A 55669-nucleotide genomic window follows, 5' to 3' on the forward strand; every position below is an offset into this window, starting at 1 on the left:
ACCCTTGAGGAGCATCCCATGAGCGAAGTTATTCTCAAAGTCGCCGGAGTCTCCAAGCGTTTTGGTGGCCTACAAGCGCTGGCCGACGTCGGCATTCAAATCAACAAGGGCCAGGTCTACGGCTTGATCGGCCCCAACGGCGCCGGCAAGACGACCTTCTTCAACGTCATCACCGGCCTGTACACGCCGGACGCAGGTACCTTCGAGCTGGGCGGCACGCCTTATGCGCCGACCGCCGTGCACGAAGTCGCCAAGACCGGCATTGCACGCACCTTCCAGAACATCCGGCTGTTTGCTGAGATGACCGCGCTGGAAAACGTGATGGTGGGTCGCCACATCCGCACGAACTCCGGCTTGCTGGGCGCGATCTTCCGCACCCCCGGCTTCAAGAACGAAGAGGCCGCGATCGCCAAACGTGCGCAGGAGTTGCTCGACTATGTCGGCATCGGCAAGTACGCGGAGTTCAAGGCGCGCACCTTGAGCTACGGCGATCAGCGACGTTTGGAGATCGCGCGGGCCTTGGCCACCGACCCCAAGCTGATCGCCTTGGACGAGCCGGCCGCCGGCATGAACGCGACCGAGAAGGTGGTGCTCAGAGAGTTGATCGACCGGATCCGCAAGGACGGGCGCACCATCCTCTTGATCGAACATGATGTGAAGTTGGTGATGGGCTTGTGCGACCGCGTGTCGGTGCTGGACTACGGCAAGCAGATTGCCGAAGGCACGCCCTACGACGTCCAGCGCAACGAGAAGGTGATCGAAGCCTATCTGGGCGCCGGTCACAAGAACCACTGAAAGAGCAGCCAAATGACAGCAAACATATTACTCAAAGTCAGCGGGCTCAAGGTGGCTTATGGCGGCATCCAGGCCGTCAAGGGCGTGGACTTCGAAGTGGCGCAGGGCGAGCTGGTCAGCCTGATCGGGGCTAACGGCGCCGGCAAGAGCACCACGCTCAAGGCCGTCACGGGCCTGCAGCCGGTGGCCGCCGGCGACATCGAATACATGGGTAAATCGATCAAGGGCCAAGGTGCTTGGGACTTGGTCAAGCAAGGCCTGGTGATGGTGCCGGAAGGGCGGGGTACCTTCACGCGCATGACCATCACCGAGAACCTGCAGATGGGCGCCTATATCCGCAGCGACAAAAAAGGCATCGAGGACGACATCGACAAAGTGTTCGCTATCTTCCCTCGCCTCAAAGAGCGGCGGCTGCAACTGGCCGGCACGATGTCGGGCGGCGAGCAGCAGATGTTGGCGATGGGCCGCGCCTTGATGACGCAGCCCAAGGTCTTGCTCTTGGACGAGCCCTCGATGGGCTTGAGCCCCATCATGGTGGACAAGATCTTCGAAGTCGTGAACGACATCCACAAGCAGGGCGTGACGATTTTGTTGGTCGAACAAAACGCCAGCCGCGCGCTGCAGATTGCCAACCGGGGCTATGTGATGGAGTCGGGCCTAGTGACGATGACGGGCGAGGGCAAGACGCTGCTGAATGACCCGAAGGTCAGGGCGGCTTACCTAGGCGAGTGAGGGTTCGGCCGGGTGGAAAAAAGGCGGCCAGTGGCCGCCTTTTTGTTGGGTGCTTGGATGCTCAGACCGGCTTGACCAGCTTGGCACGCGCCCAGGCGTCGGCGACGCGGCCGGGGGTGGAGTTCTCCAGCTTGACGCGCTCCAGCAATTCGGCGACTCGCTCTCCGATACGGCTGACCTCGGCCATCACGGCCGACTCTTCGCCTTCGTTGCGGTACTCGCGGGCCACGCTGATGATGCCGCCGGCGTTGACCAGATAGTCGGGCAGGTAGCAGATGCCGCGCTGCTGCAAGGCGTCGCCATCGGCGGCGGTGGCCAATTGGTTGTTGGCCGCACCGGCAATCAGCTGAGCGCGGATTTGAGGCACGCTGACGCTGTTGAGCGCGGCGCCCAAGGCGCAAGGCGCCAGCACATCGACATCGGCCGACAAGATTTCGTCAATGCCGACCGCTTGCGCGCCCAGCAGTTGCTGCGCACGGGCAATTTTTGCGGCGTCCACATCGGTGACGACCAGCTTGGCGCCGGCCTTGTGCAGAAATTCGGCCAGATGCCAGCCGACCGCGCCCAGACCTTGGATCGCCACGCGCACGCCTTCGAGCGAGCTGCGCTTCAGGTGCAACTTGACGCCGGCTTCGATCGAAACAAACACGCCCCAAGCGGTCTTGGGGCTAGGGTCGCCACCAAAAGCACCGGCGCGCGGGATGCCGCTGACATATTGCGTTTGGGCCTGCATGCCCAGCATGTCGGCGGTGGTGGTGCCGACGTCTTCGGCGGTGATGTAGGCGCCGTCCAAAGACTGCACGGCGCGGCCAAAGGCGGCGAACAGGGCTGGGCGGTCAAACTGGCCGGCCGGCTTGATGATAACGGCCTTGCCGCCGCCAAAAGGCAGGTCAGCCAAGGCGTTTTTCAAGCTCATGCCTTGCGACAAGCGCAGCGCGTCGTTCAGCGCGGCCAACTCGTTGTCGTAGGTCCAGAAGCGGCAGCCGCCAAATGCGGGGCCGCGGGCGGTGCTGTGCACGGCCAGAATCGCCTTCAGGCCGGTCTCGGCGTCGGCCGCCAGCAACACGCGCTCATGCGGGGCTTGGTCGGGCAGACCGAACAGGGAAGAGGGGATGGATGAAGCAGGAGCGGCCGCGATGGCGCGCGCGAAATCAGAAATTGCATTCATGTCTTGATGGCACTCGTGATGCGGTTGAACGGGCTGGGTAGCCCAGGAATCGGCTGCTTTTGGTAGCCGAGGCCGGCAAGTGTAATGGGGGTGCAGGCAGCCGGCCAAATCGGCTGGGGCTGAAAAGCCGCAAATTTCCTCACAAAGCCTGAAAACCACCCGCTCTCAGGGTGACGACCAAGGTGTCGCGGTAGCCATGGTCGGCCGTCGGTTGAATCGGCGTGGTTTCGTGAATCACGCGCTCGTCGTCGAGCAGCAGCAGGGTCCAGGGTTCGCTCATGGTGAAACGTTGCCCACTCGGGCCATTGGCTTCAAAAACCCGCGACTCGCCGCCTTTAATGCCATGGCGATCCACAAAAAACACCGCGACGAAATCCACGCCGTCGCGGTGCGCGCCCTCCGGCGTTGGGCGGCCAATGCCGTCGGTGGTGTCGATGCGAAATTGGTGCGCCTCGATGAACCAGCGGCGCTCACCTTTCAGGCGCGAGGCCACGCCGGCCAGACCGAGCATCAGCTGCCGCCAAACCGGCAATTGGCAAAGTTCCTCCGCCAAAGGTTCGAACCATCGTTCGATCCCGCCGTGCAAGGCGTTGTAATCTAGCGGCTGCCAATGCGCCCGGTGCGCAACAGGGGTCAAGACCTGACCCTCAGCGCCAACTTCAGCGACAAAGCAACCGTGACGACGAAAGCGGTAGCGGCCGCCGTCACGCAGATAGGCGTCCGGCGGCAGGTCGGCCCAGAACTTCGGCAATTCGGCCAAGTCCTCAAGCCGGCAAGCCAGCGTGGCGGGCAGGCTGCTGGGCGCAATGACCACCGCACCTTGCTCGCGCAACTGCGCCTCGAAGCATTCAGCGGCGACATAGGGCGGTGTAAACATCATGGCGCAGTCTGGCCTTCAGTTGGATTGAGCTTGGTTTTTGTCGGCTTCGGAGGTGAAAGAGTCGGCGTAAAACTCTTCCGCCGGCAAGCCGCATTTGGCGACGAATTCGGCCTTGGCCGAGTCCACCATCACCGGCGCGCCGCAGGCATAAACCTGGTAAGCCGACAGATCTGGCAAGTCGGCCATCACCGCTTGATGAACAAAGCCGGTGCGGCCGCTCCAGCCGTCTTCGGACTTGGCCTCGGATAGCACCGGGACGTAGCTCAAGCCGGGCGTGCTGGCGGCCGCCTGCAGCGCCCAATCATGCAAGTACAGATCGGCCTTGCTGCGGCAGCCCCAGTACAGCGTGGTCGGCCGCGTCAGGCCCAGATGCTGAATGCGCTCGATGATGGCTTTAAGTGGCGCAAAGCCGGTGCCACTGCCCAGCAGCACGATGGGCTTGTCGCTGTCCTCGCGCAGGAAGAAACTGCCGAACGGGCCTTCCATGCGCAGGATGTCTTTCTCCTTCAGGGCGCTGAAGACGTGGTCGGTGAACTTGCCGCCCGGCATGTGGCGGATATGCAGTTCGATGAAGCCCGGCATGCTGTGCGGCGCATTGGCCATGCTGTAGCTGCGGCGGGCGCCGTCGCGCAAGATGAACTCGACGTATTGGCCGGCGTGGAACTGAAAGTTCTGGGTGGCCGGCAATTGCAGGCGCAAGACCGCGACATCGGCCGTGGGCTTTTCCACACTGGCGATGCGGCTGGGCAACTTGAGCACAGGGAATTCTCCGGCGCCCGGCACGGTGCGGGCTTCAAGGGTGCAGTCGGTCTGCGGCGTGGCGCAGCAGGTCAGCACAAAGCCGGCGGCTTCTTCGGCTTCGGTCAAGGTCTTGGCCTGATGGGCGCCGTGAATCACGCGGCCTTCGAGCAGGCGGCTTTTGCAAGATCCGCAGGCGCCATCGCGGCAGCCATAGGGCAGGCCGATGCCGCCCCGTATGGCCGCGCTCAGCAGAGTTTCATCACGTTCGACGGAAAAGACGCGCCCGCTGGGCTGTACGGTGACCTGAAAATTCATGTGATGGCGCTTCTAAATGCAAGGCGGCCCGGGAAAGCCGGGCCGTACACTGAGTCGCTATTTTGCCTGAGCTTGAAACATGTCCATCGGATCGCTTGCTATCCCCTCTTCAACAGCCGGCTTGGCTGCGGGTTCCTACCCGGTCAAGTTCGGGCGGCCCCGTTTGTTGATCGTCGGTTGCGGTGACGTGGGCATGCGGGTACTGCGTCAGCTGCGTCGCACGGCCGGGCGTTGGCAAGTGCTGGTTTTGAGTTCAAGCCCCGGGCGCCTGGCGGAGCTGCGTGGGGCGGGTGCCCGGGTGCTGATGGGTAATCTGGATCAAGCCGACACGCTGGCGCGCCTGGGCGGCGTTGCCGATGTGGTGTTGCATCTTGCGCCGCCGGCAAGCAGCGGCGCCGAGGACAGGCGCACGGCCAATTTGCTGCGGGCGCTGGCGCGCAGCCAGAGCCCCAAGCGCCTCATTTACGCCAGCACGACTGGGGTTTACGGTGACTGCCAAGGCGCTCGGCTTGATGAGTCCAGGCCTGCCGCTCCCAGTACCGATCGGGCGCGGCGTCGGGTGGATGCCGAGCAGCGCATCCGCCGCTTCGGTGCCGAACATGGGACGGCGGTGACGATTTTGCGCATCCCCGGCATTTATGCTTCCGACCGGATCGGTGGCCATCCGCGCGAGCGTTTGGCGCGTGGCTCGCCGGTGTTGCGGCGCGAGGACGATGTGTTCACCAACCATATACATGCCGATGACCTTGCGCGCGCCTGCGTTCTGGCGCTGTCCAAAGGTCCGAATCAGCGCGTGCTGCATGTCTGTGATGACAGCGAAATGCTGATGGGGGACTACTTCGATCTGGCGGCCGATCTTTGCGGTCTGCCGCGTCCTCAGCGGGTGAGCCGCGCGCAGGCTCAAGAGCTGATGTCGCCTATGCAACTCAGCTTCATGAGCGAATCCAGACGGCTGATCAATCAGCGCCTGAAAACCGAGTTAGGACTGCGGCTGCTTTACGGCCAGATTGCCGCTGGCCTTGTGGCTTGATCAGCGTCGGCGCGCGCCGCCGCGCCAGTAGCGAATTAGCAGGTAGGCACCCAACATGCCGCCCAGATGGGCGAAATGCGCGACGCTGCTGTTGTTGTTTAAACCCAGCAGCAATTCCAGCGCACCAAAGATGGCCACAAAGTACTTGGCCTTCATCGGGATAGGCGGGAACAGCGGCACGATGATCCGGTCGGGGAAAAGCATGCCAAAGGACAGCAACAGACCGAACAGCGCGCCCGAGGCGCCGACCGTTGGTGCCATCGATCCCATCAGCAAGGTCACGATCAACTGCACCACTGCTGCGCTCAGAGTGCTGGCAACCAATATTTGCGTATAACGCTTGGCGCCCCAGACGCGCTCCAACTCCGAGCCAAACATCCACAGGCCCAGCATATTGAAAAACAGATGGAATTCGCCGCCATGCAAAAAGGCGTAGGAAATCGGCTGCCAGGGCATGAAGCGGCCCGACTGCAAGGGCCACAACTCAAAGGGGATCTGCATGCCGCGGGGCAGGAGCAAAAAGGCGCAGTAAAAACCCACACAAGCCAACATAAAGGCTTTGGTAACTGGAGGGATATGGGGCATAGGAATGTCGTCGCTCTCAAGATGCCGCGATGGGAGGCTGGGCGCAAAGACGCCACACGGATGCTCCAGTGTAAACGCTGCCTTTAACGAGGCTTTCGACGCTGCCGTCATGGGAAGTAACAAAGTACCTGCATTGCGCTTGGACGCAAAAAAGCCACCTCAAGGGTGGCTGTCTGCAATGAACGTTGTTGCCTTCGCCCATCAATTTCAACTTCGATTTACCCGCCACCCTAGTTTGCACTATGGTGCCCGAGGCCGGACTCGAACCGGCACACCTTGCGGCGGGGGATTTTGAGTCCCCTGCGTCTACCGATTCCGCCACCCGGGCTGGGTGTTGGCAGGTTTGTCGCTGCTGAAGCCCACGATTATGCCACGAGAATTTCAAAGCTGTAAACACTTATTTGAGTTTGACTGCCACAATGCCGTTCATGAGCAAGAAAATCAGCAAAAAACAGTACCCCAGTCTTGAGGATGTGATCGGCAATACGCCCTTGATCCGCTTGCAGCGCCTATTGGAGCCCGAGTTGGCCGCGCGCGGCAATGTGATCCTGGCCAAGCTGGAAGGCAACAACCCCGCAGGCTCGGTGAAGGACCGGCCTGCCATCAGCATGATTCGTCGGGCCGAAGAGCGCGGCGAGATCAAGCCGGGCGATACCTTGATCGAGGCAACCTCCGGCAACACCGGCATTGCCTTGGCGATGGCGGCTGCAGTGCGCGGCTATCGCATGGTGTTGATCATGCCCGAGGATTTATCGATCGAGCGGGCTCAAACCATGAAGGCATTTGGTGCCGAATTGATCCTGACGCCCAGATCCGGCGGTATGGAATACGCCCGCGATCTGGCCGAGCAGATGCAAAAAGATGGCAAGGGGCGGGTGCTGGATCAATTCGCTAACGCTGACAATCCGCGCGTCCACTATGAGACAACCGGCCCGGAGCTATGGCGTGACACCAGCGGGCAGATCACCCACTTCGTCAGCGCCATGGGTACGACGGGCACCATCACCGGGGTTTCTCATTATTTGAAGGAGAAGAACCCAGCGGTACGCATCATCGGTGCGCAGCCGGCCGAGGGTTCGCGCATCCCGGGCATTCGCAAATGGCCGCAGGCCTACCTGCCGAAAATCTATGACGAGCAGGCCGTTGATGAACTGGTTTTGGTGAATCAGGTCGACGCCGAGGAAATGGCGCGCCGCATGGCCAGGGAGGAGGGCATCTTTGCTGGCATCTCGGCGGCTGGTGCTTGCTGGGTGGCGTTGCAGTTGGCTCGCACGGTGGAGAACGCGACGATTGCATTCATTGTTTGCGACCGGGGTGACCGCTATCTGTCAACAGGCGTCTTCCCTGCCTGAATTGCTGCGGGTGCAATGCGGGCGGGCATTTAAGATAGGCTAGACAGGCGGATAAGCCATCAGCTCATTTAGCCAGATCAAGGATCAGTAGAAAATGGACGTGCAAAAAGAACTCGATACGAGGGGCCTGAATTGCCCTTTGCCTATTCTGAAGGCCAAAAAAGCCTTGGCTGAAATGGAGAGCGGGCAGCTTTTGAAGGTCATCGCGACCGATCCAGGTTCGACGCGTGACTTTCAAGCATTTGCCCGCCAAACCGGCAATGAGTTGGTGGAGCAAAGCACGCAAGCGGATGAATTCATCCATGTGCTGAAGCGTCGCTGAGCGCAAGGCTCACAACACAAGTCGGCTCACCAAGCCGACGCCATCAAAAAAAGCCACGCATGCGTGGCTTTTTTGCGTCTGAGCGGGCAGGAAAAGTTCAGAGCTCCAAGGTCTTTAGGAATTCCCTGAAACCTGCGCCCAACTGCGGGTGCGCCATGGCCAATTCGACATTGGCCTGTAAAAAACCTTCCTTGCTGCCGCAGTCATAACGCTTGCCTTCATAGGCATAGGCAAACACCTTTTCGCGACGAAGAAGGCCTGCGATCCCGTCGGTCAGCTGAATCTCGCCACCGACGCCGCGCGGCTGGTTGGCAATTTCGTGAAAGACGCCGGGGGTCAAGATGTAGCGGCCGGCGACGGCCATACGGGAAGGTGCATCTTCGGGTGCGGGCTTTTCGACGATGCGCGTCACGTCCATCAGCCTGTCGTTGATGTGCGTGCCGGCGACGATGCCGTAACGGCGCGTGTGCTCGGCAGGAACTTCTTGCACCGCCAAGATGGACGCTCGCCAATCGGTGAACTGCTCAACCATCTGTTTGAGCACGGGAGGCCGGCCCACCATCAAGTCATCGGCCAGCAGCACGGCAAAAGGCTCGTTACCGACCAAGCGCTGCGCGCAAAGCACCGCATGACCCAGGCCCAAAGCCTGAGCTTGGCGGACGTAGACGCATTCCATATCGTCGGGCTTGACGCTGCGCACCACTTCCAATAATTCTTGCTTACCCGCCTGTTCGAGGGCTATCTCTAATTCGAAAGTCATGTCAAAGTGATCTTCGATAGGGCGCTTGTGGCGGCCGGTCACGAAAATCATTTCTCTGATGCCGGCGGCGTAGGCTTCTTCGACCGCATATTGGATCAAGGGTTTGTCGACCACCGGCAGCATCTCTTTGGGCTGCGCCTTGGTGGCGGGCAAAAACCGGGTACCTAAACCGGCAACGGGGAAGATTGCCTTCGTGATTGCATTGACTGCCATAACCGTACACTCTCCTATTGGCTGGGCGCATTGTTGCATGTGGAATTATCTGGAGCATTTGCGCCAAAGCCGAGATTACAACATCGAAAAATGACATGAGCCTGCTGATCCTGGAACCGCTTGAATCCGAAGTCATGCAATGGCTGTCGGAGCGCAATAGCGTACGCTTTGCGCCGGAATTGGTGGGCGAGACTGCGCAGCTTTTGCAGGCCTTGCATCAAACCCGAGCCTTGATCGTGCCGCCCAGCGTGGCCGTTGATGCCGCACTTTTGCGTGCGGCGCCGCGTCTGCGGGTGGTCGGGCGCATGAGTGCGGGCGGCGAGAATATTGATTTGGAGGCTTGCCGTGCCGCGCGTGTGGAAGTGATCCGCAGCTTGACGGCCACTGCCAGTGCCGAGGCCGAGTTCGCGATCGGCGCCTTGTTGGCTTTGCTGCGACGCGTGCCGGTCTTGGCCAGCGACGGCATGATGGTGGGCCGCGAGTTGGGCTGCGCGACGATTGGCTTGATCGGCATGACGCCGGCCTCACGCATCTTGGCGCAGCTGCTGCCGGCCTTTGGCACGCGGGTCATCGGTTATGACCCTAGCCTGCACCAAAGTGACCCTCTATGGGCGCAGTGGGGCATTGCACCGTTGCCCTTGCGCGACTTGATGGAGCAAAGTGACGGTGTGTGCGTGCAGCTCGGTTACTTCCCACGCTACCGTGGCCTGATGGGCGAGCGCGTGCTGGGCTTTGCCAAGCCAGATCAAGTGCTGGTCAGCATCGCGCACTCGGCGATTTTTGATGATCAGGCCTTGGCCGACGCGCTCACCAGCGGCCGCATCCTGGCCGCCTGGTTCGACAGCATGGAGCCGGGCCTGCAAGAGCCAGGCTGCCCCTTACACGGCGTGCCTTCGTTCCAGGTCACGCCCAGGCTGGCCAGCACGACACGCGAGTCGCGCGCACGCGCCGCCTGGGGTGTGGCGCGGCGCGTCGACGAGTTGCTGGCGGCGCCGCCGGAGCCGGCGCCGGAATTCAGAATCAGTGCGCCAGGCGGCTTAGCTGATCCTTTAGCCGAACGACGGTGGCGCTAAAGTCGGTCAGGCGCTGACGTTCCTGCTCCACCACCGCGGCAGGCGCGCGCGCGATAAAGCTCTCGGTGCCGAGCTTGGCCGTGATCTTGACGATCTCGCCTTCCAGGCGTGCGATTTCCTTGTTCAGGCGTGCAGTCTCGGCTTCGACGTCGATCTCCACATGCAAGGCCAAGCGGGCCTCGCCATGCACCAGCACCGGCGAGTTGGCGCTGGCTGCTGCAAAAGCCGCTTCATCCGCGATGAACTGAACCTCGCTGAGCTTGGCCAGCGTCTTCAGGAAGGGTGCAGCCTCGGCCACAAAGCCGGTGTCTCCGCCCACCAGCAGCGGCACGCGCGCCGAGGCCGATAGATTCATTTCGCTGCGCAGGCTCCGGCAGGTGCTGACGATGGCCTTGAGGTTGTCCACCCAGGCACAGGCAGCCGCATTGATGCGCTCGGGCTGGGCGATGGGGTAAGTCGCATTGACCAGGTACTCGCTTGTCTTGCGTCCGGCGATCGGTGCCACCGTCTGCCACAGTTCCTCGGTGATGAAGGGAGCGATCGGGTGCAGCAGACGCAGAATTGTTTCCAGCACGCGGATCAGCGTGCGGCGGGTGGCGCGCTGCTGTGCCTCTGAGCCGTTCTGGATCTGCACCTTGGCGATTTCCAAATACCAGTCGCAGTACTCATCCCAGACGAAGGAGTAGATGGCGTTGGCGACGAAGTCCAAACGGTATTCGGCGAAGCCTTGGGCCATGGTCTGTTCGACTTTTTGCAACTCGCTGCTGATCCAGCGGTCGGCCTGGCTGAAGGCCAGGTAGCCGTGGAACTCGGCGCCCGGCGCGCATTGCTCCTTGCTGTGCTCTTTCAGGCCGCAGTCCTGACCCTCGGTGTTCATCAGCACAAAGCGGGTCGCGTTCCAGAGCTTGTTGCAGAAGTTGCGATAGCCCTCGCAGCGCTTGGTGTCAAAGCTGATATTGCGGCCCAGCGACGCCAGCGAGGCGAAGGTGAAGCGCAGTGCATCGGCGCCAAAGGCGGGGATGCCTTCGGGGAATTCTTTTTCGGTCGCCTTGCGCACCTTGGGTGCCGTTTCCGGGCGGCGCAGGCCGTGTGAGCGCTTGTCCAGCAGGGGCGCCAATGCGATGCCATCGATCAGGTCGACCGGATCCAGCACATTGCCTTCGGACTTGCTCATCTTCTGGCCCTGTGCGTCGCGCACCAGGCCATGGATATAGACATGCTTGAACGGCACTTGACCGTTTGGATGCGCCTCGGACTTGGTGAAATGCTTGGTCATCATGATCATCCGGGCGACCCAGAAGAAGATGATGTCGTAACCCGTTACCAAGACGGAGGAGGGCAGAAACAGGTCTTGCTCCAGCGTCTTGGCGGGCCAACCCAGGGTCGAGAAGGGCACGAGGGCACTGGAATACCAGGTGTCCAGCACATCCTCGTCGCGGGTCAATGTGCCCGTGTAGCCGGCGGCCGTGGCCTTGGCGCGCGCTTCGTCCTCATCACGCGCCACGAACAACTCGCCGCCCGCGCCGTACCAGGCCGGGATCTGATGGCCCCACCAGAGCTGGCGCGAAATGCACCAGTCGTTGATATTGCCCATCCAATGGTTATAAGTATTGACCCATTGCTCCGGGTAGAACTTGACGTCGCCCGAGGCGACTGCCTCAACCGCGCCTTGGGCAATGCTTTTGCCGTCGGCGCCGGGCTTGTTCATCGCCACAAACCACTGATCGGTCAACATCGGCTCGATCACCTGGCCGGTGCGCTCGCAGCGCGGCACCATCAGCTTGTGCTTTTTGACCTCGACCAAGAAGCCGGCGGCCTCCAGATCAGCGACGATCTTTTTGCGCGCAACGAAGCGGTCCAGGCCTTGATACACCAAGGGCGCGGCCTCGTTGATCTTGGCGTCCAGTGTCAGCACGCAGATCAAGGGCAGGCCGTGGCGCTGACCGACCGCATAGTCGTTGGTGTCATGTGCGGGCGTGACCTTGACGACGCCGGTGCCGAAGGCTTTGTCAACATAATCATCAGCAATGACGGGGATCTGCCTGTCGCACAGCGGCAGCACGACTTGCTTGCCGATCAAGGTCGCATACCGCTCGTCTTCAGGATGCACCATCACGGCCACGTCGCCCAGCATGGTTTCCGGGCGAGTGGTGGCGACGACCAGATCGCCGCTACCGTCGGCGAGTGGGTAGCGGATATGCCAGAGGAAGCCGTCTTCCTCTTCGCTGCTCACTTCCAGATCCGACACCGCCGACTTCAGCACCGGGTCCCAGTTGACCAGTCGCTTGCCGCGGTAGATCAGGCCTTCGTCGAACAAGCGAACAAAGGTCTCGCTGACGACCTTTGACAGACCTGCGTCCATCGTGAAGTATTCGTGCTCCCAAGATACGCTGTCACCCATGCGGCGCATCTGGCGCGTGATGGTGTCGCCGGACTCTTTTTTCCACTCCCAGACGCGCGCAACGAAGTTCTTGCGGCCCAGATCATGGCGGGTTTTCGCACCTTCCTCGCCCTTGTCGGCCAGTTGACGCTCGACGACGATTTGCGTTGCGATGCCGGCATGGTCGGTGCCGGGCACCCACAGGGTGTTGTGGCCCAGCATGCGGTGGTAGCGCGTCAACGAGTCCATGATGGTCTGGTTGAAAGCATGGCCCATATGCAGGGTGCCGGTCACATTGGGTGGCGGCAACTGTATGCAAAACGACTCGCGGGCAGCGTCCAACGTGGGCTTGTACAAGCCCTTGGCTTCCCACAAGGGACCCCAATGAGCTTCAAGGGCGGCGGGTTCAAACGATTTGGCGAGTTCGGTCATGATGGCGCTGAAAAGGCAAGGGGCGTCTCCCGCAAAGGAGGCGCCCCATTCAATGAGTGGGAGTGGCTTGATTGTCCTACATGAACAAATGTTCCCCCGCGTTCTCCCCCCCGAGAACAACGTAATTCACCTTGCGCAGGTCCGCCAAGGTTTTGCCGCCGGAATACGACACCGAGCTTTGCAGGTCTTCTTGCATTTCTCGCAAGGTGTCGGCCAGCTTGCCTTTGACGGGCTCTAGGATGCGTTTGCCCTCGACATGCTTGTATTCGCCCTTGTTGAAGTCGCTGGCTGAGCCGTAATACTCCTTGAAGAGCTTGCCGTCTACCTCGACGGTGTTGCCGGGCGACTCTTCATGGCCGGCGAAGAGTGAGCCGATCATCACCATCGCCGCACCAAAACGCATGCTCTTGGCGATGTCACCGTGGTGGCGGATGCCGCCATCGGCGACGATGGGTTTGGTCGCGACGCGAGCACACCACTTCAGGGCCGATAGCTGCCAGCCGCCGGTGCCAAAGCCTGTTTTCAAGCGGGTGATGCAAACCTTGCCCGGGCCGATGCCGACCTTGGTGGCGTCGGCCCCCCAGTTTTCCAGATCGATCACACCTTCGGGTGTGCCCACGTTGCCGGCAATCACAAAGCTGTCGGGCAGCTTGTTCTTGATGTGCGCGATCATGCGTTGCACGCTGTCGGCGTGGCCATGTGCAATATCGATGGTGATGTAGTCGGCATCAATGCCTTCGGCGGCGAGGCGGTCAATCACGGCGTAATCAGCGGCCTGCACGCCCGAGCTGATCGACACGAACAAGCCCTTGTCCCGCATGGACTTGGCGTAAGCCACGGTGTCGAGATCAAAGCGGTGCATCACATAGAAGTAGCCGTTACGGGCCAAATGCTCGGTGATGCTTTCGTCCACCACGGTTTTCATATTGGCCGGTACTGCGGGCAATTTGAAGCGGCGCGGGCCGAATTGGACCGAGGTATCGCATTCGCTGCGGCTTTCTACACGGCATTTACGTGGCAGCAGCAGGATGTTGTCGTAGTCAAAGATTTCCATGATGGAGTGGTTCCGGGTTCGCAAATTTCGGTGTGCGTTCACGCAGTGCACACCTGGGGCTGCGAGCGCTTGACTTGGACGTCCGGTAGGCTGGTCGCGATGCCATCAGCAAAGGATGGTGCGGCCAAAAAAACCGGGCGCCAATATTTGGGCCCGGTGAGTGATTCTACGCGACTTGCGCGCGGGCCAATCAAGCCAGCAACTTCAGCAATTCATGCGCTACCAATTCGGAAGAGGCCGGGTTTTGCCCGGTCACCAACTTGCCGTCAAGCACTGCATAGGGCTGCCAATCGGCCGCCTTGCTGTAGTCGCCGCCGTGGGCTTTGAGCATATCTTCGACCAAGAAGGGCACGATATCGGTCAATTGCACCGCCGCCTCTTCGCTATTGGTGAAGCCGGTCACGCGCCGGCCTTGTACCAGTGGCGAGCCGTCCGCGTTTTGGGTGTGACGCAGGACGCCCGGCGCATGGCAAACAGCCCCGACCGGCTTGTTGGCGCGGGCAAAAGCTTCGATCAAGGCGATCGAGACTTTGTCCTCGGCCAAGTCCCACAAAGGGCCGTGGCCGCCGGGGTAGAAAACTGCGTCGAAATCCGTCGCTGTGAGGCCGGCCAACTTGCTGCTGTTGGCCAGTACGGCTTGGGCTGCCAGGTCAGCGCGGAAGCGCTCGGTCGCTGCGGTTTGTGCGCTCGGGTCGTCGCTCTTGGGGTCCAGTGGCGGCTGGCCGCCCAGGGGTGAGGCTACGGTGATGGCAGCGCCTGCGTCCTTAAAGACATAGTAGGGCGCGGCAAATTCTTCCAGCCAAAAGCCTGTTTTCAGGCCGGTGCTGCCGAGTTGATCGTGGGAGGTCAAAACCATCAGAATCTTCATTGTGTTTCCTTGCGGGTGTGCGGCTCTGAGAGCCGAGGGGTGTTTGATATTGGGCTTGGCGCTTGTGAAGGGGGGGGGGCAAGAGAGGCGGCGCTTGAGCGCGCTGCATTGCGCTTCATTGCGCGTCACTGCACTGAATCGGCTCTAGGCGCGAGTTGCTTGCGCGTCACCACCAGCGCCTTTTGCAATGCCGAGTCGTCCAGACGCAGCTTGCTCAGCAGGCTCGCACCCAGCCACATTTGATACAGCGCCTGAGCAGCCTGCCCGGCCTCGATATGCCGCCCGACCGAGCCATCTTGCTGGCCGTCAGCTATGCATTCGTCCAGTCGCCTGATCACCTCATCGGTGCCCAAGCGCAAGCTTTCACGCATGCTCTGTGAGAGATCGGCCACCTCGGCCGCCAGCTTGACGACCAAGCATTTATCACCGCCGCCGGGGCCGGCTTGGGCTTGCGTCCACTGCGTGAAGTAGCGCATCAATCGCTCTGACGCGGGCAAGTCCGTCTGCTTGAACAACTCGTCCAGGCGCAGCCCATAGTCGTCGAAGTAACGGTCCAGCACAGCGCGTCCAAAATCTTCTTTGGACGCGAAGTAATGGTAGAACGAGCCTTTGGGAATATCGGCCGCCTGCAGTATTTGAGCGAGGCCCAAGGCCGAAAAACCTTTGCTTTCGATCAAGGGCCGCGCAGCATCCATGATGTGCAGTTTGTTGGCGTCATAGGTGGCTCGCATGACGCCAGTGTAGTTTAAATTAGACCGGTCGTCTACAAGGTGGATCTGCTTACGCGCCGGACTTGCGCCCGCGCTGCCGGAATCGCCTGCTTTGGCAAGGCCCTCTTTGGGGTGCCCCCAACGTGGGTGCATGCGCTTGGTCCCGATCGCGCAGACATTGCGTTCTGAGCGCAGACAAACAGCTGCGTTGGAGCTGATCATGTATTTCGATGAAGTGGACGCCGGGGACTACAGGATTTACGCGGGTGCTACCGACCGGCTCAACGGATATGGTTATGTGGCCGCCGTCGTGGTGGTGCGCATGCGCGCAGGCTTGCCGCGGCAAGAGGCTTTTCGGGACGAGAATCTGGCCGGCGGATTTACGTGGTCGTCGCCGGCAGAAGCCTTGCAGTTTGCGATCAATGCGGGGCGTGATGTGGTGATGTGCCGGGGCGGTGCCTTGGTTTGATCTGGCCGGACGGCCAGGTCGTAGACGCCGACCAAGCGGCGCAGCCGTGGTGAAACTCCGTCCGTTCAGGGCCTGGATCGCGGCCTGTGGACGGTATTCCGTCATTCATCACTTTGAGATCGCCAAACTCTTGGTGCGCAGCTTGCCAGCCCTTACGCTGTGCACATGTCGAATCTTGAAACTCATGCGCCACTTGGGAAAACTCAAGCTGTAGGCGCCAGCTTGCTCAGTCATGCACAGGCTTGGCAAGGCTTTATTGCCTACTTGACGCCGATGCGGCTGGGCCTGTCGCTGGGGCTTTCGGCCCTGGCCGCGCTGCTGCTCAACCCCATTTTCGTTACACCCTTGCCTGAGTTGCTGGGGCGAACCTTGGTGATTGGCCTGCTGGCCCTGCTGGCATTTTCAGCTGCCGGTCAATGGCCCCGACGTTTGCCAAACTGGTTAGCGCGCTGGCTGCTGCAGGTGGTCGTGGTGGGTTTGACGGTGCCTTTTGCCACCGTCTTGGTCTACTTGGTGCTGGTCGGAGGCGACATCTCGTCCTTGCTGCAAAACCCGCACCGGATCTCCGGCTTTATATGGATCGCCGGCTCGGGGCTGATGGTAGGCCCCTTGTTGGCAATGGGGGCGCTCTATCGGCACCGCGACGCAGAGGCCCGCAGCCAAGCGCTTTCTTTCGAGTTAGAGCGCAGCGAGTTGGAGCGCCAAGCCTTGGATGCGCGCCTGCGGCTGCTGCAAGCGCAGATCGAACCGCATTTCCTCTTCAACACCCTGGCCAATGTGCGCGCATTGGTGGAAACCGGTTCGCCCCAAGCGGCGCCGGTCTTGCGCAGCCTGATCGCCTATCTGAGGGCAGCAATGCCGCGCCTGCAGAATGAGGCCGCGACCCTGGGCGATGAGTTAACGCTGGTGCGCTCCTATCTGGAGCTGATGCATTTGCGTATGCCAGACCGGCTCAGTTTCCATATCGACGTGCCGGAACAATTGCGGGCCTTGCGTTTTCCGCCTATGGCCTTGTTGACCTTGGTGGAGAACGCGATCAGGCACGGCATCGATCCCAGCGAGGAGGGCGGGGTGATCGAAATTGGCGCCGAGGCTGCCACGGCGCAGGCACCGGTGCGGGTTTGGGTTCGCGATAGCGGCGTGGGCCTGCAACAAAGCACCGGCAGCGGCACCGGCCTGCGCAATCTGCGGGAGCGTCTGAAGATGTTCTACGGCAGCAGCGCGCGCCTTGATCTGACCGAGAATTCTCCCCATGGCCTGCGGGCTGAACTTCTGTTTACCCAATGATTTCAAGCACAACTCCGGACACAATTCGCCCGACCGCGCTGATCGCCGATGACGAGCCTTTGCTGCGCGAGAGCCTGGCACGCAGCCTGTCCGTGGCATGGCCGGAGTTGCAGATCGTGGGCTTGGCTCGCAATGGCCGTGAAGCACTGGAGCTGTTCGAAAGCCTGCAGCCCGAGATTGTCTTTTTAGACGTGCACATGCCCGGCCTGAACGGTATCGAAGCGGCGCGTCAGCTGGCCCGACGGGCGCAGATTGTGTTCGTGACCGCCTATGAGGAATATGCGGTGCAGGCCTTTGAGCAGGGTGCTTTGGACTATCTGGTCAAGCCGGTCGATGAAGTCAGGCTGGATGACACCGTAGCGCGGCTGAAAGCGCGGCGGGCCGCGCCTCAGGCCGGCGTTTCACAGTCGACGCAAGTGCTGGAGGCCGTGATTGCCCAGTTGCTTGAGCGGCTGGGGCAGCCTGCTGCTGCGGCTGTAAATGCGTCAAACGCCCCGGGCGCAGCCGAGCCGGCGCCCAAGTATTTGCAATGGATTCGCGCATCGGTCGGGTCGACGCTCAAGCTGATTCCGGTTGATGACATCGTCTACCTGCGCTCGGATGAGAAATACACCTTGGTCGCCTGGAGCGAGGGCGAAGCCTTGATACGCACGCCGATCCGCGAGTTGATGGATCAGCTCGATCCGGACAGCTTTGCGCAAGTGCATCGCTCGGTGGTGGTGAACCTGCATGCGATCAGCCATATCACGCGCGGATTGAATGAAACGGCTGATGTGCATCTGAAGGGCCGCACCGAGGTGCTGCCCGTCAGCCGCAGCTACCTGCATTTGTTCCGGCAGATGTGAGCGTTCAGAGTGATCGTTCAGATGGGCCTCAGCGGCTAGGCTGAGACTGCCCTGTGATCACCACGGGGTCGAGGCGCCAGAGCACCGGTGTACTGCCCTCCGGTGTGAAGAACATGGCATCGACCACGCTGACGACAAAGAGCAAGATCAGCGCCGCCAGCAAGGCGGTGTGCAGTCCGGATTCGGAAAAGGTGTGAATCTTGTGGCTGACCATGATGGACTCCTTGATAGAGAGAGTATTGATTCCCTCTACTTAACTCTAGGCATTGCAGGCTGATTTCACCAGGGGATCAGGCACAAAAAAAGCGCAGGAAAAACTGCGCTTTTCATTGGTGTTTGCCAATCGTCAAATGTTTTCGGTACGCAGCATCAGCCAAGCCAGCGCCGGCCCGCTCAGCAAAGGCGCCAGCCGCTCCCGCACCACAGCGTGATAGCGATTGAGCCAGGCAATGTTGTCGGCGCCCAAGAGATCGCGGTCGATGCAACGGGTGTCGATCGGGCATAGCGTCAAGGTCTCGAAGGCCAGCATCTCGCCGAACTGGCCGTTTTCGGGCGTTGACTGAGGCACATTGAGCACCAAGTTCTCGATTCGCACACCCCATTTGCCGGGTCGATAGACGCCCGGCTCGATCGAGGTGATCATGCCTTGCTCCATCGCCATATTGGCGTCAGGTACCCCCTTGGAGATGTTTTGCGGGCCCTCATGCACATTCATGAAGTAACCCACACCATGGCCGGTGCCATGGCCATAGTCCAGGCCATGGGCCCACATTGGCGCGCGTGCCAGGGCGTCCAGCATGGGGCCGAGCGTGCCGCGCGGGAAGCATGCACTTGACAGGGCCAGCGTGCCTGTAAGCACCAGCGTGTAGTCGCGCTTTTGCTCGGCCGTCACTTCGCCAATCGGCCAGACGCGGGTGATGTCGGTCGTGCCGCCGAGGTATTGCGCGCCGGAATCGATCAGCAGCAGGCCGTTGCCCTCAATCACCGCGTGAGAGGCGGGCGTGGCCCGGTAGTGCGGCATCGCGCCGTTGGCGTTGAAGCCGGCGATGGTGGGGAAGCTCAGACCTACAAAACCCGGCCGTTTGGCACGCGCCGCGCTCAAGTGCTCGTCGATACTCAGCTCGGTTAAACGCTCGCGGCCCAAGGCGTGCTCAAACCAAGCATAGAACTCGCACATGGCGGCGCCGTCTTGCACCATCGCTTCGCGCACAAACTGCGCCTCGGCGGCGGTCTTGCGGCTCTTGGCCAAGGTGCTGGGGTTGATGGCTTCCAGCACGCTGGCCTGCGCCGGCACGGCCTCGCGCAAGCCCAGCGTCACGCGGCGTGGGTCCATCAATACGCGCGCACCGGCGGGCAGGGCGGCCAAGGCGGCCGCGGCGGCGCCATAGGGCGCCAGGCGCACGCCGTCCAGCGCAAGGCGAGCTTCCAGGGCGGCGTCGATCTTGCCGGCTTCGACAAACAAGGTGGTGGCATCGGCGCTGAGCAGGCAGTGCGCCATGAAGACCGGGTTGTAGTCCACGTCGGCGCCGCGCAAATTGAGCAGCCAAGCGCTGTCGTCGACGCTGGAGATGAAGTGGTGGCTGGCCCCTAGGCGCTTCATCGCGGCACGTACATCGGCCAGTTTTTCGGCCCGCGACACCACCGCTTGTGGCGGCAGATGCTCGTAAATTTTGGCGTTCGGCAGGCCCGGCCGGGTCGGCCAGATGCGCGCGATCAAGTCCAGATCGGTGCGAACTTGAATGCCGGCCCGCTGCATGGCGCCGCGTAGCAATTGCGCCAGTGCCAGGCCCAGAATTTGGCCATCAACGGCCAGGCTTTGGCCCGGCTGCAACTGCTCGGCAATCCAGTCGATGTAATGCGTGGAGGCGCCGGTCGGAACCTTTTCCAGCGCGATGCCGGTGTGGGCCAACTCGCTGGCGGCCTGCGTCCAGTAGCGGCTGTCTGCGAACACCGCTGCACGCTCCAAGGTCACGACCAGGGTACCTACCGAGCCGGTGAAGCCGGACAGCCACTGTCGTCCCTGCCAGCGCTCGGGCAGGTATTCGGACAAATGCGGGTCGCTGGACGGCACCAAACAGGCATGAACGCCCGAGGTTTTCATCGCGTCGCGCAACTGTTCGATGCGCAAGCTGATTTCAGAAGTGCGGGTATCCATGGCTTGTCTCCGTCGGGGGACGCAGTGCCGGATAGGCGCTGCGCGAACCGAGCTGATGTTGGGGTGGTAAGAGGGCTGGCGCGGATTGTAGGCGGCCGCGGATGGTCAGCCGATCGGCAAACGCAGCTCGAAAATTGCGCCGCCCTGGGGATGGTTATGGGCAGATACGCCGCCGCCATGTGCCACCATGATCTTGCGGCACACCGCCAGGCCAAGGCCGGTCCCGCCTTCGCCTTCTTTGGTGAGCGAGCTTTGGGCGAAGGGCGAAAAAATGCTCTCCAACTCGCCTGCTGGAATGCCGGGGCCCAGGTCATGCACGCTGATGCAGAGCTGCGGACCATCGTGTACCGCTGCGATGGTGATCTGGCTGGTGGCGGGTGCCAGGCGCAGCGCGTTGTCCAACACATTACGCAGCGCTTGCTGAAGCCGCCCGGCATCGACCGCAGCCAGCAGGGGCTGGGACGGCAGCTGCAGCTTGAGTTTGATCGATCGATTGTCAGCCGGGCCGGCAAGCTCATCCATCACGGCCTGTATCAGCGGGGCCAGGTCTTGCTCGGTTAAGACCAGATGGCCGACGGTGCTCTCGAGGCGGGACAGATCGAGCAGGTTGTTGACCAACTCCAGCATGCGCTGGCCCGAGCTGTGGATACGCGCAAACATGTCTTGCAAGCGGGCGTTCTGGCCGCTGCGGCTGACGCCTAACTCCGAAAATCCGATGATGCTTTGCAAGGGCGTGCGCAGCTCATGGCTCATATTGGCGACGAATTCGGTCTTGATATTGTTGGCCCGCTCGGCCGCGTCGCGGGCCTCGCCGATTTGGCGCTCGGCCTCGACAAAGCGGCTGATGTCGATCGCGCTGCCCAGCAAGCCGGCGATCGCTCCATTCGCGTCGGTGAACACGGCCCGGTGCGTCAGGTAGTCACGCTCACGTTCGCGAATCTCTACATGCTCGCTGCCGCCTTGCGCGACCAGGCTTTGGTCCTGCAGTTCAATCGGTTTGGCCAAGCTCGCCGGCCGCAGCTCGCTGAGCTTGCGGCCCAGCGCCAGGTTCTTGTCGATGCCCGTCATATCGCTCCAGGCCTGATTGACCATCACAAAGCGCAGCCCGCGGTCCTTGGCGAAGAGTGGGATCGGGCAGACATCGATCAGGCGAGCGGTGAAGTCCAGCTGCGCTTGCAGGCGCTGGCGCGCATCCTCGCGCTCGGTGACATCCAGGGCAAAGCCGACGAATCCCGAGACCTCACTTGACAGCTCACCCCTTAATCCCTTCGGCGCAGCGTCGACCGTGTCGTTGGAGATCAGGCCTTCGTTCGGTTTGATGGGGGTTACCACCACCTCCAGCACGCGCTGGCGGCCGTCGGCTGCGTCCAGGCGAAGGATTACCGGCAAGTTCATGAACCCGGTGTTTCTTCGGAACAGCCCGCGCGCCTTGACCCGGTCGCGCATGTCGATCAAAGCTTCAAAGGGCTGGCCCAGACAGGACTGCACGCTTTTGTTGCCCAAGAAGTCGACGTGGTTGATGAACTGCAGCAGGCCGTTGCTATCGGTATGGAACATCAGCTCCTGCACGTTTTGGATCAGCAGGCTCTGTTCGCGTTCTTTACTCGCCAGGCTCATATGAGCGGCCACCAGTTCCCGTTTTGCCTGCTCGTAAGCGCTGAGTGCTCGCCAGGCAATGAGACCCAAGCCCGCCATCAGCATCAAGCCCGTCAAAGTCAGCAGCCCGACCGCTTGCGCATAGCCGGCCGAGCGATCCCAGACCACGGCCTTGGGCAGCTCCAGAATCACCACCAAGGGGTGGCCGTTCACGCGCTGAAAGCTGCCCGAGCTGTCCAGCCCCGACAAACTGTTGCTGGCGCCCGCCGCGCTCGAGATTGAGCTGAAGCGCCCCTGCTCGTGATTGGGCAATAGCTCCTTGAACACGATGTGCTGAGCGCCTGAGCTTGTGGCCGCTCGCTTGAGGTCCCGGCTGGCAGCGATCAGCTCACCTTCTAAGCTAAGCAGAGCCGCAGCTTGCCCGCGATCCTGGACGAGTTGATCCAATATGCTGTCGAAATGCTCAGACTTCAGCACTGCCACCCAGTAGCGCACGCCATGCGCAGTTTGTTGCGCCAGGCTCAGCGGTAGCGATACTCGGGCCCCACCTTTGGGCGGTTGAGTGGGGGGGGGCGCTTCGGCTTGATTCGCATCGCCTTGGGCCAAGTTCTTCAAGTCAAACAAATCCCGCCCCGGCCATGGGCGACCCAAGCCCGCCGGCTGGGCTTGGCTTGTCAGCTGCAATTGACGCAGTGAAATCTGACGCCCGATATTGTTGGGCGAACTGCTGGCCAGCACCAAACCTTGCGCGTCGAGCAAGGAGAAACTCCTGACCGCAGGCATTTTGGCCAATGACAGGGCCAGCAAAGCGTTCAAGGATGAAAGTGGAGCGTTCTCCGCCTGACCGGCCTTGGATTGCATCAAACCCAACAATGTCAGGTCGATGCTGCCCAGTGTCTGGCTGACTTGGCTTTCGAGGGTTTGCGAATACAGATCGCTTTGCTCGCGGCCAAGTTGCTCTTGCTGGCGGTGCTCGAAGGCAATAAAGCCGACAGCCAAGAGCAGCAAGGCCAAGCTCAGCACGGCAGCGCCACGAATCGCCAGGTGACGCTTCAACCAAGCGGGCAGGGCGGGCGCGGCTGCTGCCGCCGGCGAAGTCAGCGGTTTTTGAGTGGCAGGACTTGCGCTGGGGGTCGTCATGACTGGGGGGTCTAGCTCAGGTTCGCAAAAATGCCCTTCAAGCCCATAGCTTCGGCACCTGCCGGCAAGACTTGACCCTCGCAGGCATGGGGTAAGCTTGCCACTAGGCCTCGACCGACTTTATAGCAAAGGGCTGTGCTTGAGAATCAAGCACAGCCCAAACTTAAAGTTCGGTGCGCAGCGCCCACAGTTCGGGGAATAGAACGACATCCAGCATCTTGCGCAAATAGCCCACGCCCGAGGTGCCGCCAGTGCCGCGCTTGAAGCCGATCACCCGCTCCACGGTGGTGACATGACGGAAGCGCCAGAGCCGGAAGGCGTCTTCCAGATCGACCAACTCTTCGCCCATCTGGTAGAGGTCCCAGTGCTTTTCAGGCTCTCGGTAGACGCTAAGCCATGCGGCTTTGACGCCCTCGTCCAATCCGCGCGGCTGCGTCCAGTCACGCTCCAGCGCGCTTGCCGGTACGCTGATGCCGCGCCTGGCCAACAGCCGCAGCACCTCGTCATACAAAGAGGGCGCGCGCCAAGCGGCATCCACCTCGGCCAGCAAATCGGGCCTATGTGCATGGGGCTTGAGCATGGCCGCATTCTTGTTGCCGAGCATGAATTCGATGCGGCGGTACTGGGCGCTTTGGAAGCCGCTGCTGTTAGACAAGTAGGGGCGAATCGCGGTGTATTCGGGCGGTGTCATCGTGGCCAGCACATCCCAGGCATGTACCAGCTGTTCCATGATGCGCGACACCCGGGCCAGCATCTTGAAGGCCGCCGGCAGTTGATCATTCGCCACGCAGGCCACCGCCGCCTGCATCTCGTGCAGCATCAGCTTCATCCACAACTCTGAGGTCTGGTGCTGAATGATGAAGAGCAGTTCGTTGTGCTCGGGCGAGAGTGGCTGCTGTGCGTTGAGGATCTGATCAAGTTTCAGATAGTCGCCATAGCTCATGTCCTTGGAGAAGTCGAGCTGCGCTTTTTCCTCTTCCACAATTCTTTCGCTTTGGTGTGGGCAGCTCATGTCACTGCTCCTTGTGTGTTGAACTCGGGGCGCTTCCATTCTTCGTTTTTCAGCACCTGCACCAGATGTTCAACCGCGTCGTAGACATCGGCAAAGCCGATGTATAGCGGCGTGAAGCCAAAGCGCAGGATGTGCGGTACCTCGTCCAGGCGCGCCGGATCGCCGGCTCGGAAGTCACCGATCACGCCGCGCGCGATCAAGGCCTGCATCACCGCGTAACCCGCTTCATGCAAGGGCGCGTCCAGGCTCAAGCAGACTTGGCTGCCGCGCTGGTTTTCGTCGCGCGGTGAGGCCAAACGTATGCCCAAAGCGGCGCAGCGCGACTCTGCCAGTTCGATGAAAAGCTCGGTCAGCGCAATCGACTTTTTACGCAAAGCTTGCATGCCGCCCAAACTCTCGGCGGCCAGCACCGTGTCAACGCCACACTCCAAGGCTGCCAGCGACAGCAGCGCCGGCGTGCCGCAGATAAAGCGCTTGATGCCGGCCGCAGCTTGGTAGTCAGGTGTGAATTGAAATGGTGCGGCGTGGCCCAACCAGCCCGACAGCGGCTGCCAGCAGCGCTGCGCGTGTTTGGCATGGACCCAAACAAAGGCCGGCGCGCCGGGGCCGCCGTTCAGGTATTTATAGCCGCATCCGACCGCGAAGTCGGCCTTGGCACCATTCAAGTCGACCGGCACAGCGCCTGCCGAATGGGCCAGATCCCAGATCACCAGCGCCCCCGCAGCGTGAGCGGCGGCGGTGAGGGCCTTCATATCGTGTTTGTAGCCGGTGCGGTAGTTGACCTCGGTCAGCATCAGCACGGCCAGGTCGGTATTCAGCGTGGCGGCAATGTCAGCCACGTTGTCGACCAAATGCAGGCGTAGGCCCAACTGCTGTGCCAGGCTTTCGGCAATATAGAGATCGGTCGGGAAGTTGCTGCGCTCGGAGACGATGACTTTTCGCTCAGGCGCTTGCTCCAACGAAATGCGCAGCGCCGCCGACAAGGCCTTGTAGAGATTGAGCGAGGTTGAGTCCGCCACGATCAGCTCGCCCGGTGCTGCGCCAACCAAGCGTGCAATCTTGTCGCCGATACGGCCCGGCAAATCGATCCAGCCGGCCGTGTTCCAGCTCTTGATCAAGTCCTGACCCCATTCCTTTTGAATGACCTGCTGCACCCGGCCCAGGGTTTCACGTGGCAGCACACCCAGCGAGTTACCGTCCAGGTAAATGGTTCCAGCAGGCAGGTCGAACTGCTGCTTCAGCTCACGCAGCGGGTCTTCTTGATCCAGTACGTCGCAGTCTTGTCTTGTCGTCATATCGGTTTCTCCAATGGATCAGAGTTCGCGCAGGATGGCGCAGAAATTTAGAGTTCGCGCAGGATGGCGCGCACGGGCGAGGCGCAGGCCCCGGTGAGTTTGAGCGGTAGGGCGATCAACTCGTAGTCGCCCTCGGCCACCTCGTCCAAGACCAGGTTCTCCAGCACGCGCAGGTCCAGGCGCAGCAGTTGCTGGTGACTGCTCAAAGTCTTGCTGCTGGCGGGGTCGACCGAGGGTGTGTCTAGACCGATGAGCTTGGCGCCCAGGCCGGCCAGCCATTCGACGGTTTCGGGGGCAAAAGCGCTGAAGTCGGGGTCCCAGTGCATGGCTGCCTTCTGGCAGCAACGCACTAGCACGCGAGCCGGCATCTGGGAGGCTGCATGCCTCAGATGCTCCACCTGAATCAGGGGACCGCAGTCAATCGCATGGATGACGCGGCAGCGGCCCAGGTAGGCGTCGAGGTCGACCTCGGCACTGCTGGCTGCGCCATCGGCGTAATGCAGCGGTGCATCGGCATGCGCGCCGACATGCGGCGACATGGTGATGGCACTGAGGTTGACGGGGCAGTCAGCCGACAGGCGCGCTGTCCATTTGAGGCTGAAGGGCTCGTCGCCCGGGAAGATCGGCGACTGCGCCGAGACCGGCGGAGAGATGTCCCAAATTCGTTTCATGCGTGATGCTTTCTTGACGCTTTTCTTGGGGATGAGCTTGGCGGGCCAAACCATAGCAATGCGGCGATCGGCGTGGTGTCGGTTAATTCCAACATCGACCCATTCGCTTGGCAAGCCATGCACGCCAACCGGGTCTTGAGTTACAGCGCAATTCGAATTTCGCTTTGGCGGGCAAACACCCAGAAGGGCTGACTTCCGCAGGCTTTACGATCGCGGGCCTCCTTGCAGCCCACCTATGAACACGACCGAAATTTTCTTGATTGCGATGCTGATCATTCTCAGCGTCCCTTACCTGATCTGGCGTCTTTTTCGTACCGACCATTTCGCCCCCTTGGTGGTGGTGCAAATCATCACCGGCATCTTGCTGGGCCCCGGCGTGCTCGGTGCGGCATTCCCGAGCTATTACGAATTTGTCTTCAATCCTGCGGTGATTCAGTCCCTCAACGGCATTGCCTGGTGGGCGGTGATGCTGTTTGTCTGGATTGCCGGTATCGAGTTGGACCTGAAGGCCGCTTGGCAGCACAGGCGTGAAAGCGGCATCACCGCCGGGCTGGCGCTGGGCCTACCGCTGGCCTTTGGTTGCGTTGCGGCGATCGCCATGTTGGCCAGCCCAGGCTGGATGGGTGAGAAGGCCCTCACTTGGCAATTCGTATTGGGCGTGGGTATGTCTTGTGCGGTCACCGCCCTGCCTATTTTGATCTTGCTGATGGAGAAGCTGGATATTCTGCGCCGGCCCTTGGGGCAGCGCGTGCTGCGCTATGCCAGCGTTGATGATGTGGCGATCTGGGGCGTCTTGGCGTTGATTCTGATGGACTGGGGCCGAGTCGGACGACAAGCCGGCTTTATCGCCGCCTTTGTCGTCGTCGGCTTCATGTTCCGTTGGTTGATGCAGCGCCTGCCACAGAGCGACCGTTGGTTTGTCGGGCTGGTCTGGCTGGCGGCCTGCGCTTTCGGCGCCGACTGGTCGGGCCTGCATTTCATGGTCGGTGCGTTTTTGGCCGGCGCCATCATCGATGCCGACTGGTTCGATCAAAAGCAACTCGACGGCCTGCGACACAACGTCTTGCTGGTCATCATGCCGGTGTTTTTCTTGAGCACCGGACTGCGTACGCAATGGGGCGTGGGCGGCGCGGCGGTCTTTGTGGCGGCGGCTTGGTTGCTGCTGGCTTCGGTGGCCGGCAAGCTGATTGGCGTCCACATGGCCGGGCGGGTCTTGAAATGGGAGAAGGGCGAGGCCTCCTTGATCGGCTGGCTCTTGCAGACCAAGGCTTTGATCATGATCATTTTCGCCAACATCTTGCTGGACAAGAAGATCATCACCAACGAGACCTTCACCGCGCTCTTGTTGATGGCGGTGGCGAGCACCATGCTGACGGTTCCCATGGTGACACCCATGCTCAAGCGCCTGCGGACCTTGCTTGAGCGCTCGAGTTGAGCGACAGCGGGTTCGGCTTGACGGTGGTGCGGCGGGTTGGATGTGGCAACGATGGCTATGCCGATAGGCTGGCCTGCCTGCCGCTACGTCGCCGCTATGCCTGAACATCGCCAGCATTGCGCCCGACCGTCCTCGCTTTGCCATCCGGTCTGTGCAGACGGGTGGTCTTTTTTTGCACTTCGTCGCAAGCGCTTTGCCGGCTCAGGGCGGCTTCAATAGCATGCGCTCAGTCGGTTCATTTGGGCCGCATCAAGTCAGGAAACCCATGATCCAACGTTTCAAGCTTGCCCGCCTAGCGGTCATTGCATGTGTCGCCTCCGCCGCTTTCTTGAGCGGCTGCGCCATCCATATCACCACAACCAAAGACGGCGACAGCGCCACCGTCAAGAGCCCTGGTTCAGCCAAAATCGAATGTGTAGCCAGCCCAAGCGGCGAGTGCAATTACGTGCTCTTTACCAGTCGCTGTGAAACCGTAGAGGCGGACGCAGGCAAATCCACCACGACCTGCACGCATCAGGTGTTTGATCAGTTCAAGCTTGCCACGGGGCAGTCACGCCAACTGGCGAATTTGCCGGCAGGCTATAAGCAATGCATGAAGTCTGCCGGCAAACCGGAGTTGCCAAACTGCGATTGATGTTGCAGCCTTGTCTGCGGCTGAGGCCTTCGGCAAGACAAAAGCCCCTGCAGCGTTCGGCTGCAGGGGCTTTCTCAATTTGTAGCCAGACCTGCGGACCGACTTACTTCTTTTTCGGTGGCATGAGGACTCGGTCAACGATGTGCACCACGCCATTGCTGGCTTTGATGTCGGCTTGCTGCACCATGCCGTCTTCTACCGTGACAAAGTCGCCAGCGCGACCCAGTGCCAGTTCCGCGCCTTGAACGGTCTTCACATTGCCGTTTTTGACGTCGGCAGCATTCAATTGCGCCGGCACGATATGAAAGCCGAGCACCGCCTTCAGTTGCTCTTTGTCTTTGCCCAAGGCTTCCATGGTCTTTGCCGGCACGGCCTTGAAGGCCTCGTCGCTCGGGGCAAACACGGTCATCGGTCCAACGGCTTGTAGCGCCGACTTCAGCTCTGCTTGTTCAACCAGCCGATTGAGGGTGCTCAGCTGCGGGTTGGCGGCGATGGTGTCGGCCACGGTGGCGGGCACCGGTGCGGTGGCGCAAGCACTCAACAACAGGGTCACTGCAGCGGCGCTGGACAGGGCGAGGGAACGGAGGGCTGTGATGGTCATAGGAGCTCTAGTGGAAGGAGTACAGCTTCTCAGCTTAGAGAGCGAATGTGACAGTCCAATGAATTTTGTATGTCAATCAACTCCGGAATAGTCCGTTCGGCTCTGGTCGAATTACAGTAGCACTCGGTCACAACAATGTCATATTCAAGTCATACGATGACGTTTGTTGTTAAACAAGCCCTCATTTGACAAGGCCACTCATGAAATTCACACAGATTCGCAATGGATTGTTCTTTGCCGCCGGCATGGCTGTTTTGCCGCTGCTGCATGCTCAAGACGTGACGGGTGCCGGCGCTACCTTCCCCGCGCCTTTGTATGCCAAGTGGGCCGATGCCTATAACAAGGCGACCGGTGTGCGAATCAATTACCAATCGGTGGGTTCGGGTGCTGGTATCAAGCAGATCAAGGCCAAGACGGTTGACTTTGGTGCAACCGACATGCCTTTGAAGGACGAAGAGCTGGCCAAGGACGGCATGATTCAGTTCCCCACCGTCATCGGTGGCGTGGTGCCAGTGGTCAATATCAAGGGCATCGCTCCGGGCCAGTTGCGCCTGACCGGTCAAGTCTTGGGTGATATCTATCTGGGCAAGATCGCCAAGTGGAATGACCCAGCCTTGGTTGCACTCAACCCAGGCGTTCCGCTGCCTGATGCGGCAATTTCGGTGGTGCGTCGCGCCGATGGTTCGGGCACGACATTCGTGTTCACCAACTATCTGTCCAAGGTGAACGAAGAGTGGAAGTCCAAGGTTGGTGATGGCACTGCTGTGAACTGGCCAACCGGTGCGGGCGGCAAGGGTAACGAAGGCGTGGCCGCATTTGTGCAGCGTCTGCCTAACTCGATCGGCTATGTCGAGTACTCGTATGTGTTGCAAAACAAGATGACATACACCTTGATGAAGAACAAGGACGGTGTGTTTGTGCGCCCTAGCGACGCGGCTTTCAAGGCGGCTGCTGCAGGTGCGGACTGGAACAAGACTTTCTTCCAGGTCACGACCGAGCAAGCCGGCAAGGACACATGGCCTATCACCAACCCGACCTACATCCTGATGTACAAGTCGCAAGACAAGCCTGCCAACGCCAGCGCCGCCTTGAAGTTCTTCGAGTGGGTCTATAGCAACGGCGACAAGATGGCTGACGATTTGGACTACGTGCCATTGCCAGACTCGGTCAAGGAACTGGTGCGCAAGCATTGGGCTGCCAATATCAAGGACGCATCGGGCAAGGCTATTTCTTACAAGTGAGTTTGACTTGACCCTCTGCAACAGCCCGTCAGCCTTGGCTTGATCGGGCTGTTGTTGAATCAGGCGAGCCTTTTTTCTTTAACGCAGAACATGCGGAGGCCCTGTGGCCGCAATACTTCCAGCCAATAATTTCGAAGCCGGCCGCTCGGCAGACCTGGTTCAACCCCAGGGCCTGCCGCCAGCGCGCCGCAGGGTCGCCCCTTGGGCCGACACTGCATTTTCTCTGCTTGCCCATGGAGCAGCCTGGCTCACCCTGGCCTTGCTTGTGGGCATCATCCTGTCCCTGATCGTGGGTGCGGCGCCCGCAATCAAGGAATTTGGCCTGGGCTTCTTGTGGACCACCGAGTGGGACCCCGTCAAGGAGAAGTTTGGCGGCCTGGTGATGATTTACGGCACCTTGATGACCTCCTTCATCGCTTTGCTGATCGCGGTGCCGGTCAGCTTTGGCATTGCCTTGTTCTTGACCGAGTTGTCGCCGAGTTGGCTCAAGCGCCCCCTGGGCGTCGCGGTGGAGTTGTTGGCGGCCGTGCCTTCCATCGTTTACGGTATGTGGGGCCTGATGGTGTTTGGCCCCATCTTGGCGACCTATGTGCAGCAACCCTTGCAAACCCTGCTGACCGGCGTGCCATTTTTGGGCAGTCTGGTGTCGGGTCCACCGGTCGGTATCGGTATTTTGTCGGCCGGCATCATCTTGGCCATCATGATCATTCCCTTCATCGCTTCGGTGATGCGGGATGTGTTTGAGGTGACGCCGCCGATGTTGAAAGAGTCTGCCTACGGCCTGGGTGCGACGACCTGGGAAGTGGTGCGCAATGTAGTTTTGCCCTACACCAAGACGGGTGTGATGGGCGGCATCATGTTGGGTCTGGGGCGCGCTTTGGGTGAAACCATGGCGGTGACCTTTGTGATCGGCAATATGAATCAGCTCAATTCCCTGTCAGTGTTCGAAGCTGCCAATAGCATCACATCGGCGTTGGCGAATGAATTTGCCGAGGCAGGCGAAGGCTTGCACCAGGCTTCCCTGATCTATCTGGGCCTCGTGTTGTTCTTCATCACCTTTGTCGTGTTGGCTTGCTCCAAGGTCTTGTTGTCGCAACTGAAGAAGAATGAAGGGGCACGTTCATGAACGTTCCTGCAACAAGCGTGGCGACTGCCGCCAGCCAGCAACATGCCAAGCGTTTGGCCATGCATGCCAAGCGCAAGCGCGTCAATATGGTGGCCTTGACTTTGTCATTGGCCGCGATGTCCTTCGGCCTGTTTTGGTTGATGTGGATCTTGTTCGAGACCGTGGTCTTGGGACTGGGCGGCCTGCAACTGGCAACCTTTACGGAAATGACGCCGCCTCCAATGGCCGAGACTGGTGGCTTGGCTAATGCGATTTTTGGTTCGCTGATGATGGTCGGTCTGGCGACTCTGCTGGGAACGCCGATCGGCATCATGGCCGGCATCTACCTGGCCGAGTATGGCCAGAGGACTTGGCTGGGCGGCACCGTGCGCTTCATCAATGACATCTTGCTGTCAGCGCCGTCTATCGTGGTGGGTCTGTTCATTTACGGCCTGGTGGTGACGCGCATGCTGACCTTCTCGGGCTACGCCGGTATTTTGGCCCTGGCTTTGATCGTCATTCCGGTGGTCATCCGAACCACCGAGAACATGTTGAGCCTGATCCCGAATGCCTTGCGCGAGGCGGCCTATGCCTTGGGTACGCCAAAGTGGAAGGTCATCATTTCGGTGACGCTGAAGTCGGCCCGCGCCGGCGTGCTAACCGGCATCTTGCTGGCACTGGCGCGTATCTCCGGGGAAACGGCGCCGCTGTTGTTCACGGCCCTGTCCAACCAGTTCTGGACCACCGATTTGAGCAAGCCAATGGCTACTTTGCCGGTGACGATTTTCAAGTTCGCCATGAGTCCCTATGAAAACTGGCAGAAGCTGGCCTGGGCAGGTGTTTTCATCATCACGATGGGTGTGCTGGCGCTGAACATTCTGGCGCGCGTACTTTTCAAGAACAAGCATTGATAGATAGAGAGAGCGGAATTCACCATGGACGCAAAAGTTGATATGCCTGTCACCGAGCGGGCAAAGCTCTCGGTTCGGAATTTGAACTTCTACTACGGCAATTTCCTTGCCCTGAAGAACATCAATCTGGATATTCCTGAGAAGAAGGTGACGGCGTTTATCGGCCCGTCGGGCTGCGGCAAGTCAACCTTGCTGCGCACCTTGAACCGCATGTTCGAGCTTTACCCGGAGCAGCGTGCCGAGGGTCAGATCTTGCTTGACGGCAACGACATCCTGACCAGCAAAGACGATGTTTCGCTGATCCGCGCCAAGATCGGCATGGTCTTTCAAAAGCCCACGCCTTTCCCAATGTCGATCTACGACAACATCGCCTTTGGTGTGCGTCTTTTTGAAACTCTGCCGCGCGTGGAAATGGACGAGCGGGTTGAGTGGGCATTGAAAAAAGCCGCACTCTGGGCCGAGGTCAAGGACAAGCTCAACCAAAGTGGCTCCGGTCTGTCCGGCGGTCAGCAGCAGCGCCTGTGCATTGCGCGCGGCATTGCGATCAAGCCGGAAATCTTGTTGCTCGACGAGCCTTGCTCGGCGCTCGATCCGATCTCCACCGGCAAGATCGAAGAGCTGATCCATGAGTTGAAGAACGACTACACGGTCGCCATCGTTACCCACAATATGCAGCAAGCAGCGCGTTGCTCGGACTACACGGCCTATATGTACCTGGGTGATTTGATCGAGTTTGGCCCGACGGCCGAACTGTTCATGAAGCCCAAGCGCAAAGACACCGAGGACTACATCACCGGGCGCTTCGGCTGATCGGTCCCTTTGATCGCACTGGTCGATCGTTCAGACGGATGGGCCTGCAAAGTGGCCCTCCATCAACGCTGTTGTTAAACCAAAAATATTCAGGATCAAATCATGGGTGAAAAGCATCTTTCGACGCAATTCGACGCTGAGCTGAGCGGCATTTCCACGCGCGTGCTGGAGATGGGGGGCTTGGTTGAGTCTCAGGTTGCACAGGCTGTCTTGGCGCTGACAACCTTCAGCGGCGAAATCGCCAGCGCTGTGCTCAAGCAAGAAGAGCAGGTCAATGCGATGGAAGTCGAGATCGACCGCGACCTGTCCAGCATCATCGCCCGGCGCCAGCCTACGGCACGCGATCTGCGTCTGTTGATCGCCATCTCCAAGACGATTGCCAATTTGGAGCGCGTCGGAGACGAAGCGGCACGGATCGCCCGCACGGTGCAGCGTTTGATCAATGCCGGTGTGTCGAGTCGGCTGCGTTTGCCCATGAGCGATTTGTCGTTTGAGGCCGAACTGGCAACGGCGCTGCTGCGCAAGGCACTTGACGCGTTTGCGCGTCTGGATGTCGAGCGTGCGGTCGAGGTGCTCAAGCAGGATGACCAGATCGACAAGGAATTCGACGGTCTGATGCGCAAGCTGATCACCTACATGATGGAAGACCCCCGCACCATCTCCTCATCGATCGACTTGATTTTTGTGGCCAAGGCGATCGAGCGGGTCGGCGACCATGCGAAGAATTTGGCCGAAGTCATCATCTATGTGGTCAAGGGTACGGATGTGCGTCACAACACGCCCGAGGCCGTTGAGACCATGGTTCGCTGAAGCGAAGAGGAGCTGTACATGAGCCGAGTTCTTGTGGTGGAAGATGAGTCGGCGATTGCCGAACTGATCTCCATCAATCTGCGCCATGCGGGTTTTGAGGTCACGATCGCTGCCAGCGCCGACCAGGCGCAGTATGAAGTTGATCGCATCTTGCCTGATCTGGTGGTTTTGGATTGGATGCTGCCCGGCCAATCGGGTCTGGCCCTTGCTCGCCAATGGCGCGGCGCGGCTCGCACCAAAGAAATGCCCATCATCATGCTGACGGCCCGGGCCGAAGAGTCTGACAAGGTGTCCGGCCTTGACGCTGGTGCCGACGACTATCTGACCAAGCCGTTTTCGACCAATGAGCTGCTGGCGCGAATTCGCGCCGTTCTGCGGCGCAAGGCGCCAGAGGCGCTGGACACTCTGGTCGAAGTGGGTGGATTGAATCTTGATCCGGGTACACGCCGCGTCAGCCGCGACGGTGCCGAGGTCAAACTCGGCCCCACCGAGTTTAGGCTGCTGCACTTCTTCATGACGCATCCCGAGCGCGTGCACAGCCGCTCGCAGCTGCTGGACCGGGTCTGGGGCGATCATGTCTTCATTGAAGAGCGTACGGTGGATGTGCATGTGAAGCGTCTGCGAGAGGCGCTGGAGCGTGTGCAATGCGCTCGCATGATCGAAACGGTACGCGGCGCGGGTTACCGTTTGACGCAACAGTCGGCGGTCTTGCCCGCCTGAGCATGAGCCCCGGATTGCTTGAAAGACCGGGGCTTTTTTTGGAGTTGGCGTGAATTGGCTGTTGCCTCGTTTTGTATTGGCCACGCTGGTGGCTGTCGCTGGTGTTTTGATCGGTCACTGGATGGGGCGCTTGCTGCCCTGGCCCTTTTTGGGTGAAGCGCTGAGCGCTGTCAGTGCAATTGCCGCTCTTGTGGTGCTGGATGCAGTACGCGGGCACCGTTTGCTGAAATGGCTGCGCGGCTCGCAGCTCGACGATGCGCCGCGCGACAGGGGCATCTGGGGCGAGCTGGGCTATCGGATCGAGCGCGCGGTGCGCGAGCGGGACAAGACCATTGCCGCCGAGCGGCTGCAGTTGCAGCAGTTTTTGTCGGCGATCGATGCCTCGCCCAACGGCGTGCTGATGTTGGACGCGCAGGATCACATCCACTGGTGTAATCGCGTCGCGGCCGATCATTTTTCGCTCGATCCGGTGCGGGATTTGCGCCAGCGCGTTACCAATTTGCTGCGCTCACCTGCTTTTGTCTCTTTTCTCAGTACTGAGAGTTATGAAACGCCCTTGTTGTTGAATAATGTGCGCGGCTTCAGCACTTTGTCAGTCATCGTAAAGCGTTATGGGGACGGCATGAAGTTGGTGCTGTCGCAAGACATCACCGAGCGCGAGCGAGCTGATGCGATGCGGCGGGATTTCGTCGCCAACGTCTCGCACGAAATTCGCACCCCTCTGACCGTTTTGTCGGGTTTTATCGAGACCATGGTGTCGCTCTCATTGACGGCCGCCGAACGCACGCGGGTGCTGACCTTGATGGGGCAGCAAACCGATCGCATGCAAGGTTTGGTCAGCGATTTGCTGACCCTGGCTCAGCTGGAGGGTAGCCCGCGCCCGACCGCAGACCGCTGGGTCAGCTTGGATGCCTTGCTGGCGCGGATCAACTCCGACGCGCAGGCCTTGTCCAATGACCGGCATCAATTGAGGATTCAGCTGGATACCCATATTGAGCTGGCCGGTATCGAATCGGAGCTGCTCAGCGCGGCGGCAAATCTGGTCAATAACGCCGTTCGCTACACACCGGTGGGCGGCGAGATTGACGTGTCCTGGCGGGACCTTGGTGATGGCTCGGGCGAGCTCTGTGTCAGTGATACCGGCTTAGGCATCGCGCGCGAACATCTGCCGCGACTGACCGAGCGCTTTTACCGGGTTGATGGCAGCCGCTCCCGAGAAACGGGCGGCACCGGCCTGGGCTTGTCCATCGTCAAACATGTGATGCATCGCCATGGCGGTGAGCTGCAAATCGAGAGCGAACCCGGCCGAGGTTCGAAGTTCCGCCTGACCTGGCCGGCGGTGCGCGTGCGTCATTTGGGCGAGCCCGCACTCGGCGTCGAGGCTGCCAACGCACCTCTGCATTGAGCGCCGGCCGCGGCGGCCTACCTGGCTCGCCGTAAAACGGCAAAGCCGGTCGCGCGGTCCGTGGGGCGCCGCACAAGGGCGATCTTTTCCCAGCCTTCCGGAATCTGCGCCTGGCTGGACTGCAGCGCGTAACTGCAAGGGCTGATCGCCAGTGCATGAACGCCGTCAACCCGCCATTGCCCCTGAAACTCCAGCGCGGCCGAGGTCGAAAGCGCTTGATCCGGGGTCGCAATGCAATCGACGTGGGCCGGTATCGTCTTCTGCAATTGTTCCACCAAGGGTCGGTTGCTGCGCGCATAGTCCAGCGGCGGTAGCAGCAAGGTCATGGCCAAAAGCCAGCCTAGGGCGACGCCGCCGGCAGGCAGGACCAAGCTTTTCCAAAGCGCATGCTGATGGCGGGCGGTGCGCCAGCGCACCAGCGCCAACCAGGCCAAGGTGGCCAGCACGGCAAAAAAGAGCGCCAAAGCATTGAAGTGGGGCTCGAATCCGGTCGCGAGACGACGTAAATTGGCCAGCGGCACGGCCGGCCAACCCAGCTGCATGGAGCTGTAGTAAACCCAAAAGAACAGCGCACCTGCACTGAAAAAGAAGACCGAAAACCAATCGATGGCTGCCGCGAAGCCGCGCTGCAAGGTCGGCAAAGCAAAGGCTGCCAGCAAAGCCAAGGCGGGCAGAGCCAAGAGTAGTGCGCGGTCCGATCCGCCCATCAAGATGCTGGTGACGATAGGGATCAAGGCGCATACCAGCGGCAGCAAGATATGGCGGCGCTGCCAGTGGCTGCGCCAGCGCCAGATTGTCCAAGCTGCCAGCGGGCCTGCCGGCCATGTGAACCAAGCCAGCAGATTCATCATGCGCAAGCTCAGCTCGACGGGAGCGGCGGTATTGATGCGCCAGGCCCAGGCATTGAACTCCCAGGCGCTCACCGTGGCCAACAAACCGGCCAAAAGCAGCCATTTCACCAGGGCGCGAGCGGCCGCATAGCGCGAGCGATTGCATAACCAGGCACCGATTGCCGCCAGCACCATGGCCACGATCGGCGCACCACTGGCCGCCAAGACCGGCAGCGACACCAATGCCGCCCAGCGTGATTTGACGGGGCGAAACGGTGCGGCGGCCAAGCCATATAAGAACAAGGACGAGGCCAGCAGTTGCAAGAGCTCCGGCGTCGTCTCATGACCCAGCTGCAGCAAACCCAGCGTGGCCATCAATGCGAGCAGAGCGCCGTCGGACAAGGCTCTTGCATAGTCGATCGACTGCGCTTCGCCGCCAAAGGCGAAGGCCACTGGCTGCGCGGCCTCTGTGCACGCCAGGTGAAAGCAGCTGTACCAAACCAACATCAGCGTCAGCATCAAGATGAGCGCGAAGGGCAGGCGGGCGGCAAAGGCTGCGTCGGCAAAGGGCAAGGCCTTGATCGCAAGCGCGCCTATCCAGTAGGGCAGGGGGCCGCCTTCAGCGGGCACGCCTCCAATGGCCGGCTGCCACCAAGGTGCGTGGCCTTGGGCGATGCTGGCCATAAAGCCAAAGGAGCTGAGATCGGCTTGCCGCCAAGGGTCGCGTCCGAACAGGCCCGGCAAAATGTAGGCCGCACACAGCAGCAAGAGGGGGAATCTGGGCAGGCGCTGTGCGCCGCGCACAGCTACAACGGCAGGGGTAGGTAAGTTCACGCAGCTTTTGATGGTTCTAGTTCAGTGCGACATCATGCCGCATCGCCGCGGCTTTTCGCACCCGGCACGACCCAGGATCGCCATGTTCGAGGCGAAAAAAAAGGCAGCCTGAGCTGCCTTTCATCTTCAGCCTCGGAGGGCTTACTTCTTGGTGCTGAAGCCTGCAAACTTGTTGCGGAACTTCTCGACGCGACCGCCCAGCGAGTCGATGCTCTTCTGGGTGCCCGTGTAGAACGGGTGAGTTTCGCTGGTGGTTTCCAACTTGATCAGAGGCAGTTCGCGGCCGTCTTCCATCTTGATGGACTCTTTGCTGCCCATGGTTGAACGTGTAACGAACTTGAAGCCGTTGGACTGATCCACGAAGCAGACTTCGCGGTAGTTAGGGTGAATGCCGTCTTTCATGATGGACCTCTCGCTTTGCGACTTGGCGCTGACGTATCTACAGCCTCGCCACACCATGTGGCGCACTTTTCGACAGCGGCAAAACGCGGATTATAGCCTGAATTTGAGCGCCTCGGCAAGCAAGGCGCTCGGGTGGTGCCTCTAGCGGGCACCGTTGAAACCAACCGCTGACGACTTAACCGCCTCGACGCATCATGTCGAAGAAGTCCAAGTTGTTCTTGGTGGATTTCATCTTGTCGAGCACGAACTCCATCGCCTCGATCTCGTCCATGTTGTAGAGCAGCTTGCGCAGGATCCAGCTCTTTTGCAGGATCTCGGGCTTGAGCAGCAACTCTTCGCGGCGGGTGCCGGATTTGTTGATCAGGATCGAAGGGTAGACGCGCTTCTCGGCCATGCGGCGATCCAGATGGATCTCGCAATTACCGGTGCCCTTGAACTCTTCGTAGATCACCTCATCCATGCGGCTGCCGGTGTCAATCAATGCGGTGCCGATGATGGTCAGCGAGCCGCCTTCTTCGACCTTGCGGGCTGCGCCGAAGAAGCGCTTGGGGCGCTGCAGGGCGTTGGCGTCGACGCCGCCCGTCAACACCTTGCCGGACGAGGGCAGGACGTTGTTGTAGGCGCGAGCAAGGCGTGTGATCGAGTCCAGCAGGATGATCACGTCCTTTTTCAATTCGACCAGACGTTTAGCGCGCTCAATCACCATCTCAGCCACTTGCACATGGCGGGCGGCCGGCTCATCAAAAGTGGAGCTGATCACTTCACCGCGCACGGTGCGAATCATCTCGGTCACTTCTTCCGGGCGCTCGTCCACCAGCAGCACGATCAGATGAGACTCGGGATGATTGGCCACCAGCGCATGCGCGATGCTCTTCATCATCTCAGTCTTGCCGGTCTTGGGCTGGGCAACGATCAAGGCGCGCTGGCCTTTGCCGATTGGCGCGATCAAGTCAATGATGCGGCCGGTGACGTTCTCTTCGCCCTTGAAGTTGTCACGCTCAAGCTTGAACTGCTCTCTGGGGAACAGGGGTGTCAAGTTTTCGAACATGATCTTGTGCTTGCTTTCCTCGGGCGTCAACTCATTGACGCGGTCAACCTTGACCAGGGCAAAGTAGCGCTCGCCGTCTTTGGGTACGCGTACTTCACCTTCGATCATGTCGCCGGTGTGGAGGTTGAAGCGGCGGATCTGGCTTGGGCTCAGGTAGATGTCATCGGTCGATGCCATATAGCTGTCGTCGATCGAGCGCAGAAAGCCGAAGCCGTCCGGCAGGACCTCCAAAACGCCGTCGCCGAACACTTGTTCGCCGCCTTTGGCGCGCTTTTTCATGATCGCAAACATCAACTCCTGCTTGCGCATGCGGGCGACGTTGTCGATCTCCAGCGCCTCGCCCATCTTGATGAGTTCGGAGACGTGAAGCGCTTTCAGTTCGGAAAGATGCATGGGTGAGAACCCGGTAGGTCGTCAAAGGTCCTGCCAAGGACCGGGGACAGATACTGCGACAGCCAGTCGACCGCTGATGCGTGGCGACGCCGCTGTTGCCACGGGTGTGGCGGGCGGTGTCGTTGAACAGATAAGGATGCGGGAGCTTGGGCGCCGAGTCCACGCTTCAGAATCACCGTGGTGACATGAGCGTGTTGGCAATTTGGCTGTTGCTGAGTGCCGAAAACTCGGTTGAGTTGCGGCACGCAACAACAAGCTGACGATGATTATAGGTTAGCGTCGAGGAAGGCTGTCAATTGAGCCTTGGACAGCGCGCCAACTTTCGTGGCGGCTAACTGGCCGTCCTTGAACAGCATCAGGGTCGGAATGCCGCGAATGCCGAACTTGGCGGGCACATCGCGATTCTCATCGACGTTCATTTTGGTGACTTGAAGGCGGTCGCCGTAGTCTTTGGATACTTCATCCAAGATAGGGGCGATGGCCTTGCAAGGGCCGCACCATTCGGCCCAATAGTCGACCAGCACGGGCTTGCCGGCTTGGATCACATCGGCGTCAAAAGATGCATCGGAAATATGTTTGATCAGGTCGCTGCTCATGAATTGTCCTTGGGCTAGCCGGTTTGTGTTGCCGGCGTCGCGCTTTCGTGGCTGGTATGGGTGCCAGTTGATTTTGGCACAAAGCGGTGCGGCCCTTGGATTGCCAAACTTTGACGTCAATCGACGGCGCCAAAAAAACTTGAGCAATCCACAGGCACACCGATGCGCAAATTGCAGCGCTTTTCGAAATTTCAAGAAATATCTTGCGGACCCTTCAAAAAGCAGGCTAGAATAGTCGTCTTAGTCGGGGCGTAGCGCAGCCTGGTAGCGCATCTGCTTTGGGAGCAGAGGGTCGTGAGTTCGAATCCCACCGCCCCGACCAAGAACAAATTTGAAAGACTTATAGTTCTCGAACTAGAAAGTTTTAAAGAAATTGAATGGCCTGTCACAGTTTTACTGCGGCAGGTTTTTTAATCTCAGTCGGGGCGTAGCGCAGCCTGGTAGCGCATCTGCTTTGGGAGCAGAGGGTCGTGAGTTCGAATCCCACCGCCCCGACCATCAATGAATTGAACAACCCGTTGCAAGCTGGCTTGCAACGGGTTTTTTCATTTCAGAAGCGAAATAAGTTTTCGCGGTTCGATCCGGATGAGCCCTGGGTATCCTCGGCTTTCTCTGGCTAAGCAGGGCGGACAAAATCCGCAGTTCTGGGCGGCACCCCGCCCGCAACCATTTTCCTTTTTCCTCATGGCTATCCAACAACTGACCGACGAGCAGATACGCACCTGGACCCGGGCGCAAAAAGACGAGTGGTGGTTCACAAATGTCTACCGCGGCAGCATGCCGCAGCTGACGCTGCGAGCAGCCTTGACCGGTTTTTTACTTGGCGCCGTATTGGCCGCGACCTCGCTCTATATCGGCGGTAAAACCGGCATCGGTATCGGCGTGGGGCTGACCTCGGTGATTTTGTCCTTCGCGCTGTTTCGGGCGCTGCATGCCGCAGGCCTGGCCGAGGATTACACGATTCTGGAAAACAACTGCACCCAGTCGATCGCCACGGCGGCCGGCTATGTGGTGGCACCGCTGTATTCCAGCCTGGCCGCCTATATGTTGATCACCGGCCGCATCATCCCGTGGTGGCAGATGATGATCTGGATGGTGGTGATCTCCATCCTCGGTGTTTTAGTTGCCTTTCCAATGAAGCGGCGCTTCATCAACGAGGAACAACTGCCTTTCCCCGAAGGCCGGGCCAGCGGTGTTGTGCTTGATTCTCTTTACACCGGCGACGCCGCTGAAGGTGTCTATAAGGCCCGCTTGCTGGGCGTGGTTGCCGGCGGCACGGCGCTCTATCAGGCCATCGTCAGCGACGGTTGGATGAAGCTTTTGCAGTTCAAAGTTCTGCGCATGGATAAATGGGCGGGCATGACCGAGCCCTGGCATTTGCATGAGCGACTGGATACCTACTACTACCAGGCCGCAGCCAAGATGGACTGGTGGATTCCCAAGATCATGGGCGTCGATTTCCGTATGCTGGGGCTTCGCTTCACAATGGACGCGGCCATGTTGGGTGTCGGCGGTTTGATGGGTATCGCGGTGGCCACCAGTTGCATGCTGGGCTCCTTTATCAACTTCGTGGTCTTGGCGCCCATCATGATCAATGCTGGCGAGATCGTGCAGCGCATTTCGCCGACCGGAGCGGTGGTCCCGATTTCGCGCGCCGAGATTGTCAATCAATGGTCACTCTGGTGGGGTGTGACGATGATGGTGACAGGCTCCATCGTCAGCTTGCTGGCCAAGCCTGAACTCTTTACGAGTATGTTCAAGAAGAAGGACAAGGCAGCTGCCGCCGCGCAGGGGCCTGATGTGTTGGCTGGCATTGAAGTGCCGCTGTGGATTTCCTATGTCGGCGTGCCGATTTTTGGCTTCTTGGGCGCCTGGGTGACGCATGTGTTCTTCGGCGTACCGATGTTCTTGGCCTTGGTCTCTTTGCCGTTGATCTTTGTGCTGACCATCATCTGCACCAATGCGATGGCCTTGACCTCGTGGACGCCGACAGGCGCGCTGTCCAAGATCACCCAATTCACCATGGGCGCAATCGACCGTACGAACCCCGCCAGCAACCTGCTGCCGGCCGGCATGACGTCCGAGATTGCTTCCAATGCCGCCAACCTGCTGTCAGACATCAAGCCTGGCTATATGTTGGGCGGCAAGCCTCGGCATCAGGCGTTTGGCCATGTCATCGGTATTCTGGCTGGCGTGATGGCTTGCGTGCCGCTGTACTTCTTGCTGTTCTTGCCGGCCGACGCAAACGGCGTCAGGTCAGCGGCGACCTTGGTCTCCGAGCAGTTTGCAATGCCGGGCGCATTGCAGTGGAAGGGCGTGGCCGAGTTGATCGCCAAGGGCGTGCAGGGTTTGCCGGCGTCGGCCTTGGTGGCGATGTTTGTAGCCTTCGTCAGCGCGGTGGCGATTGAGATCATGCGTATCGTCAGCAAGGGCCGCTTCCCTCTGTCCTCGGTGTCGATTGGCTTGGGTGTGGTGCTGCCGCCTGAATCGGTCTTTGCAATGTGGTTGGGTGCCTTGCTGTTCTGGTACATGGGCCGCAAGCACAAGGCTCCCGGCACACCGGGCCATCGCCTCTGGGTCGATGGCTGCGAGCCGATTTGCGCCGGCCTGATTTCGGGCGCAGCCCTGATGGGCATTGGCAATGCGATCGTCAATGTGTTGTTGAACTGAGTCGCTGCTGGGCGGCAAAGGGCATGAGTTGGCAGCAAGTGCTGCCGGCTCATGTCACAATCGCGGCCCCATTGAGCTTCAAACAGTTCATTTCCGACCATAGCTCAACCGGATAGAGCACCCGCCTTCTAAGCGGGCGGTTGCAGGTTCGATTCCTGCTGGTCGGACCATCTGGGCACACCTCTTTGGCGCGCGTCGCTGCCAATGCGAGTTTCCTGTCTACTGCTGTGGCATGACTTCGAGTTCAACCGGCGTGTGTTGGAGCTTCTCCAACCGGCGGCGCTGGGTCAAGCGATGGCGTAAGAATCAACGCCACAACTGATGCAGCTGGGCTCAGTGTTTCTGGTACTGCGTGTCACCGAACAGGTTTTCGCGTGCGCGTTCGTCTGTCAGCGATTTGCGCTTTTCCGACAGTACGGCCAAGCCTCGCTGAACGGCGGGGCGAGCGGCGATTTCGTCAAACCAGCCTTTCAGATGCGGGTAGTCGCTGAGCTCCACACCCTGGTTCTTCCATGAGCGTAGCCAGGGGAAGACGGCGATATCGGCAATGCTGTAGGTGCGCCCGCCGAGATAGGTGGAGCTCGCCAAGCGCGTGTTCATCACTTTGTAAAGACGCCGTGCTTCACTGCTGTAGCGTTCAATCGCGTAGTTGATTTTTTCGGGTGCGTAGATGCGAAAGTGGTGGGCCTGCCCGAGCATGGGGCCGACCCCGCCCACCTGGAACATCAACCACTGCAACACCTCGTATTTGCCCGCCGTGTCATGGGCCAAGAACTGCCCCGTCTTGCCGGCCAAATAAAGCAAAATGGCGCCGGACTCAAACAGCGATATGGGTTTGCCGTCTGGTCCGGCGGGGTCGGTCAGCGCAGGAATCTTGTTATTTGGACTGATGGAGAGGAATTTATGTTCGAATTGGGCGCCGCTACCTATGTCCACAGGGATCACCCGGTAGGGCAAACCGCATTCTTCCAACATGATGTGAACTTTGTGGCCGTTAGGCGTAGGCCATGAATACACTTCGATCATTTTGTTCTCCACCGGTCAAAGGAGGCGCGGCATGTGTCTTCACCGTTCAGTGCATTGTCCTAGCTCATGTTTTTTAAGCAAGTAAAACACTGGTTTGTTGTGCGAGCGAATGCGGCTCGCTGGCGGTCTATCCATGATTGGGCCGAAGGGCGCAATGCGCAGTTTCGGATTTCCAGGGACGGCCGCGGCTTCCTGATTGAGCAGCCCAAGGCTTTGCCTGGCAGTCTGCGCATCGAGTGGGGGCCGTCGCAGCGCGCCTACATCGAGGGCAACGAGTTGCGCATTCGCTGTGAATTGCGCTTGCATGGCGATCTGCAGATGATGGTGCTTTGTCGCAACCTGATGGACAAGCTGGAGTCTGCGGTGTTCGAGGCCTACACCGACACATTGAAGACCCGTGTGGATACCGACACGCCTGAAGAAATGCGCTGGTTGGTCATGTTTCCAAAATTCGGTCAAATCAGCTCCAAGCTGGTCCGCCAGCGCTTTGGCGCCGTGGGCGTCAACAAGGAATTGGTGGGCGCATGGCTAGAGGGCGATTTGAGCGAGGTCTTGGCGCAAGCAAGCCAGGACCTGCTGCCCGAGGGTCAGCCTTTTGTGCTGATGACGATGCGTGGCAATGCCTATTTGCGCACGGCGATGGCCGAGCCGACCTTGCCGCAGATCCAGGGCCTTGTGAAGCTGCTGGAGCTGGCCTGCCGGGAGTTGCTGCGGGTCAATGAAAGGCTCACCGACCGTGGGCCCTGGCCCACGACCACCTCGATTGCCTGGCAAAGCTCGCGCCCCGACGAGGATCCGGCTCAGGCCTGATCGGCTTGACGCTGCGCGAAGGTCCAGGCCAGGTCGGCCAGCGGTCTGGCGCCGGCGCCAGCGGCTTGGGCCTGTGCACTGGACGCCGTGCCGGTGCTGACGCGTTTGGCAATGCCTTGCAAAATAGCGGCGATGCGGAACAAGTTATAGGCCAGATAGAAATTCCAGTCGCGCTGCAATTGCTCAAGGTCACTGCGGCCGCAGCGCTCGCAGTAGCGGCGCAAATAGTCGGGCTCGAAGGGAATGCCCAGTGCCGCCAAATCCAGGCCGGCAAGCCCCCGCGCCGCCGATGAGCTGTGGATATGCCAGGTCATGCAGTGATAGCTGAAGTCAGCCAGGGGGTGTCCCAAGGTTGACAATTCCCAATCCAGAACGGCGACCACGCGCGCTTGTTCGGGGTGAAAAACCAAATTGTCTAACCTGAAGTCCCCATGGACGATGGACACTTCAGAGGGGTCCAGTGCTGAGGCGGGGATATTGGCCGGCAGCCAAGCCATCAAGCGGTCCATCGCTTCGATCGGCGCGGTGTTGACGGTCAAGGAAGCCAGATACTGCTTGCTCCAGCGTCCGATTTGCCGCTCGAAGTAGTTGCCGGGCTTGCCGTAGTTGCCCAGCCCAATGGCCTGAGGGTTGATGCGGTGCAGGGCCGCGATGACGCGGTTCATCTCCGCGTAAATGGCTGAACGTTCAGGAGCACTCATGCCCGGCAGCGCCGGATCCCACAGAACCCGGCCAGGGATGAACTCCATGATGTAGAAAGCGCGGCCGATGACGGACTCGTCTTCGCACAAAGCCAGCATTTGCGGTACCGGCACTTCACTGCCGGCAAGTGCCGACATCACCATGAATTCACGCTCGATCGCATGGGCCGATGGCAATAGCTTGGCCACCGCTGCCGGCTTGGAGCGCATCACATAGGCCCGGCCGGACGTGTTCAGCTTGTAAGTGGGGTTGGATTGCCCGCCCTTGAACTGCTCAATGCTCAAGGGGCCGGCAAAGCCGCTCAAATGCTTGCCAAGCCACAGCGCCAAGGCGTCGCTGTCTATCGCTTGCGAAGGGGCTTTTGTTCCGGTGAAGGCTTCCATGAGTCTCTTTAAAGTTGCAAGTCGTTGTATGTCATTTGGCTTAGCGGTTGGCAATCGCCAAGAGCTTCTCCCGACTTAGCACCACCAAGCGCGTGGGCTCGACGCGCACAGCGCCGTCTCGCTCCAGCGCCTTGAGTTCCTGATTGACCCGCTGGCGCGAGGCACCCAAGAGTTGCGCCAAGTCTTCTTGCGCCAACTGCAAGCCGATGCGTATCTCCTCGCCTTGGCGCACCCCATAGGAGCGCGCCAGCAGCAAGATCTGCTTGGCCAAGCGCGAGGCCAGGGGCAGGGTATTGAGGTCTTCCACCGCATTGAACATCAGCCGCAAGCGGCGGCAGTTCAGGCGCAACAGAGCCTCGTAAAGCTCGGTGTGGCGCTGCAGCAGTTCTCTGAAATCCGGCTTGCGCACGATCAGCAAGGTGGTGTCGCCATGCGTCGTTGCGTCGTGGGTGCGCGGCATTCCGTCGAATAAAGAGATATCGCCAAACCATGTTCCGGGCTCTACATAAGTCAAAGATACCTGCTTGCCCGCCAAAGACACCGAGCTGATCCGCACAGCGCCCTTGGCGACTCCCACCCATTCCTCGGCGGCCTCGCCTCTGCAAGACAATAAGACGTCATCGCCCAAGCGGCGCACCGTGGCGCGCGACAAAATGTCCTCGCGCAAGGGCTCCGACAGTTTGGAAAACCAAGAACCGGCGTCGATTTCGCTGCGTTCGCTGAGTGTAAGAACCGTGCTATTCATACTGAGTCGCTGAAGTGACAACAGGGTATTGCCTGCCTTGCTTTCGATTGTCCATGAGTGCGGCGCCGCCGATTCAAGAGCGCGCGCGGGTGCGTCGGCAATGCGCCCCGTCAATTGGGCAGCCAAGCGGCCTTGTTTGCCGCCGCTGATCCTGCGAGCACATATACAACGCCGAGCTAGATGGCCGGATTGATGCGTGGTCAGCCATGCTAGAGTCAGCCGAAATAACATTGGCCCCTGGCATGGACCGAGATAACGCAGTGCCCCCCACTCATTTACGCGGCGCCGCTTGGCGCATTTGCTCGCTCAGCGCCTTGGCATTGGCCCTCATGGCTCAGCTTGGCAATGCGCAAGCCTTGGGGCTGGGCCGTCCACAAGTTCTTTCGGTGCTGGGTCAACCCTTGGTCTTGTCGTTCCCGCTGAGTTTGCGGGCCGGTGAGTCCTTGTCCATGGACTGCGTATCGGCCGAAGTCATGGCAGGTGGCGCGAAGCTGCCTGCCAACAAGGTCGGCGTTCGCCTGGAGGGTGAAAGCGAGACCAGTTTGCGGGCGATTCGAGTTCTCAGCTCGGTGCCGATTGAGGAGGCGATTCTGAGTGTCACCTTGAGCCTTGGATGCCCGGCCCGGTTGACGCGTCAGTTCAGTGCCTTGATGGACCCGCCGAGCGCGCAAGACGGCGCTTCGCCCGAGCCGCATACGAGCGGCGAAAGCCCGCGCGTTTTGTCACCGGCCTTGCGGGCTGCATTGGCCACCACAGACGCCAAACCGAAAGAGCTGCTGGGGGCGAATTTGTCGGATGCCATCGGGCAAGAGCGTCTGACTGCCGCCAAGCCTGCGCCTGCCGGGGGTAGCAAGGCGCAGGGCAAGGCAGGCTCGAAGAGCAGCGCGACTGAATCGGCCGCAAAGTCTGTTGTTAAGCAGTCCGATGCTTTGCCAGAATCGGCGCCGCCAAGCGCCGCAAGCCGCTCGCAAACGACAAAAGCTGCGCCAACTGCAAAGACAGAGAAGACTTCGGTTGCGAGCTTGACCGAGCCGAAGCTGCGTTTGGAAGCCTTTGATCCGAATTCCGCCGCCGCGAACAATTCGGCCGCCGCTGCTTCTGCGGCAGAGGCTGCCCTGGCGCGCTTGCAGAAGGTCGAGTCGGGCCTGCTTGGCTTGCAATCGGAGTATCGCGGTGATGCGCTGAAGCTGAACGCTATGCGGCAAGGTCTCGAGCCGGGGGCGGCGCCAACGCCCGCTAATGCCTTCAGTCCTTTGACATGGGTCTTGGGGGCGCTCGCGCTGCTGCTCAGCCTTGCCACAGCTTATCTGTGGCGCAAGCAGTCTCAACATCAAACGGGTGGCGACAGCAATTGGTGGGGGCATGCGCCCGAAGTCGCTGAGTCTCATGCAGGAAGCTCAAGTGATTCGCGGCCGTCGGGCGAAGCGCAGAACGTGGAGCTAGCGCAGCCACTCAAGGCGGAGCAACTGAACGCCGAAACAGGGGCCGCTGCGCCGCCGATTGCTGCGCCGCAAGAGCAGACGATTGCATTGCCTCATAGCGTCGGCGCCGAATATGCGCCCATTCCGAACACCATGCCGGCCGAGTTGCCCGACAAAGAGTTGTCCAGCTTGGCGCGATTCTCTCAGTTGATGGCCGCCGAGCCCAATCATGAGCCGCTGAGCGTGCAGTTTATTGATCCGTCCGACAGCATTGCCGCCGCATTCGGCGGGGTGGGCGCGGAGGGCACAGCTAAGACTCAGGCAGCCACAGACCAGCACCTGGTCAGCGTTGAAGAGTTGATCGACCTGGAGCAGCAGGTCGATTTCTTCTTGGTCTTGGGGCAGGACGAGGCCGCTGTCGACTTGCTGCATGGCCAACTGAGGCAGGGTGCAGACGGTGCCAATCACTCGGCATTGCCCTATCTGAAGCTGATGGAGATTTGCCAGCAGCGCGGAGACGCGCTGGCCTTTGCCGATATCGCGGGCCGCTACGCCCTTGAGTTCAATACTTCGCCACCAGCCTGGGATGTGAATTTGGAGTTAGGGCAGGGGCTTGAAGCCTATCCCGCCGTGATCAGCAGCCTGCAGTCACGTTGGTCCGACAGTGGTGCCAGCATGGTGGCGCTGCAGAAATTGCTGTCGTCCAGAGACGGGCGATCGGCGAGCTTTGATTTGCCGGCTTTGCGCGATCTTTTGTTGCTCTACAGCGTTGCGCGCGACCGCTCGGAGCATGAGGTGCGCGGCGAAGAAATTGATCTGTTTTTGCCCCTGGAGACCGACTTCCAGGCCGGCCATCCAACTGGTTTTGATCTGATGGCTACCATGGTTTGGCAGGGCAAGCCCGGCACGGGCTCGGACGCTGGCGGATCAGGGGGTAGTAGCGGCGCCGCGCCCCTGGCCAGGGACGTGGACATCGGCGTGGACATCTTGCTCGATGATGATGTGAACGCCGTTGTGCCTAGCAGCACTGCGCCAAGCATTGGCTCGGGCAAGTTCTGATCAGAGTTGCTGCAGCAGCGCCAGGGCCTGCTGCAGGGTTTCGTCCCGTTTGGCGAAGCAAAATCTGATGATGGTCTGGCTGTCGCCTTCCGAATAAAAGGCCGACATCGGGATCGCCGCGACGCCCAGTTCCCGGATGAGCCACTCGCAAGCACTTTGACCCGGCATGTCACCCAGCCGTGCGACAGCACGGTAATCCACAGACTGAAAGTAGCTGCCTTCGCAGGGCAGCAGCCGCAGATTCGAGCCAGCTAAACCGGCTCGAAACAAATCGCGCTTGCGCTGGTAGAAGGCTGGCAGCTGCAGATAGGGCTGCGGGTCTTGCAGGTAGGCTGCCAGCCCGTATTGCATCGGCGTATTGACCGTGAACACGTTGTACTGATGGACCTTGCGGAACTCGTGCATCAAGCTTTTGGGGGCCAGCACATAACCGATCTTCCAACCGGTGACATGAAATGTTTTGCCAAAGCTGCTGACGATGAAGCTGCGGGCCTGCAACTCGGGGTGGGACGCGACGCTCAGGTGCTGGGCGCCGTCATACACCATATGTTCATAGACCTCGTCGCTGAGCACCAGCACCTCGGTGCCACGCAAGGTGTCTGCCAAGGCTTGCATTTCCTGCGCCGACCAAACGGTGGCGCTGGGGTTGTGCGGCGTATTGATGATCAACACTCGCGTGCGCGGCGTGATGGCAGCGGCCAGGCGCTCAAAGTCGGGGCGAAAGGTTCCAGGCGTCAAGGGTACTCGCACCGCCACGCCACCGGCCAGCTCGATATTGGGCAGGTAGCTGTCGTAGCAGGGTTCCAACACGATGACCTCGTCCCCTGGGTGAACGATGCTCAGCAAAACCGTCAGGATCGCTTGTGTGGCGCCGGCCGTGATGGTGATTTCGTCTTCGACGCCATAGCTGTGGCCATACATTGCTGCCACCTTGGCTGCGACGGCCTGCCGCAGCAAGAGAACACCGGGCATCGGCGGATACTGGTTGTGATGGGCCCGCATCGCTGCGTTGACCGCATCCAGCAAGGCGGGGTCGCCATCAAAATCGGGGAAGCCTTGCCCCAGATTGACGGCCCCATGTGCTTGGGCCAGGGCCGACATGGTGCTGAAGATGGTGGTGCCGACGCGAGGCAGGCGGCTGCGCAGTTGCGGTGCTAGGGGCGTGAACTTGCTCATCTGGGCAGGGGGGCTTCAGCTCAAAGACTGTAATCGGTGGTGTCGCCGCTCATCGCTCGCTCCAGCAGGTGTCGGTTCAGCCGGTCGGACAGCAGTTCGGCAAAGCTGTAGACATAGTTGCGCAGATAGGCGCCGCGCTTGAAGGCGATGCGGGTGACGTTTTGGCCAAACAAATGCCCCAGCGGGCGCGCGACCAGATCGCCCCCAGGCGGGTCTTCGCGCACCGCCATCTCGGCCACGATGCCTATGCCCATCCCTAAGCGAACATAGGTTTTGATGACATCGGAGTCGATCGCTTCGAGCACAAAATTGGGGTGCAAATTGCGCGCCGCAAAGGCTTTGTCGATGCGGGTGCGGCCGGTGAAACTGGGGTGATAGGACACGATGGGTTCACTGGCCAACTGCTCAAGCGTTGGCCGCTCGACCTGCGCCAGCGGATGGCCAGTCGGGACGACCAAGACATGCTGCCACTCGTAGCAGGGCAGGCTGACCAGCTCCTCGATGTGGGCGAGCGATTCGGTCGCCAAGCCCACATCGGCGCTGTCGTCCAGCAGCATGCGCACGACTTGGTCGGGCGTGCCCTGATGCAGGCTGATGCGCACCAAGGGCAGTTGGCGGCGCAGTTGCGCCACCGGCCCTGGCAACACATAGCGGGCTTGCGTATGGGTGGTGGCGATCGAGAGCGTGCCGCTGTCTTGCTTGGAGAATTCCTCGCCGATGCGTTTCAGATTGCCGACCTCGCGCATGATGATCTCGATCGCGGCCAGCACTTGCTGGCCGGGTTCGGTGATGCGGCGCAGGCGTTTGCCGTGGCGCGAGAAGATGTCGATGCCCAGCTCTTCTTCCAACTCCAGAATCGCTTTTGAAACGCCGGGCTGGGACGTGAACAAGGCCTTGGCGGTCTCGGTCAGGTTGAGATTGCGCCGCGCCGCTTCCTGTACAAAGCGGAATTGATGCAGATTCATGGTCTTGCGTCGGGGCTGCCGGCAGGTCCGTCCAGCCAGGCAAGGCTGGCCTCGGTCATTGCCTGTACCACCGTCTCTTGATCGCCCAAAGCCGGGTGCAGCAGCCATTCGACCGCAGGTCCGCAGGTTTCGCGCAAGCGCTCAAGCAGCGGCGGGATATCGCGCCGCACATGGCCGCCGGTGCCGAGAAACATGGGCACGATGTGGATGCGCCGGCAGCCCATAGCAACCAACTCGTGGGCGGCGGTTTCCAGCTCGGGCTGCATGAATTCCAGAAACGCCAAGCGCATGGCCAGCTGGGGCCGGCGCAGCGCAATTCGTTTGCTGACTTCATGGAAAGGCCTTGCCCAATCGGGGTCGCGCGCGCCATGGGCAAACAGGAGTAAGCCGTCCATCGTGTGTGTTTCTTTCAGCGGTAACGCACCAGCCAGCCAAAGGCGGCCAGCGAGAGGGCGAGGTAGAACAAGCTTGGGCCGGTCGCAACCAGCCAGGGAACCCAGTTTTGCAAGATGCCGACATGGCCTGCGACGTTGTTGAGCAAGACAAAACTGATGCCCAGCATGATGCCGCCAAAAACCTTCAGGCTGATGCCCCCGGCACGACCATGGAGATAGGCAAAGGGCAGCGCCAAAGCGACCATCACAAAGCAGGCAAAAGGATAGATGGCCTTGCGCCAAAACTGAATCTTGTGGACTTGAGCTGACTGCTCCTGGGCCGACAGATGTTGGGTGTAGCGGTAGAGCTCCAAGGTTGACATAGAGGCGGCGGGCAAGACCGCCGCAGCGATCACGCCGGCATGCAGCGAGCTCTTCCAGTTCAGCTCGGCCAACTTGGTTTCCCGCACCACCCGCAGCGTTTCCTTGTCGCCCACAGATGCCGGGGAATTCACCTTGTCGCTGACACTGACCCATTCGGTTTGCGTCACGTCCGACAAGCGCCAAAACCCTTTGGCATCCACCATGGCATGGCTTGCGGCCAAGCGTGCAACCAGACCACCGGCATGATCAAACTCGAAAATTCGCACGCCTTGCAAGCGGCCCGATGCATCCGCTTGGCTGACATTGATCGAGAAACTGCGCTCTTGGCCATCAATCAGTTGATGGTCTTTGAGCCAGGCGCCGCGCCGGGTCTGTTCGGCGGCGCCGACGAATCGAGCTCGCATGGTATCTGCCTGCAAGTCGAAATAGGGCACGGCCAAATCACCCACCAAAAATGTCAGGGCCGCAAAGGCCGCTGCCAGATAGGCCAGCAAGCCAAGTGCTCGGCCTGGCCCCAAGCCGCCGGTGCGCAGAATCGTGAATTCGCTGGACTGCGCCATGCCAGCCAGGGAGTAAATGCTGCCTATCAACACGGCAATCGGGAACAACTGGTAGAAGTGCCCCGGAATGTCCATCAAGGCCAACAAGGCTGCTTTGAAGGCGCCGGCTTCGACGCGGCGCATATTGTCGAGTTCGTCGATAAAGTCGATGAAGAAGAACAGCGACAAGAAGGCCAGGGACACAAAAAACACCGAGCCGACGATGTCGCGGTAAAGCAAACGGCGCACCGTCTTCATGCGCGGGCTCCGACCGGCTTGCGCCAAGTGAAATGGATGCGGTTACCTTGGTCGCGCAGCCACAGCAGCGTCAGGGCCAGCAAAAAGATGCCGCCGTGAACCGACACCAGGGCCACAGCCATGCTGGTGCGCGCATTGCTGACCCAGCCTTGGCTCAAGCCGACCAGGTTGAAATAGACCACAAAGCTCAGCAGCGCAAACAGCAGGTTCCAGTTGTTTGGGCGGCGAGGGTTGGTGGCGGCCAAGCCCAAACCCAGCAGCACCATATTGAAGCAAGCCAGGCACATGCCAATCCGCCAAGTCAGCTCGCCGTCATTGGCCGGCGAGGGCGCACGCAAGAGATCCAGCGTGGGCGTTGCCTTGGGTTTCAATTGGTCTGCGCTGCGCAGCACTTGGCTGTCCGCAAGAATCCGGTACTGCTCAAACTTTGCCCGCGTTCGCTCGCCCGTCACGGCATTGGCTTCATTGCGTTGACCTTGGTTCAGCACCAAAAAGCGGTCGGTGTCGGTCAACTCGATATGCCCCCGGGCGGCGGTGGTGACGGACTCGGTTTTCTCTTTGCTGGACAAGATGAAGACATTGCGCCCCGTGCGCTCATCCTTGGCGTCGCGTTCGATGAAAAACACACTGCTGCCGTCTCGCGAGGACTGGAATTGGCCAGGAGCCACGCGCGAGAGGTCACTGCGTTTTTGGTATTGATCGCGCAGCTGTGCGCTGTTTTGATTGCCCCAGGGCCAGATGATCAACTCCAGAACAATCACCAACAACAAGATCGGCAAGCTCATGCCCAGCACCGGCTTGACGAAGCGGCTCAGGCCGATACCGCTGGAGAACCAGATCGTCATTTCCGACTCCCGGTACATCCGGCCCAAGGTCGCCACCACCGCAATGAAGAGCGACAAGGTCAGCATGGTGGGCAGATGAGCCAAGGAGGCGTAGGCCATCAGCAACATCACATCTTGCGGGGCGACATTGCCGCCGGCGGCTTGACCCAGGGTGCGAATCAACATCATCGTCAGCACGATGGTGAGGATGACCACAAAGGTAACACCGAAGCTGCGGGTGAGTTCTGAGCGTACTGAGGAATCGAATAACATCCGGGCACTTTATCTATTCGGCGACATTATGGACTTTCGTACACAGACTGCGTCCTTCGACGCATTGGCCGGCACCAACGCAGATGCCTTGATCGTACTGATAGCCGGTGAGGCGCTGCCTACCGACTTGGATGCTGGCCTGGCCTCGCTCGCTGCGGATGCGCTGAAGCTGGGTGACTTTGAACTCAAGGCCGGCAAGTCGATTGCTTTGCAGCGCCCGGCAGGCGTGAAGGCACCGCGCCTGGTGTTTGCCGCCGCCGGCAAGCCAACTCTGAAGGCCGCCCGTGCCGCCTTGCAACTCGGCCTGGCGCAACTGAAAGGGCGCGGCGCCGTGCATGCCGCTGTTGCCTTTGTTGGCTTCGACGCCATGACGGAAAGCCTGGCCGAGCAGTTTGTCTTGGCCGCCAGTGACTCGCTCTATACCTACCGGCACACCAAGCCCAGCGCACCTGAAGCGGGCAAGCTGGCAAAGCTGACCTTGCTGACGAATAAGGCCGATGCGGCCGCGCCCAAGGCCGCCAAAGCCGGTATGGCACGTGGTCAGGCGATTGGTGCCGGCATTGAGTTGGCGCGTGAATGCGCCAATCGCCCTGGCAATTACGCCACGCCGACCTACCTCGGTGAGCAGGTCAAGGCCTTGGGTCGCACTCATGGATTGAAGGTCGAAGTGTTGGACAAGAAAGCGGTCGAGAAGCTCGGCATGGGCTCCTTCTTGTCGGTGGCGCAAGGCTCGGATGAGCCGCTTCGTTTCATCGTGGCGCGCTACGACGGTGCGGCGAAAACGCAGGCGCCGGTGGTGTTGGTCGGCAAGGGCATTACCTTTGATTCGGGCGGTATTTCCCTGAAGCCTGGCGCCGAAATGGACGAGATGAAGTTTGATATGGGTGGCGCCGCCAGCGTCATTGGTGCCTTGCGCGCTGTTGCCGAACTCAAGCCCAAGCTCAACTTGGTGGCCATCATCGCTGCTTGTGAAAACATGCCCAGTGGCCGGGCACTCAAGCCGGGCGATGTGGTTACCTCAATGTCGGGTCAGACCATCGAGATTCTGAATACCGATGCGGAAGGGCGTTTGGTGCTCTGCGATGCCTTAACTTATGCCGAGCGCTTCAAGCCTGCGGTGGTGGTGGATGTGGCGACGCTGACCGGCGCTTGCGTGATCGCTTTGGGCGGTGTGCGTAGCGGCATGTATGCAAGCGATGACGAACTGGCAGCGTCCTTGTCAGCGGCTGGCGAGGCCGCCTTGGACCCTTGCTGGCGCATGCCTTTGGATGACGAGTACGAAGAAGGCCTGAAGAGCAACTTCGCCGATGTGGCCAATGTGGGCTCGCGTGCCGGCGGCTCCATCACGGCGGCCAAATTCTTGCAGCGTTTTGCGAGCAAGTACCGCTGGGGTCATTTGGACATCGCCGGCACCGCCTGGAAGGGCGGCGCGGCCAAAGGCGGCACCGGCCGGCCGGTTGGTTTGTTGACGCACTTTGTGCTGTCGCAAGTGCGCTGAGAGTCGATCATTTGTTGATTCGGTTCAAGCCATGACTCAGGTGAGTTTTTATACCGGTGTGCCTGAGCGACTGGCCTATGTTTGCCGACTGCTGCGCAAAGCGCAGCAGTCGGGCTCACGGGTCGGTGTGTGCGGCCCTGCAGCCCTGTTGAAACGCTTGGACGCCGCTCTTTGGGCGTTTGAGCCGGCTGAATTTGTGCCTCATCTGGACTTGTCTGCAGGTGTTGCAGACTCGTTGCTGATTGCCGCGACGCCAATCCAATTGCATGAGCAAGCCTTGGCGTTTGCTCATCGGGAAGTTCTATTGAACTTGGGTGCCGAGGTGGCCGAGGGCTTTGATCAGTTCCAGCGCGTCTTGGAGGTCGTCTCTCAAGACGAGGGGCAAGTTCAGGCGGGGCGGCGGCGCTTTAAACACTATGAAGCGCTGGGACTGAACATCAGCCACCACAAGGTGCCTGCTTGAGCCCGGTGCTTCCCTTGCTGCGGCAAGTGCCGACCCTGACCGAGGTGTTGGAAGAGACCAGTCTGGGGGCGCTGCCCGCGCAGGGGTTTGGGCAAGGGCTTGATCTAGAGTTGGAGGCTCCGGCAGAGCTCATGCCGGGCTGCGTCGAAAGCGATGCAGAGCAACGCAAGCAAGCGATTCTTGCCCTGGTGGACAAGGCCATCGAAGAGTTTCGCACCGAGCTCTTGTCGCGGCTGGAGCCTTTGCTTGACCAAGGCTCGGCAAGACAGTCGGATTGAAGTGCTGAGTGAACTTGGAATTACGCCCTCGTCAATACGCTCTTTTAAAGCGGCTGTTTCACTCTGACGACAACTAGCCACAACGCCGGCAGGAAGTCTTCGGTTTCCCATGGTTTCCCCATATAGGTTGAGGCAGTTTTTGGGGTATGTTCTTCCAGTTGAGAAT

The 55669-nt window shown here is 60.3% G+C and carries 52 protein-coding genes and 4 tRNA genes; 27 read left to right on the top strand and 29 right to left on the bottom strand.

Annotation, left to right across the window (positions count from 1 at the left end):
- The first annotated feature begins 18 nt into the window (after positions 1-18).
- On the top strand, positions 19-795 hold the full coding sequence (locus tag PRZ03_RS20390) for an ABC transporter ATP-binding protein (RefSeq protein WP_273602025.1): 777 nt from the start codon (positions 19-21) through the stop codon (positions 793-795).
- Between the two features lie 12 nt (positions 796-807).
- The gene (locus PRZ03_RS20395; RefSeq protein WP_273602026.1) at positions 808-1527 is read left to right on the top strand and encodes an ABC transporter ATP-binding protein; all 720 of its coding nucleotides are present in this window, start codon (positions 808-810) and stop codon (positions 1525-1527) included.
- Positions 1528-1588: 61 nt separating this feature from the next.
- Here the strand turns inward: PRZ03_RS20395 and PRZ03_RS20400 are convergent, their stop codons facing one another.
- The 3 genes from PRZ03_RS20400 to PRZ03_RS20410 all read right to left on the bottom strand — a co-directional run bounded on the left by PRZ03_RS20400 (position 1589) and on the right by PRZ03_RS20410 (position 4631).
- Complete coding sequence (locus PRZ03_RS20400; RefSeq protein WP_273602027.1) at positions 1589-2695, bottom strand: Leu/Phe/Val dehydrogenase; 1107 nt, start codon at positions 2693-2695, stop codon at positions 1589-1591.
- 139 nt (positions 2696-2834) lie between these two features.
- Entirely contained in the window at positions 2835-3575 is a 741-nt protein-coding gene (locus PRZ03_RS20405; protein ID WP_273602028.1) for a 2OG-Fe dioxygenase family protein, read from the bottom strand.
- A gap of 15 nt (positions 3576-3590) precedes the next feature.
- Positions 3591-4631 carry a CDP-6-deoxy-delta-3,4-glucoseen reductase gene (locus PRZ03_RS20410; protein ID WP_273602029.1) on the bottom strand — a complete coding sequence of 347 codons (1041 nt, stop codon included), beginning with the start codon at positions 4629-4631 and terminating at the stop codon, positions 3591-3593.
- A gap of 100 nt (positions 4632-4731) precedes the next feature.
- Here PRZ03_RS20410 and PRZ03_RS20415 point away from each other — a divergent pair, with 100 nt between their 5' ends.
- On the top strand, positions 4732-5661 hold the full coding sequence (locus tag PRZ03_RS20415) for an SDR family oxidoreductase (protein ID WP_409993981.1): 930 nt from the start codon (positions 4732-4734) through the stop codon (positions 5659-5661).
- Here the strand turns inward: PRZ03_RS20415 and PRZ03_RS20420 are convergent, their stop codons facing one another.
- The gene (locus PRZ03_RS20420; protein WP_263536039.1) at positions 5662-6162 is read right to left on the bottom strand and encodes a rhomboid family intramembrane serine protease; all 501 of its coding nucleotides are present in this window, start codon (positions 6160-6162) and stop codon (positions 5662-5664) included.
- A gap of 327 nt (positions 6163-6489) precedes the next feature.
- Positions 6490-6574, bottom strand: a tRNA-Leu gene (locus PRZ03_RS20425).
- 100 nt (positions 6575-6674) lie between these two features.
- On the opposite strand from PRZ03_RS20425, the gene cysM reads away from it, so the two are divergent.
- Together cysM and PRZ03_RS20435 are read left to right on the top strand one after the other, a co-directional pair.
- Entirely contained in the window at positions 6675-7598 is a 924-nt protein-coding gene (cysM, locus tag PRZ03_RS20430; RefSeq protein WP_273602031.1) for a cysteine synthase CysM, read from the top strand.
- A gap of 94 nt (positions 7599-7692) precedes the next feature.
- Positions 7693-7920 (top strand): sulfurtransferase TusA family protein, encoded by a 228-nt coding sequence (locus tag PRZ03_RS20435; protein WP_263535345.1) that lies wholly within the window; start codon positions 7693-7695, stop codon positions 7918-7920.
- A gap of 97 nt (positions 7921-8017) precedes the next feature.
- On the opposite strand, the gene galU is transcribed toward PRZ03_RS20435, so the two are convergent.
- Positions 8018-8893, bottom strand: a complete 876-nt coding sequence (gene galU / locus PRZ03_RS20440) for a UTP--glucose-1-phosphate uridylyltransferase GalU (RefSeq protein ID WP_263535346.1) — start codon at positions 8891-8893, stop codon at positions 8018-8020.
- 95 nt (positions 8894-8988) lie between these two features.
- On the opposite strand from galU, the gene PRZ03_RS20445 reads away from it, so the two are divergent.
- Positions 8989-9966, top strand: coding sequence for an NAD(P)-dependent oxidoreductase (locus tag PRZ03_RS20445; RefSeq protein WP_273602032.1), 978 nt, complete (start codon positions 8989-8991; stop codon positions 9964-9966).
- Here PRZ03_RS20445 and PRZ03_RS20450 read toward each other — a convergent pair.
- The 4 genes from PRZ03_RS20450 to PRZ03_RS20465 form a co-directional block, all read right to left on the bottom strand.
- Entirely contained in the window at positions 9914-12778 is a 2865-nt protein-coding gene (locus tag PRZ03_RS20450) for a valine--tRNA ligase (RefSeq protein ID WP_273602033.1), read from the bottom strand. The two genes, PRZ03_RS20445 and PRZ03_RS20450, sit on opposite strands and share 53 nt — an antisense overlap.
- A 76-nt stretch (positions 12779-12854) precedes the next feature.
- On the bottom strand, positions 12855-13832 hold the full coding sequence (locus PRZ03_RS20455; RefSeq protein WP_273602034.1) for a GMP reductase: 978 nt from the start codon (positions 13830-13832) through the stop codon (positions 12855-12857).
- A 190-nt stretch (positions 13833-14022) separates the two neighbouring features.
- Positions 14023-14700, bottom strand: a complete 678-nt coding sequence (locus PRZ03_RS20460) for a type 1 glutamine amidotransferase domain-containing protein (RefSeq protein ID WP_273602035.1) — start codon at positions 14698-14700, stop codon at positions 14023-14025.
- 125 nt (positions 14701-14825) lie between these two features.
- Complete coding sequence (locus tag PRZ03_RS20465) at positions 14826-15431, bottom strand: TetR/AcrR family transcriptional regulator (RefSeq protein ID WP_273602036.1); 606 nt, start codon at positions 15429-15431, stop codon at positions 14826-14828.
- A 199-nt stretch (positions 15432-15630) separates the two neighbouring features.
- Here PRZ03_RS20465 and PRZ03_RS20470 point away from each other — a divergent pair, with 199 nt between their 5' ends.
- The 3 genes from PRZ03_RS20470 to PRZ03_RS20480 all read left to right on the top strand — a co-directional run bounded on the left by PRZ03_RS20470 (position 15631) and on the right by PRZ03_RS20480 (position 18011).
- On the top strand, positions 15631-15879 hold the full coding sequence (locus tag PRZ03_RS20470; protein WP_263535352.1) for a hypothetical protein: 249 nt from the start codon (positions 15631-15633) through the stop codon (positions 15877-15879).
- Positions 15880-16044: 165 nt separating this feature from the next.
- The gene (locus PRZ03_RS20475; RefSeq protein ID WP_263535353.1) at positions 16045-17166 is read left to right on the top strand and encodes a sensor histidine kinase; all 1122 of its coding nucleotides are present in this window, start codon (positions 16045-16047) and stop codon (positions 17164-17166) included.
- Positions 17163-18011 (top strand): LytR/AlgR family response regulator transcription factor, encoded by an 849-nt coding sequence (locus PRZ03_RS20480; protein WP_273602037.1) that lies wholly within the window; start codon positions 17163-17165, stop codon positions 18009-18011. The genes PRZ03_RS20475 and PRZ03_RS20480 overlap by 4 nt, the downstream gene beginning before the upstream one ends.
- 28 nt (positions 18012-18039) lie before the next feature.
- Here the strand turns inward: PRZ03_RS20480 and PRZ03_RS20485 are convergent, their stop codons facing one another.
- From PRZ03_RS20485 to kynB, 6 genes are all read right to left on the bottom strand, one after another.
- Positions 18040-18225 carry a hypothetical protein gene (locus PRZ03_RS20485; protein WP_263535355.1) on the bottom strand — a complete coding sequence of 62 codons (186 nt, stop codon included), beginning with the start codon at positions 18223-18225 and terminating at the stop codon, positions 18040-18042.
- 132 nt (positions 18226-18357) lie between these two features.
- Complete coding sequence (locus tag PRZ03_RS20490; RefSeq protein ID WP_273602038.1) at positions 18358-20166, bottom strand: aminopeptidase P family protein; 1809 nt, start codon at positions 20164-20166, stop codon at positions 18358-18360.
- 105 nt (positions 20167-20271) lie between these two features.
- Entirely contained in the window at positions 20272-22902 is a 2631-nt protein-coding gene (locus tag PRZ03_RS20495) for a sensor histidine kinase (protein ID WP_273602039.1), read from the bottom strand.
- 163 nt (positions 22903-23065) lie between these two features.
- Positions 23066-23914, bottom strand: coding sequence for a tryptophan 2,3-dioxygenase (gene kynA, locus PRZ03_RS20500; RefSeq protein ID WP_273602040.1), 849 nt, complete (start codon positions 23912-23914; stop codon positions 23066-23068).
- Positions 23911-25209: a kynureninase gene (gene kynU / locus PRZ03_RS20505; RefSeq protein ID WP_273602041.1), complete on the bottom strand. Its 1299-nt coding sequence runs from the start codon at positions 25207-25209 to the stop codon at positions 23911-23913. Before kynU ends, kynA begins: the two co-directional genes overlap by 4 nt.
- A 47-nt stretch (positions 25210-25256) precedes the next feature.
- Entirely contained in the window at positions 25257-25880 is a 624-nt protein-coding gene (kynB, locus tag PRZ03_RS20510; protein ID WP_273602042.1) for an arylformamidase, read from the bottom strand.
- 235 nt (positions 25881-26115) lie between these two features.
- Here kynB and PRZ03_RS20515 point away from each other — a divergent pair, with 235 nt between their 5' ends.
- Positions 26116-27315, top strand: a complete 1200-nt coding sequence (locus PRZ03_RS20515) for a cation:proton antiporter (RefSeq protein ID WP_273602043.1) — start codon at positions 26116-26118, stop codon at positions 27313-27315.
- Between the two features lie 265 nt (positions 27316-27580).
- Positions 27581-27949 (top strand): hypothetical protein, encoded by a 369-nt coding sequence (locus tag PRZ03_RS20520; protein WP_273602044.1) that lies wholly within the window; start codon positions 27581-27583, stop codon positions 27947-27949.
- Positions 27950-28052: 103 nt separating this feature from the next.
- Here PRZ03_RS20520 and PRZ03_RS20525 read toward each other — a convergent pair whose 3' ends face one another.
- Positions 28053-28550, bottom strand: coding sequence for a fasciclin domain-containing protein (locus PRZ03_RS20525; RefSeq protein WP_273602045.1), 498 nt, complete (start codon positions 28548-28550; stop codon positions 28053-28055).
- Positions 28551-28795: 245 nt separating this feature from the next.
- Between PRZ03_RS20525 and pstS the strand changes: the two genes are divergently transcribed.
- From pstS to phoR, 7 genes are all read left to right on the top strand, one after another.
- Positions 28796-29791: a phosphate ABC transporter substrate-binding protein PstS gene (gene pstS, locus PRZ03_RS20530; protein WP_273602106.1), complete on the top strand. Its 996-nt coding sequence runs from the start codon at positions 28796-28798 to the stop codon at positions 29789-29791.
- Between the two features lie 154 nt (positions 29792-29945).
- Positions 29946-30917: a phosphate ABC transporter permease PstC gene (pstC, locus tag PRZ03_RS20535; protein WP_409993982.1), complete on the top strand. Its 972-nt coding sequence runs from the start codon at positions 29946-29948 to the stop codon at positions 30915-30917.
- On the top strand, positions 30914-31807 hold the full coding sequence (gene pstA / locus PRZ03_RS20540) for a phosphate ABC transporter permease PstA (protein ID WP_273602046.1): 894 nt from the start codon (positions 30914-30916) through the stop codon (positions 31805-31807). The genes pstC and pstA overlap by 4 nt, the downstream gene beginning before the upstream one ends.
- Before the next feature lie 24 nt (positions 31808-31831).
- Entirely contained in the window at positions 31832-32617 is a 786-nt protein-coding gene (gene pstB / locus PRZ03_RS20545) for a phosphate ABC transporter ATP-binding protein PstB (RefSeq protein ID WP_263535365.1), read from the top strand.
- 102 nt (positions 32618-32719) lie between these two features.
- Positions 32720-33427: a phosphate signaling complex protein PhoU gene (gene phoU, locus PRZ03_RS20550; protein WP_263535366.1), complete on the top strand. Its 708-nt coding sequence runs from the start codon at positions 32720-32722 to the stop codon at positions 33425-33427.
- A gap of 18 nt (positions 33428-33445) precedes the next feature.
- The gene (phoB, locus tag PRZ03_RS20555) at positions 33446-34147 is read left to right on the top strand and encodes a phosphate regulon transcriptional regulator PhoB (RefSeq protein WP_263535367.1); all 702 of its coding nucleotides are present in this window, start codon (positions 33446-33448) and stop codon (positions 34145-34147) included.
- Between the two features lie 49 nt (positions 34148-34196).
- A complete protein-coding gene (gene phoR / locus PRZ03_RS20560) occupies positions 34197-35552 on the top strand; it encodes a phosphate regulon sensor histidine kinase PhoR (protein WP_273602047.1) in 1356 nt (451 codons plus the stop codon).
- Between the two features lie 17 nt (positions 35553-35569).
- On the opposite strand, the gene PRZ03_RS20565 is transcribed toward phoR, so the two are convergent.
- From PRZ03_RS20565 to trxA, 4 genes are all read right to left on the bottom strand, one after another.
- Positions 35570-37216 (bottom strand): hypothetical protein, encoded by a 1647-nt coding sequence (locus PRZ03_RS20565; RefSeq protein WP_273602048.1) that lies wholly within the window; start codon positions 37214-37216, stop codon positions 35570-35572.
- Positions 37217-37357: 141 nt separating this feature from the next.
- The gene (locus tag PRZ03_RS20570) at positions 37358-37618 is read right to left on the bottom strand and encodes a type B 50S ribosomal protein L31 (RefSeq protein WP_263535370.1); all 261 of its coding nucleotides are present in this window, start codon (positions 37616-37618) and stop codon (positions 37358-37360) included.
- 175 nt (positions 37619-37793) lie between these two features.
- Positions 37794-39059, bottom strand: coding sequence for a transcription termination factor Rho (gene rho / locus PRZ03_RS20575; RefSeq protein ID WP_263535371.1), 1266 nt, complete (start codon positions 39057-39059; stop codon positions 37794-37796).
- A gap of 266 nt (positions 39060-39325) precedes the next feature.
- Positions 39326-39655: a thioredoxin TrxA gene (gene trxA / locus PRZ03_RS20580; RefSeq protein ID WP_263535372.1), complete on the bottom strand. Its 330-nt coding sequence runs from the start codon at positions 39653-39655 to the stop codon at positions 39326-39328.
- A gap of 245 nt (positions 39656-39900) precedes the next feature.
- Between trxA and PRZ03_RS20585 the strand changes: the two genes are divergently transcribed.
- From PRZ03_RS20585 to PRZ03_RS20600, 4 genes are all read left to right on the top strand, one after another.
- Positions 39901-39977 (top strand) — tRNA-Pro (locus PRZ03_RS20585).
- Between the two features lie 99 nt (positions 39978-40076).
- Positions 40077-40153, top strand: a tRNA-Pro gene (locus PRZ03_RS20590).
- 186 nt (positions 40154-40339) lie between these two features.
- A complete protein-coding gene (locus PRZ03_RS20595; RefSeq protein ID WP_273602049.1) occupies positions 40340-42325 on the top strand; it encodes an OPT family oligopeptide transporter in 1986 nt (661 codons plus the stop codon).
- Positions 42326-42418: 93 nt separating this feature from the next.
- Positions 42419-42495, top strand: a tRNA-Arg gene (locus tag PRZ03_RS20600).
- A 163-nt stretch (positions 42496-42658) separates the two neighbouring features.
- Here PRZ03_RS20600 and PRZ03_RS20605 read toward each other — a convergent pair.
- Positions 42659-43351, bottom strand: a complete 693-nt coding sequence (locus PRZ03_RS20605) for a glutathione binding-like protein (protein ID WP_263535374.1) — start codon at positions 43349-43351, stop codon at positions 42659-42661.
- Positions 43352-43417: 66 nt separating this feature from the next.
- On the opposite strand from PRZ03_RS20605, the gene PRZ03_RS20610 reads away from it, so the two are divergent.
- Positions 43418-44161 (top strand): hypothetical protein, encoded by a 744-nt coding sequence (locus tag PRZ03_RS20610; RefSeq protein WP_263535375.1) that lies wholly within the window; start codon positions 43418-43420, stop codon positions 44159-44161.
- Here PRZ03_RS20610 and PRZ03_RS20615 read toward each other — a convergent pair.
- Both PRZ03_RS20615 and PRZ03_RS20620 read right to left on the bottom strand, forming a co-directional pair.
- A complete protein-coding gene (locus tag PRZ03_RS20615; protein ID WP_273602050.1) occupies positions 44152-45246 on the bottom strand; it encodes a phosphotransferase family protein in 1095 nt (364 codons plus the stop codon). The genes PRZ03_RS20610 and PRZ03_RS20615 overlap by 10 nt on opposite strands.
- Before the next feature lie 40 nt (positions 45247-45286).
- Positions 45287-45991, bottom strand: a complete 705-nt coding sequence (locus tag PRZ03_RS20620; protein ID WP_263535377.1) for a Crp/Fnr family transcriptional regulator — start codon at positions 45989-45991, stop codon at positions 45287-45289.
- 260 nt (positions 45992-46251) lie between these two features.
- Here PRZ03_RS20620 and PRZ03_RS20625 point away from each other — a divergent pair, with 260 nt between their 5' ends.
- Positions 46252-48471 (top strand): type IV pilus assembly protein FimV, encoded by a 2220-nt coding sequence (locus PRZ03_RS20625; RefSeq protein WP_273602051.1) that lies wholly within the window; start codon positions 46252-46254, stop codon positions 48469-48471.
- On the opposite strand, the gene PRZ03_RS20630 is transcribed toward PRZ03_RS20625, so the two are convergent.
- From PRZ03_RS20630 to lptF, 5 genes are read right to left on the bottom strand one after another with little or no spacing between them, the layout of a single operon-like run.
- Positions 48472-49647, bottom strand: a complete 1176-nt coding sequence (locus PRZ03_RS20630) for a pyridoxal phosphate-dependent aminotransferase (protein ID WP_273602052.1) — start codon at positions 49645-49647, stop codon at positions 48472-48474.
- A gap of 20 nt (positions 49648-49667) precedes the next feature.
- Complete coding sequence (locus PRZ03_RS20635; RefSeq protein ID WP_273602053.1) at positions 49668-50612, bottom strand: CysB family HTH-type transcriptional regulator; 945 nt, start codon at positions 50610-50612, stop codon at positions 49668-49670.
- Positions 50609-51007, bottom strand: coding sequence for a sirohydrochlorin chelatase (locus PRZ03_RS20640; protein ID WP_263535381.1), 399 nt, complete (start codon positions 51005-51007; stop codon positions 50609-50611). Before PRZ03_RS20640 ends, PRZ03_RS20635 begins: the two co-directional genes overlap by 4 nt.
- A gap of 14 nt (positions 51008-51021) precedes the next feature.
- Complete coding sequence (gene lptG / locus PRZ03_RS20645) at positions 51022-52167, bottom strand: LPS export ABC transporter permease LptG (RefSeq protein WP_263535382.1); 1146 nt, start codon at positions 52165-52167, stop codon at positions 51022-51024.
- On the bottom strand, positions 52164-53264 hold the full coding sequence (gene lptF / locus PRZ03_RS20650; RefSeq protein ID WP_273602054.1) for an LPS export ABC transporter permease LptF: 1101 nt from the start codon (positions 53262-53264) through the stop codon (positions 52164-52166). Before lptF ends, lptG begins: the two co-directional genes overlap by 4 nt.
- A gap of 28 nt (positions 53265-53292) precedes the next feature.
- On the opposite strand from lptF, the gene PRZ03_RS20655 reads away from it, so the two are divergent.
- The 3 genes from PRZ03_RS20655 to PRZ03_RS20665 are packed head-to-tail and all read left to right on the top strand — an operon-like array spanning position 53293 to position 55503.
- The gene (locus tag PRZ03_RS20655) at positions 53293-54762 is read left to right on the top strand and encodes a leucyl aminopeptidase (RefSeq protein ID WP_273602055.1); all 1470 of its coding nucleotides are present in this window, start codon (positions 53293-53295) and stop codon (positions 54760-54762) included.
- A gap of 31 nt (positions 54763-54793) precedes the next feature.
- The gene (locus PRZ03_RS20660; protein WP_273602056.1) at positions 54794-55225 is read left to right on the top strand and encodes a DNA polymerase III subunit chi; all 432 of its coding nucleotides are present in this window, start codon (positions 54794-54796) and stop codon (positions 55223-55225) included.
- Positions 55222-55503, top strand: a complete 282-nt coding sequence (locus tag PRZ03_RS20665; RefSeq protein WP_273602057.1) for a hypothetical protein — start codon at positions 55222-55224, stop codon at positions 55501-55503. The genes PRZ03_RS20660 and PRZ03_RS20665 overlap by 4 nt, the downstream gene beginning before the upstream one ends.
- Positions 55504-55669 lie beyond the last annotated feature (166 nt).

Origin of the sequence: Roseateles albus (assembly GCF_028595345.1) — a bacterium.
Taxonomy (GTDB): Bacteria; Pseudomonadota; Gammaproteobacteria; order Burkholderiales; family Burkholderiaceae_C; genus Paucibacter_A; species Paucibacter_A albus.

Excerpts from the sequence above, each read along its gene's own strand:
- PRZ03_RS20390 (WP_273602025.1), top strand. The coding sequence starts at position 19 with ATGAGCGAAGTTATTCTCAAAGTCGCCGGAGTCTCCAAGCGTTTTGGT.
- PRZ03_RS20460 (WP_273602035.1), bottom strand. The coding sequence starts at position 14,700 with ATGAAGATTCTGATGGTTTTGACCTCCCACGATCAACTCGGCAGCACC.
- PRZ03_RS20490 (WP_273602038.1), bottom strand. The coding sequence starts at position 20,166 with ATGGATACCCGCACTTCTGAAATCAGCTTGCGCATCGAACAGTTGCGC.
- kynU (WP_273602041.1), bottom strand. The coding sequence starts at position 25,209 with ATGACGACAAGACAAGACTGCGACGTACTGGATCAAGAAGACCCGCTG.
- PRZ03_RS20515 (WP_273602043.1), top strand. The coding sequence starts at position 26,116 with ATGAACACGACCGAAATTTTCTTGATTGCGATGCTGATCATTCTCAGC.
- kynA (WP_273602040.1), bottom strand. The coding sequence starts at position 23,914 with ATGAGCTGCCCACACCAAAGCGAAAGAATTGTGGAAGAGGAAAAAGCG.
- PRZ03_RS20525 (WP_273602045.1), bottom strand. The coding sequence starts at position 28,550 with ATGACCATCACAGCCCTCCGTTCCCTCGCCCTGTCCAGCGCCGCTGCA.
- rho (WP_263535371.1), bottom strand. The coding sequence starts at position 39,059 with ATGCATCTTTCCGAACTGAAAGCGCTTCACGTCTCCGAACTCATCAAG.
- PRZ03_RS20450 (WP_273602033.1), bottom strand. The coding sequence starts at position 12,778 with ATGACCGAACTCGCCAAATCGTTTGAACCCGCCGCCCTTGAAGCTCAT.
- PRZ03_RS20480 (WP_273602037.1), top strand. The coding sequence starts at position 17,163 with ATGATTTCAAGCACAACTCCGGACACAATTCGCCCGACCGCGCTGATC.
- trxA (WP_263535372.1), bottom strand. The coding sequence starts at position 39,655 with ATGAGCAGCGACCTGATCAAACATATTTCCGATGCATCTTTTGACGCC.
- PRZ03_RS20475 (WP_263535353.1), top strand. The coding sequence starts at position 16,045 with ATGTCGAATCTTGAAACTCATGCGCCACTTGGGAAAACTCAAGCTGTA.
- PRZ03_RS20630 (WP_273602052.1), bottom strand. The coding sequence starts at position 49,647 with ATGAGCAAGTTCACGCCCCTAGCACCGCAACTGCGCAGCCGCCTGCCT.
- phoU (WP_263535366.1), top strand. The coding sequence starts at position 32,720 with ATGGGTGAAAAGCATCTTTCGACGCAATTCGACGCTGAGCTGAGCGGC.
- lptG (WP_263535382.1), bottom strand. The coding sequence starts at position 52,167 with ATGAAGACGGTGCGCCGTTTGCTTTACCGCGACATCGTCGGCTCGGTG.
- PRZ03_RS20595 (WP_273602049.1), top strand. The coding sequence starts at position 40,340 with ATGGCTATCCAACAACTGACCGACGAGCAGATACGCACCTGGACCCGG.
- PRZ03_RS20660 (WP_273602056.1), top strand. The coding sequence starts at position 54,794 with ATGACTCAGGTGAGTTTTTATACCGGTGTGCCTGAGCGACTGGCCTAT.
- cysM (WP_273602031.1), top strand. The coding sequence starts at position 6,675 with ATGAGCAAGAAAATCAGCAAAAAACAGTACCCCAGTCTTGAGGATGTG.
- PRZ03_RS20470 (WP_263535352.1), top strand. The coding sequence starts at position 15,631 with ATGTATTTCGATGAAGTGGACGCCGGGGACTACAGGATTTACGCGGGT.
- PRZ03_RS20615 (WP_273602050.1), bottom strand. The coding sequence starts at position 45,246 with ATGGAAGCCTTCACCGGAACAAAAGCCCCTTCGCAAGCGATAGACAGC.
- PRZ03_RS20605 (WP_263535374.1), bottom strand. The coding sequence starts at position 43,351 with ATGATCGAAGTGTATTCATGGCCTACGCCTAACGGCCACAAAGTTCAC.
- pstS (WP_273602106.1), top strand. The coding sequence starts at position 28,796 with ATGGCTGTTTTGCCGCTGCTGCATGCTCAAGACGTGACGGGTGCCGGC.
- PRZ03_RS20445 (WP_273602032.1), top strand. The coding sequence starts at position 8,989 with ATGAGCCTGCTGATCCTGGAACCGCTTGAATCCGAAGTCATGCAATGG.
- PRZ03_RS20635 (WP_273602053.1), bottom strand. The coding sequence starts at position 50,612 with ATGAATCTGCATCAATTCCGCTTTGTACAGGAAGCGGCGCGGCGCAAT.
- kynB (WP_273602042.1), bottom strand. The coding sequence starts at position 25,880 with ATGAAACGAATTTGGGACATCTCTCCGCCGGTCTCGGCGCAGTCGCCG.
- PRZ03_RS20405 (WP_273602028.1), bottom strand. The coding sequence starts at position 3,575 with ATGATGTTTACACCGCCCTATGTCGCCGCTGAATGCTTCGAGGCGCAG.
- PRZ03_RS20435 (WP_263535345.1), top strand. The coding sequence starts at position 7,693 with ATGGACGTGCAAAAAGAACTCGATACGAGGGGCCTGAATTGCCCTTTG.
- pstA (WP_273602046.1), top strand. The coding sequence starts at position 30,914 with ATGAACGTTCCTGCAACAAGCGTGGCGACTGCCGCCAGCCAGCAACAT.
- galU (WP_263535346.1), bottom strand. The coding sequence starts at position 8,893 with ATGGCAGTCAATGCAATCACGAAGGCAATCTTCCCCGTTGCCGGTTTA.
- PRZ03_RS20485 (WP_263535355.1), bottom strand. The coding sequence starts at position 18,225 with ATGGTCAGCCACAAGATTCACACCTTTTCCGAATCCGGACTGCACACC.
- pstB (WP_263535365.1), top strand. The coding sequence starts at position 31,832 with ATGGACGCAAAAGTTGATATGCCTGTCACCGAGCGGGCAAAGCTCTCG.
- PRZ03_RS20655 (WP_273602055.1), top strand. The coding sequence starts at position 53,293 with ATGGACTTTCGTACACAGACTGCGTCCTTCGACGCATTGGCCGGCACC.
- PRZ03_RS20570 (WP_263535370.1), bottom strand. The coding sequence starts at position 37,618 with ATGAAAGACGGCATTCACCCTAACTACCGCGAAGTCTGCTTCGTGGAT.
- PRZ03_RS20520 (WP_273602044.1), top strand. The coding sequence starts at position 27,581 with ATGATCCAACGTTTCAAGCTTGCCCGCCTAGCGGTCATTGCATGTGTC.
- PRZ03_RS20465 (WP_273602036.1), bottom strand. The coding sequence starts at position 15,431 with ATGCGAGCCACCTATGACGCCAACAAACTGCACATCATGGATGCTGCG.
- PRZ03_RS20640 (WP_263535381.1), bottom strand. The coding sequence starts at position 51,007 with ATGGACGGCTTACTCCTGTTTGCCCATGGCGCGCGCGACCCCGATTGG.
- PRZ03_RS20455 (WP_273602034.1), bottom strand. The coding sequence starts at position 13,832 with ATGGAAATCTTTGACTACGACAACATCCTGCTGCTGCCACGTAAATGC.
- PRZ03_RS20620 (WP_263535377.1), bottom strand. The coding sequence starts at position 45,991 with ATGAATAGCACGGTTCTTACACTCAGCGAACGCAGCGAAATCGACGCC.
- PRZ03_RS20400 (WP_273602027.1), bottom strand. The coding sequence starts at position 2,695 with ATGAATGCAATTTCTGATTTCGCGCGCGCCATCGCGGCCGCTCCTGCT.
- PRZ03_RS20395 (WP_273602026.1), top strand. The coding sequence starts at position 808 with ATGACAGCAAACATATTACTCAAAGTCAGCGGGCTCAAGGTGGCTTAT.
- lptF (WP_273602054.1), bottom strand. The coding sequence starts at position 53,264 with ATGTTATTCGATTCCTCAGTACGCTCAGAACTCACCCGCAGCTTCGGT.
- phoB (WP_263535367.1), top strand. The coding sequence starts at position 33,446 with ATGAGCCGAGTTCTTGTGGTGGAAGATGAGTCGGCGATTGCCGAACTG.
- PRZ03_RS20420 (WP_263536039.1), bottom strand. The coding sequence starts at position 6,162 with ATGCAGATCCCCTTTGAGTTGTGGCCCTTGCAGTCGGGCCGCTTCATG.
- PRZ03_RS20495 (WP_273602039.1), bottom strand. The coding sequence starts at position 22,902 with ATGACGACCCCCAGCGCAAGTCCTGCCACTCAAAAACCGCTGACTTCG.
- PRZ03_RS20610 (WP_263535375.1), top strand. The coding sequence starts at position 43,418 with ATGTTTTTTAAGCAAGTAAAACACTGGTTTGTTGTGCGAGCGAATGCG.
- PRZ03_RS20410 (WP_273602029.1), bottom strand. The coding sequence starts at position 4,631 with ATGAATTTTCAGGTCACCGTACAGCCCAGCGGGCGCGTCTTTTCCGTC.